This window comes from Paraburkholderia translucens (assembly GCF_020881035.1).
In the GTDB taxonomy this organism is placed as follows: Bacteria; Pseudomonadota; Gammaproteobacteria; order Burkholderiales; family Burkholderiaceae; genus Paraburkholderia; species Paraburkholderia translucens.
In genome coordinates, this window is sequence record NZ_JAJITC010000003.1 from 457,426 (window position 1) to 509,179 (window position 51,754).

The 51,754-nt window shown below is 64.4% G+C and carries 42 protein-coding genes, 3 tRNA genes and 2 pseudogenes (1 of these 47 cut by a window edge); 25 read left to right on the forward strand and 22 right to left on the reverse strand.

From position 1 onward, the window contains the following. Positions 1–739 carry the 3' end of a hybrid sensor histidine kinase/response regulator gene (locus tag LJ655_RS07655; RefSeq protein ID WP_230560640.1) on the forward strand. Its footprint begins 1,235 nt before the window's first position, so the window shows 739 of its 1,974 coding nt (coding positions 1,236–1,974); its start codon lies off the left edge, out of view; it ends in the stop codon at positions 737–739. A gap of 4 nt (positions 740–743) precedes the next feature. Here the strand turns inward: LJ655_RS07655 and mscL are convergent, their stop codons facing one another. The 4 genes from mscL to mfd form a co-directional block, all read right to left on the reverse strand. Next, complete coding sequence (mscL, locus tag LJ655_RS07660; protein ID WP_230560641.1) at positions 744–1,190, reverse strand: large conductance mechanosensitive channel protein MscL; 447 nt, start codon at positions 1,188–1,190, stop codon at positions 744–746. A gap of 100 nt (positions 1,191–1,290) precedes the next feature. Then, on the reverse strand, positions 1,291–2,325 hold the full coding sequence (locus tag LJ655_RS07665) for a threonine/serine dehydratase family protein (protein ID WP_230560642.1): 1,035 nt from the start codon (positions 2,323–2,325) through the stop codon (positions 1,291–1,293). Between the two features lie 89 nt (positions 2,326–2,414). Continuing rightward, positions 2,415–3,647, reverse strand: coding sequence for an acetylornithine deacetylase (gene argE, locus LJ655_RS07670; RefSeq protein WP_230560643.1), 1,233 nt, complete (start codon positions 3,645–3,647; stop codon positions 2,415–2,417). 166 nt (positions 3,648–3,813) lie between these two features. Next, entirely contained in the window at positions 3,814–7,293 is a 3,480-nt protein-coding gene (gene mfd / locus LJ655_RS07675; RefSeq protein ID WP_230560644.1) for a transcription-repair coupling factor, read from the reverse strand. 119 nt (positions 7,294–7,412) lie between these two features. Here mfd and ispD point away from each other — a divergent pair, with 119 nt between their 5' ends. Together ispD and ispF are read left to right on the forward strand one after the other, a co-directional pair. Then, positions 7,413–8,126 carry a 2-C-methyl-D-erythritol 4-phosphate cytidylyltransferase gene (ispD, locus tag LJ655_RS07680; protein ID WP_230560645.1) on the forward strand — a complete coding sequence of 238 codons (714 nt, stop codon included), beginning with the start codon at positions 7,413–7,415 and terminating at the stop codon, positions 8,124–8,126. 79 nt (positions 8,127–8,205) lie between these two features. Continuing rightward, positions 8,206–8,685: a 2-C-methyl-D-erythritol 2,4-cyclodiphosphate synthase gene (gene ispF, locus LJ655_RS07685; RefSeq protein WP_230560646.1), complete on the forward strand. Its 480-nt coding sequence runs from the start codon at positions 8,206–8,208 to the stop codon at positions 8,683–8,685. A 33-nt stretch (positions 8,686–8,718) separates the two neighbouring features. On the opposite strand, the gene LJ655_RS07690 is transcribed toward ispF, so the two are convergent. From LJ655_RS07690 to ompR, 3 genes are all read right to left on the reverse strand, one after another. Then, positions 8,719–9,267, reverse strand: coding sequence for a peroxiredoxin (locus tag LJ655_RS07690; protein WP_230560647.1), 549 nt, complete (start codon positions 9,265–9,267; stop codon positions 8,719–8,721). A 74-nt stretch (positions 9,268–9,341) separates the two neighbouring features. Further along, positions 9,342–10,691, reverse strand: coding sequence for an ATP-binding protein (locus LJ655_RS07695; RefSeq protein WP_230560648.1), 1,350 nt, complete (start codon positions 10,689–10,691; stop codon positions 9,342–9,344). 88 nt (positions 10,692–10,779) lie between these two features. After that, positions 10,780–11,514, reverse strand: coding sequence for an osmolarity response regulator transcription factor OmpR (gene ompR, locus LJ655_RS07700; RefSeq protein ID WP_006048917.1), 735 nt, complete (start codon positions 11,512–11,514; stop codon positions 10,780–10,782). A gap of 227 nt (positions 11,515–11,741) precedes the next feature. Here ompR and LJ655_RS07705 point away from each other — a divergent pair, with 227 nt between their 5' ends. The 3 genes and pseudogenes from LJ655_RS07705 to LJ655_RS07715 form a co-directional block, all read left to right on the forward strand. Beyond that, positions 11,742–12,068, forward strand: coding sequence for a hypothetical protein (locus tag LJ655_RS07705; protein ID WP_230560649.1), 327 nt, complete (start codon positions 11,742–11,744; stop codon positions 12,066–12,068). A gap of 213 nt (positions 12,069–12,281) precedes the next feature. Further along, positions 12,282–12,428, forward strand: coding sequence for a DUF1800 domain-containing protein (locus tag LJ655_RS07710; RefSeq protein ID WP_230560692.1), 147 nt, complete (start codon positions 12,282–12,284; stop codon positions 12,426–12,428). A 76-nt stretch (positions 12,429–12,504) separates the two neighbouring features. Next, positions 12,505–12,794, forward strand: a pseudogene (locus LJ655_RS07715) (DUF1501 domain-containing protein); the annotation flags it as partial. Positions 12,795–12,872: 78 nt separating this feature from the next. Here LJ655_RS07715 and LJ655_RS07720 read toward each other — a convergent pair. Continuing rightward, on the reverse strand, positions 12,873–13,709 hold the full coding sequence (locus LJ655_RS07720) for a squalene/phytoene synthase family protein (RefSeq protein WP_230560693.1): 837 nt from the start codon (positions 13,707–13,709) through the stop codon (positions 12,873–12,875). Positions 13,710–13,937: 228 nt separating this feature from the next. Between LJ655_RS07720 and LJ655_RS07725 the strand changes: the two genes are divergently transcribed. Further along, positions 13,938–14,024: transfer RNA gene (locus LJ655_RS07725), tRNA-Leu, on the forward strand. A 97-nt stretch (positions 14,025–14,121) separates the two neighbouring features. Here LJ655_RS07725 and LJ655_RS07730 read toward each other — a convergent pair. From LJ655_RS07730 to LJ655_RS07740, 3 genes are all read right to left on the reverse strand, one after another. Continuing rightward, complete coding sequence (locus LJ655_RS07730; RefSeq protein WP_230560694.1) at positions 14,122–14,409, reverse strand: hypothetical protein; 288 nt, start codon at positions 14,407–14,409, stop codon at positions 14,122–14,124. A 116-nt stretch (positions 14,410–14,525) separates the two neighbouring features. Continuing rightward, a complete protein-coding gene (locus tag LJ655_RS07735; protein WP_230560650.1) occupies positions 14,526–14,978 on the reverse strand; it encodes a MarR family winged helix-turn-helix transcriptional regulator in 453 nt (150 codons plus the stop codon). 63 nt (positions 14,979–15,041) lie between these two features. Beyond that, positions 15,042–16,187 (reverse strand): glycerate kinase, encoded by a 1,146-nt coding sequence (locus LJ655_RS07740; RefSeq protein WP_230560651.1) that lies wholly within the window; start codon positions 16,185–16,187, stop codon positions 15,042–15,044. Between the two features lie 399 nt (positions 16,188–16,586). On the opposite strand from LJ655_RS07740, the gene tig reads away from it, so the two are divergent. From tig to LJ655_RS07780, 8 genes are all read left to right on the forward strand, one after another. Next, on the forward strand, positions 16,587–17,933 hold the full coding sequence (gene tig, locus LJ655_RS07745) for a trigger factor (RefSeq protein WP_230560652.1): 1,347 nt from the start codon (positions 16,587–16,589) through the stop codon (positions 17,931–17,933). A 195-nt stretch (positions 17,934–18,128) separates the two neighbouring features. Beyond that, entirely contained in the window at positions 18,129–18,782 is a 654-nt protein-coding gene (clpP, locus tag LJ655_RS07750; RefSeq protein ID WP_013089401.1) for an ATP-dependent Clp endopeptidase proteolytic subunit ClpP, read from the forward strand. Positions 18,783–18,978: 196 nt separating this feature from the next. Further along, positions 18,979–20,250 (forward strand): ATP-dependent Clp protease ATP-binding subunit ClpX, encoded by a 1,272-nt coding sequence (gene clpX, locus LJ655_RS07755; RefSeq protein WP_230560653.1) that lies wholly within the window; start codon positions 18,979–18,981, stop codon positions 20,248–20,250. Positions 20,251–20,449: 199 nt separating this feature from the next. Then, positions 20,450–22,870, forward strand: a complete 2,421-nt coding sequence (lon, locus tag LJ655_RS07760; protein WP_230560654.1) for an endopeptidase La — start codon at positions 20,450–20,452, stop codon at positions 22,868–22,870. Positions 22,871–23,244: 374 nt separating this feature from the next. Continuing rightward, the gene (locus LJ655_RS07765) at positions 23,245–23,517 is read left to right on the forward strand and encodes an HU family DNA-binding protein (RefSeq protein WP_230560655.1); all 273 of its coding nucleotides are present in this window, start codon (positions 23,245–23,247) and stop codon (positions 23,515–23,517) included. A gap of 99 nt (positions 23,518–23,616) precedes the next feature. Next, positions 23,617–23,692, forward strand: a tRNA-Val gene (locus LJ655_RS07770). A 45-nt stretch (positions 23,693–23,737) separates the two neighbouring features. Continuing rightward, positions 23,738–23,814 (forward strand) — tRNA-Asp (locus LJ655_RS07775). Between the two features lie 86 nt (positions 23,815–23,900). Further along, positions 23,901–25,835: a SurA N-terminal domain-containing protein gene (locus LJ655_RS07780; protein ID WP_230560656.1), complete on the forward strand. Its 1,935-nt coding sequence runs from the start codon at positions 23,901–23,903 to the stop codon at positions 25,833–25,835. 85 nt (positions 25,836–25,920) lie between these two features. On the opposite strand, the gene LJ655_RS07785 is transcribed toward LJ655_RS07780, so the two are convergent. Beyond that, positions 25,921–26,625, reverse strand: coding sequence for an arylesterase (locus LJ655_RS07785; RefSeq protein WP_230560695.1), 705 nt, complete (start codon positions 26,623–26,625; stop codon positions 25,921–25,923). Between LJ655_RS07785 and LJ655_RS07790 the strand changes: the two genes are divergently transcribed. Further along, positions 26,624–27,310, forward strand: a complete 687-nt coding sequence (locus tag LJ655_RS07790) for an ABC transporter ATP-binding protein (RefSeq protein ID WP_230560657.1) — start codon at positions 26,624–26,626, stop codon at positions 27,308–27,310. The genes LJ655_RS07785 and LJ655_RS07790 overlap by 2 nt on opposite strands. A 13-nt stretch (positions 27,311–27,323) precedes the next feature. Here the strand turns inward: LJ655_RS07790 and pgi are convergent, their stop codons facing one another. The 3 genes from pgi to LJ655_RS07805 form a co-directional block, all read right to left on the reverse strand. Further along, entirely contained in the window at positions 27,324–28,946 is a 1,623-nt protein-coding gene (gene pgi / locus LJ655_RS07795; protein WP_230560658.1) for a glucose-6-phosphate isomerase, read from the reverse strand. 193 nt (positions 28,947–29,139) lie between these two features. After that, positions 29,140–30,780: an NAD(P)H-hydrate dehydratase gene (locus LJ655_RS07800; protein ID WP_230560659.1), complete on the reverse strand. Its 1,641-nt coding sequence runs from the start codon at positions 30,778–30,780 to the stop codon at positions 29,140–29,142. A gap of 179 nt (positions 30,781–30,959) precedes the next feature. Next, positions 30,960–32,255 carry an FAD-dependent oxidoreductase gene (locus LJ655_RS07805; RefSeq protein WP_230560660.1) on the reverse strand — a complete coding sequence of 432 codons (1,296 nt, stop codon included), beginning with the start codon at positions 32,253–32,255 and terminating at the stop codon, positions 30,960–30,962. A 313-nt stretch (positions 32,256–32,568) separates the two neighbouring features. Here LJ655_RS07805 and purL point away from each other — a divergent pair, with 313 nt between their 5' ends. Continuing rightward, positions 32,569–36,651: a phosphoribosylformylglycinamidine synthase gene (gene purL, locus LJ655_RS07810; protein WP_230560661.1), complete on the forward strand. Its 4,083-nt coding sequence runs from the start codon at positions 32,569–32,571 to the stop codon at positions 36,649–36,651. A gap of 161 nt (positions 36,652–36,812) precedes the next feature. On the opposite strand, the gene LJ655_RS07815 is transcribed toward purL, so the two are convergent. The 5 genes from LJ655_RS07815 to LJ655_RS07835 all read right to left on the reverse strand — a co-directional run bounded on the left by LJ655_RS07815 (position 36,813) and on the right by LJ655_RS07835 (position 40,674). Then, positions 36,813–37,592: a peptidylprolyl isomerase gene (locus tag LJ655_RS07815; protein WP_230560662.1), complete on the reverse strand. Its 780-nt coding sequence runs from the start codon at positions 37,590–37,592 to the stop codon at positions 36,813–36,815. Positions 37,593–37,602: 10 nt separating this feature from the next. Further along, complete coding sequence (locus LJ655_RS07820) at positions 37,603–37,914, reverse strand: BolA family protein (protein WP_230560663.1); 312 nt, start codon at positions 37,912–37,914, stop codon at positions 37,603–37,605. 1 nt (position 37,915) lies between these two features. After that, on the reverse strand, positions 37,916–38,446 hold the full coding sequence (locus LJ655_RS07825) for a septation protein A (protein ID WP_230560664.1): 531 nt from the start codon (positions 38,444–38,446) through the stop codon (positions 37,916–37,918). A gap of 163 nt (positions 38,447–38,609) precedes the next feature. Further along, entirely contained in the window at positions 38,610–39,032 is a 423-nt protein-coding gene (gene msrB / locus LJ655_RS07830; protein ID WP_230560665.1) for a peptide-methionine (R)-S-oxide reductase MsrB, read from the reverse strand. A gap of 85 nt (positions 39,033–39,117) precedes the next feature. After that, positions 39,118–40,674 carry a protein adenylyltransferase SelO gene (locus LJ655_RS07835; RefSeq protein WP_230560666.1) on the reverse strand — a complete coding sequence of 519 codons (1,557 nt, stop codon included), beginning with the start codon at positions 40,672–40,674 and terminating at the stop codon, positions 39,118–39,120. 127 nt (positions 40,675–40,801) lie between these two features. On the opposite strand from LJ655_RS07835, the gene LJ655_RS07840 reads away from it, so the two are divergent. From LJ655_RS07840 to LJ655_RS07850, 3 genes are all read left to right on the forward strand, one after another. Next, positions 40,802–42,481, forward strand: a complete 1,680-nt coding sequence (locus tag LJ655_RS07840) for a 3-(methylthio)propionyl-CoA ligase (protein ID WP_230560667.1) — start codon at positions 40,802–40,804, stop codon at positions 42,479–42,481. 168 nt (positions 42,482–42,649) lie between these two features. Continuing rightward, entirely contained in the window at positions 42,650–44,746 is a 2,097-nt protein-coding gene (locus LJ655_RS07845) for a 3-hydroxyacyl-CoA dehydrogenase NAD-binding domain-containing protein (RefSeq protein ID WP_230560668.1), read from the forward strand. Positions 44,747–44,878: 132 nt separating this feature from the next. Then, positions 44,879–46,057 carry an acetyl-CoA C-acyltransferase gene (locus LJ655_RS07850; RefSeq protein ID WP_230560669.1) on the forward strand — a complete coding sequence of 393 codons (1,179 nt, stop codon included), beginning with the start codon at positions 44,879–44,881 and terminating at the stop codon, positions 46,055–46,057. A gap of 17 nt (positions 46,058–46,074) precedes the next feature. Here LJ655_RS07850 and LJ655_RS07855 read toward each other — a convergent pair whose 3' ends face one another. Continuing rightward, positions 46,075–46,584: an LEA/WHy family protein gene (locus tag LJ655_RS07855; RefSeq protein WP_230560670.1), complete on the reverse strand. Its 510-nt coding sequence runs from the start codon at positions 46,582–46,584 to the stop codon at positions 46,075–46,077. A 68-nt stretch (positions 46,585–46,652) separates the two neighbouring features. Between LJ655_RS07855 and LJ655_RS07860 the strand changes: the two are divergent. The 5 genes and pseudogenes from LJ655_RS07860 to LJ655_RS07880 all read left to right on the forward strand — a co-directional run. Further along, positions 46,653–46,955: pseudogene (locus tag LJ655_RS07860) on the forward strand (aminotransferase class I/II-fold pyridoxal phosphate-dependent enzyme); the annotation flags it as partial. Positions 46,956–47,075: 120 nt separating this feature from the next. After that, entirely contained in the window at positions 47,076–47,561 is a 486-nt protein-coding gene (locus tag LJ655_RS07865) for a PaaI family thioesterase (protein WP_230560671.1), read from the forward strand. An 82-nt stretch (positions 47,562–47,643) separates the two neighbouring features. Continuing rightward, on the forward strand, positions 47,644–48,642 hold the full coding sequence (locus LJ655_RS07870) for an NADP-dependent oxidoreductase (protein WP_230560672.1): 999 nt from the start codon (positions 47,644–47,646) through the stop codon (positions 48,640–48,642). Between the two features lie 44 nt (positions 48,643–48,686). Continuing rightward, positions 48,687–49,568, forward strand: coding sequence for an SDR family oxidoreductase (locus tag LJ655_RS07875; RefSeq protein WP_230560673.1), 882 nt, complete (start codon positions 48,687–48,689; stop codon positions 49,566–49,568). Positions 49,569–49,660: 92 nt separating this feature from the next. Beyond that, complete coding sequence (locus LJ655_RS07880) at positions 49,661–50,620, forward strand: alpha/beta hydrolase (protein ID WP_230560674.1); 960 nt, start codon at positions 49,661–49,663, stop codon at positions 50,618–50,620. Positions 50,621–50,666: 46 nt separating this feature from the next. On the opposite strand, the gene LJ655_RS07885 is transcribed toward LJ655_RS07880, so the two are convergent. Continuing rightward, entirely contained in the window at positions 50,667–51,533 is an 867-nt protein-coding gene (locus tag LJ655_RS07885; protein WP_230560675.1) for an NRDE family protein, read from the reverse strand. Positions 51,534–51,754: the final 221 nt, after the last annotated feature.

The window sequence follows — 51,754 nt, forward strand, 5'->3', positions numbered from 1 at the left end:
GAACCTGATTCGCAACGCCGCGAAGTTCACGCCGGACGGCGGTCATATCTATGTGCGCACGCGCGACGAACGCATGCAGGTGCAGATCTCGGTCGAAGACACCGGCATCGGCATCGAGCCCGAGCAGATCGGCAAGCTGTTCAATGCGTTCGAGCAGGGCGACCAGAAGATGACGCGGCAGTTCGGCGGCCTCGGTCTGGGTCTCGCGATCACGAAGGCTTTGACCGACGTGCACGGCGGTACCGTGACCGCGCAGAGCCCCGGTCCGCATTGCGGCGCGACCTTCACGATCACGCTGCCGACCGCCGCGGCGCCGGCCGCCGCTCAGCCGGTCATCGTGCCGAGCACGGCGCAGCCGGCAAGCTCGCTGACGGTGCTGCTGATCGAGGATCACATCGATACCGCCGACGTGATGGCGCAGTTGATGCGCAGCGTCGGCCATGACGTGACGGTGGTCGGGCGCGTCGACGATGCGCTTGCGGCGACGCAGCTGCGCAGCTTCGATCTGGTCGTCAGCGATGTCGGGTTGCCTGATGGCACCGGCCTCGATTTCATCAAGGCGTTTCGCGAACAGTCGGACGTGCCTGCGGTCGCCCTGACCGGCTTCGGCACCGACGAGGACGTGCGCCGTTGTTTGAGCGCGGGCTTCACGTCGCATTTGACGAAGCCTGTCAATTTCGGCCAGCTCGAAACGATGATGGAAAGCGCGGCGCAATTGAAGGCGCGCAAGGGCGCCTGAGAACCTAGCGCTGCTGATTTTTCAGCGTATCGCGGATCTCGCGCAGCAGCAGCACGTCTTCTGGTGTCGGCGGCGGCTCGGCCGGCGCGGCTTCGGCCGGTTTGCGCAGATTGTTGATGAACTTGACCATCATGAAAATGATGAACGCGAGAATGATGAAGTTGATCAGCACGGTAATGAACGAACCGTAGCCGATCACCGCCACGCCCGCCGTTTGCAGGTCTTTATACGATTCCGGATTCCCTTTGTAATTCGCCGGAATATGGCCGAGGCGAATGTACATATTGGAAAAATCGAGGCCGCCGGTAGCGAGCCCGACAACCGGCATGATCAGGTCTTTGACCACGGAATTGACGATGGTGGAAAAAGCGCCGCCGATAATCACACCGACCGCCAGATCCATCACATTGCCCTTGAGGGCAAATTCTTTGAATTCCTGGATCATGCTCATGGGTGCACCTCCCCTGATATCGATAGCCGAATAATACCAACCTGAGGCGGATCGGCTAGTGCCTTAGCCGCCTTGCACCAGGGCGATTCGTTGCGCGTCGCTAATGTGGAAACTGTGACGCTCCATGACGCGCGCGCTCCAGATGCGCGGCAAAACTGACCGGGTCGATGTTGGTGCCGCACAGCAGCACACCTACGCGTTTGCCCTGCAACGGGTCGCGCAGCGGCCCAAGCAGCGCCGCGGTAGCGGCCGCGCAGGCCGGCTCGACCGCGAGCTTTAGCTGATCGAAGAGGATCAGCATTGCCGCGCGCAACTGGTCGTCCGACGCCGTCACGAGCCGATCGATATGGCGGCGGCACAATTCGTAGCTGTATTGTTCGGTATGCGGCGACATCAGCGAATCGGCGATGCTGTACATATGGCCCATTCTGACCGTGTGGTTGGCGGCGAAGCTCCTGCGCATCACGTCCGAGCCTTCGGGCTCGACGCCGTACACATGCATGTTCGGATTCGCGAGCCGCAGCGCCGTGGAGACGCCGGCCGCGAGTCCTCCGCCTCCGATCGGCACGATCACCGCTTCGAGGTCGGGCGTTTGGGTCGCCCATTCGTAGCCGAGCGTGGCCGAGCCGAGCACCGTGCGATAGCCGTTGAACGGATGCACGAAATACCGGCCTTCCTCGGCCTCGATGTGGCGTACCAGCTCGAACGCTTCGGCGAGATCTTCGGCATACACGATGTCGGCGCCGTACTCGCGGCATAGCGCGACGCGCGCAGGATTGGCTGCGCTGAACAGCACGACTTTCGCGCTGACGCCCAGCCGCATCGCCGCATAGGCGACGGCCACCGCATGATTGCCACCCGATACGCAGGTGACGCCTGCGCTCTTTTGCGCATCGTCGAGCGCGAGCAGGTTCGTGAAGGCACCGCGTGCCTTGAAGCTGCCGCCGGCCTGCAGCAGTTCGAACTTGAAGTTGACGACGGTGCCGTGCAGCGACCCGAAGTCGAGCCGGTCGAACACCGGCGTGCGCGCGACCCACGGCGTCAACGCAAAGTGCTGCGCGGCGATGTCGTCGAGCGTGGGGATCGGCTCGCCGTCGATCGTGTGATCCGTGTGCTGCGGCATGGCGCTGGACATGGCGGTCGCTCCGGAGTCGTCGGTATCGGTAAGACTCGTTGCGCGGCGCGCTGGTTCAGTGCGGCTGCGCGCCGCTGCAACGAAGGAGGCTAAGCGGCCTCGACCGACATGCTGTGGATGAACTTGTGCAAAAAGCGCTCGCACGCGACGAGCTGCTCGAGCTCGACGAATTCGTTCGCCTTGTGCGCCTGCTGGATGTCGCCGGGACCGCAGACGATGCTCGGAACACCGGCGTTGGAAAAGAGGCCCGCTTCGGTGGCGTATGCGACCTTGCGCTTGTCCTGGTCGACCGTCAGCGCGCGCACGAGCTGCGTGATCGCGGCCTGTTCGGACGAATCGAGGCCGGGCGCCGCGGCGATCTTCGTGATCTCGATCGCGGCCGACGGATGCTCGCGCAGCATTTTCGGCAGCAGCGTTTCGCGCGCGTAAGTGTCGATGCGCGCGAAGATCTGCTCGGGATCGAGCGTCGGCAGATTGCGGAATTCGAACTGGAACCGGCACTCGGCCGGCACCGTGTTGACCGCGTTGCCGCCCGTGATCGTGCTGGTCTGCGCGGTGCTGAACGGCACGTCGTACAGTTCGTCGAACGGGCCTTGCTCGCGGAATTGGTCGGCCATGTCGCGGATGTAGCAGATCAGGCGTGCCGCGTACTCGATCGCGTTCAAGCCCTTCGGCGTCAGCGACGAATGCGCGGCCTGGCCGCGCACGCAGCAGTGATACGCGTTGATGCCCTTGTGCGCGATGATCGGGCGCATGCTGGTCGGCTCGCCGACAATGCAGCCGTCTGGCTTCACCCCACGCTTCATCAGATCGGCGATCATGAGCGGCGCGCCGACGCAGCCAATTTCCTCGTCGAACGACAGCGCGAAGTGAATCGGCTTCGCGAGCTTCGTGCGCTGCATGTCCGGCAGGAGGGTGAGCGCTGCGCCGATGAAGCCCTTCATGTCGCACGTACCGCGGCCGTACAGCTTGTCGCCGCGGATCTCGGGCTTGAACGGATCGCTGTCCCATTGCTGGCCGTCCACCGGCACGACGTCCGTGTGGCCCGACAGCACGACGCCGCCGTTCGTTTCGCCATCGTGCGCGGGTATCGTCGCGAACAGGTTCGCCCATTGGCCGCCCTTGCCGTGCGTGAGCGTCGCCTCGACGCCGGCCGCGCGCAACGCGTCGCGCACGGTTTCGATCAGGCCGAGATTCGGATTGCGGCTCACCGTGTCCATCGATACGAGACGGGTGACCCAGGGCAGAGATACCGGAGATGCGGGAGCAGCGAGGGAGGCGGAAGACTGCGACGATTGCGCCGTTTCAGCGACTTGAGGCATGACATGACTCCGGCATTAGAGTCTATCGATCATATCCCAAATTGGATGCTCTCAAGGTCTTCCGTGAGCCGGTGCCGCGTTGGCGCAGCGCAGCATCGATGCGAAAAACGGGGGACGTCCCCCCGTTTTCTTCGGTTCCTGCAGCCCTTCACCCCGCGCTCAGCGCTCAGCGCGCGGGCGCGGCCGCTGTGCCGCGGCTGGGCGCTCCGAGCGCGCGCAAGGTCTCCTTGACGGTCGCGACACGCACCGCGAGATCCGGGCTGCGCGTTTCGATACGCAGCTTGTCCTGACCCGCGAGCTTGATATGCCGGTGCTTTTGCACCATCTCGATGATCCGCATCGCGTCGACCGGCGGATTCGGGACGAACTGCAGGCCGATCACCGCTTCGCCCGCATCGATCTTCGAAATGCCAAGCGGCTTCGCGGCGAGCCGCAGACGATGCGTTTCCACCAGCGCATGCGCCTGCGGCGGCAGCTTGCCGAAGCGGTCGATCAACTCTTCCTGAATGCCGTCGATCGAATCGTTGTGTTCGCAGTTCGCGAGACGCTTGTACAGCGACAGACGCTCCTGCACGTCGCCGCAATAGTCCGACGGCAGGATCGCCGGCGTATGCAGGTTGATCTCGGTGGTCGCGGCGAGCGGCGCGGTGAGGTCCGGCTCCTTGCCGTTCTTGAGCGCCTTCACCGCGTCGTTGAGCATGTCGGTATAAAGCTGGAAGCCGATCTCGAGAATCTCGCCCGACTGTTTGTCGCCGAGGACCTCGCCGGTGCCGCGGATTTCGAGATCGTGCATGGCCAGATAGAAGCCGGAGCCCAGTTCCTCCATCTGCTGAATCGCTTCGAGGCGCCGTTGCGCCTGCTTGGTGAGACCTTGCGGATCGTGCACGAGCAGGTACGAATACGCCTGGTGATGCGAGCGTCCGACGCGGCCACGCAGCTGATGCAATTGCGCGAGACCGAACTTGTCGGCGCGATGGATCAGGATCGTGTTCGCGCTCGGCACGTCGATGCCGGTTTCGATGATCGTCGTGCAGAGCAGCACGTTCGCGCGTTGGGCGACGAAATCGCGCATCACGCGCTCCAGCTCGCGCTCGTGCATCTGTCCGTGCGCGACCGCGATGCGCGCTTCGGGCACCAGCGCTTCGAGCATCTGCCGGCGATTCTCGATCGTCTCGACTTCGTTGTGCAGGAAGTAGACCTGGCCGCCTCGCTTCAGCTCGCGCAGCATCGCTTCGCGAATCACGCCGTCTTCCTCGCGCCGCACGAAGGTCTTGATCGCGAGGCGCTTCTGCGGCGCGGTCGCGATCACCGAGAAATCGCGCAGGCCTTCGAGCGCCATGCCGAGCGTGCGCGGGATCGGCGTCGCGGTCAGCGTCAGCACGTCGACCTCGGCGCGCAGCGCCTTCAGCGCCTCCTTCTGACGCACGCCGAAACGATGCTCCTCGTCGATGATCACGAGCCCGAGCCGTTTGAACTGCACATCCGAGGACAGCAGCTTGTGCGTGCCGATCACGATATCGACCGCGCCTTCGTTGATCTGCCGGATCGCCGCGTTCACTTCCTTCGTCGACTTGAAGCGCGACAGCTCGGCGATGCGCACCGGCCAGTCGGAGAAGCGGTCGCTGAAGGTTTGCGTGTGCTGTTCGGCGAGCAGCGTGGTCGGCGACAGCAGCGCGACCTGCTTGCCGCCCATCACCGCGATGAACGCCGCGCGCAGCGCGACTTCGGTCTTGCCGAAGCCGACGTCGCCGCACACGAGGCGGTCCATCGGCTTGCCGCTCGTCATGTCGCCGATCACGGCCGCGATCGCTGCGGCCTGGTCCGGTGTTTCCTCGAAACCGAAGCTCTCGGCAAACTTCACATAGTCCTTCGGTTCGAGCGCGAACGCGTGGCCCTCGCGGGCGGCACGGCGCGCGTACAGATTGAGCAGTTCGGCGGCGGTGTCGCGGATCTGCTGCGCGGCCTTGCGCTTGGCCTTTTCCCACTGGCCCGAACCGAGCGCGTGCAGCGGCGCGCTTTCCGGATCGGCCCCGCTATAGCGCGAAATGACATGCAGTTGCGCGACCGGCACGTAGAGCTTGCTGTCGCCCGCGTATTCGAGATGCAGGAACTCGGTTTCGCCTTCGCCGAGGTCCATCGTCGCGAGACCCATATAGCGGCCGATGCCGTGCTGCGAATGCACGACCGGGTCGCCGACCTTCAGCTCGGACAGATCGCGCACCATCGAATCGACATTGCTCGCCTGTTCCTGGCGGCGGCGGCCCGCGCGGCGCGCGAGCGGCCCGTAGAGCTCCGTTTCGGTGATGATCGCGATGCCTTCGCCCGGCACCGCGAAGCCGCTCGCGAGCGGCGCGACGCCGAGCGAGAAGGGCGCCTCGCTCTTGAGCCAGTCGGCGAAGCTGTCGGCTGGGGCGGGCTTCAGCTGGTTGTCGGCGAGCAGTTGCAGCAGCGTCTCGCGGCGGCCCGCCGATTCGGCGGCGAACAGCACGCGGTTCGGTGTCGTGGCGAGATACGCGCGCAGCGCCGAGACCGGGTCGTCGGCGTGACGGTCGATCGCGAGGTTCGGCAACGCGCTCGACCAGGCGCCGTCGGTGTTCGCTGGCAGCATGAGGCGCGCGAACGGCTTCGCGAACGTGAAGAAATCCTGATCCGACAGGAACAGCTTCTGCGGTTCGAGAATCGGCCGGTCGCGATCGTGCGAGAGGAAGTTGAAGCGCTGCTTCGTGTCGTTGGTGAAGCGCCGGATCGCCGCTTCCAGATCGCCGACGAAGGCGAGCTGCGAGCCTTCGGGCAGGTAATGGAAGAGGGTGGCCGTTTCCTCGAAGAACAGCGGCAGATAGTATTCGATGCCCGCCGACGGCACGCCGTTGCCGATGTCTTTGTAGATCGACGCGCGGCTCGGATCGCCCTCGAAGGTCTCGCGCCAGCGGCTGCGGAATGCGGTGCGCGAGGCTTCGTCGAACGGGAATTCGCGGCCTGGCAGCAGGCGCACGTCCTTGACCGGATAGAGGCTGCGCTGCGTGTCGGGATCGAACGCCCGGATCGAGTCGACCTGGTCGTCGAACAGGTCGATCCGGTACGGCAACGGCGAGCCCATCGGGAACAGATCGAGCAGCGAGCCGCGCACGCAGTATTCGCCGGGACGCACGACCTGGCTCACGTGCTCGTAGCCGGCGAGCGTCAACTGCGCCTTCAGCTTCGCCTCATCGAGCCGCTCGCCCTGCGAGAACGAGAACGTGTAGGCCGCCAAAAACGACGCGGGCGGCATCCGGTACAAGGCCGTCGTGGCCGGTACGAGCAGGATGTCGCAGCGGCCTTCGCCGAGATCATGCAGCGTGGCGAGCCGCTCGGACACGAGGTCCTGATGCGGCGAAAACGTGTCGTAAGGCAGCGTCTCCCAGTCGGGCAGGAGTCGCACGCGCGCCTCGGGAGCGAAGAAACCGATTTCCTGCGACAAGCGCTGCGCATCGACCGCGCTTTCGCAGACCACCGCAAGCAGCGGCATCTTCTCGCGATACGCAAGATGGTAGCGGGCGATCAGCAGTGCGTCGGACGAACCGCGCGTGCCGTCGAAGACGAAACGCTGGCCGGCCTTCACGAGCGCGACGGGCGAGGAGGACTGCGAGGATGCGGCGATGTCTGGCATAAAGGAGAAAAAGCGGCTCGGGGTTCACGCGACGGCCAAGTTTACGCGTCTACGGGCGTGGATGCGAAGGACCTATTATAAAATCCGTCCTTCACTTTGACCTGGCGGCATCCGCACTCGTGACTTCCCGTCTCTTCGCCCTGATCCCTTGCGCAGGCACCGGCAGCCGTTCCGGCGCCGTGATGCCCAAGCAATACCGCACTGTTGCCGGTCGCGACATGCTGCATTACTCGCTCGCCGCGTTCGACGCCTGCAGCGAATTCGCCCAGACCCTCGTCGTGATCGCGCCCGACGACCAGCACTTCGACGCGCGCCGCTTTGGCAATCTGCGCTTCGCCGTGCGGCGCGTCGGTGGCGCTTCGCGCCAGGCTTCGGTGCTCAACGGTCTGCATGCGCTTGCCGAATTCGGCGCCCACGACGACGACTGGGTGCTCGTGCACGACGCGGCCCGCCCGGGCATCACGCCCGCGCTGATCCGCACGCTGATCGGTTCGCTCAAGGACGACGCGGTCGGCGGCATCATGGCATTGCCGGTGGCCGATACATTGAAGCGTCTCGACCGCGCGTCGGTCGATGGCCGCATCGCCCGCACCGAGTCGCGTGACGGCTTGTGGCAGGCGCAGACGCCGCAGATGTTCCGCATCGGCATGTTGCGCGAGGCGATCCTGCGCGCGCAGGCCGACGGCCACGATCTGACCGACGAGGCAAGCGCGATCGAATGGTCGGGCCATGCGCCGAAGCTCGTGCAAGGCAGCCTGCGCAACTTCAAGGTGACGTACCCGGAGGATTTCGATCTGGCCGAGGCGATTCTGAGCCGCGGCGCCGGTTCGTGACGTCTGGCCGTCGGCCGTTGACATGATTTGAAGGCTCTAAAGAAGCGCTAAAGCTTCAGCACTTGAGGATATGACGCACATGGATTTCAGAATTGGGCAAGGCTACGACGTGCATGCGCTGGTGCCGGGCCGCGCGTTGATCATCGGCGGCGTGACGATTCCGTACGAGCGCGGGCTGCTCGGCCACTCGGACGCGGACGTGCTGCTGCACGCGATCACGGATGCGCTGTTCGGTGCGGCGGCATTGGGTGACATCGGCACGCATTTCTCGGATACCGACGCGAAGTTTGCGGGAGCGGACAGCCGCGTGTTGCTGCGCGAATGCGTGGCGCGCGTGAAGGCGGCGGGTTTCGAGATCGGCAACGTCGATAGCAGCGTGATCGCGCAGGCGCCGAAGCTCGCGCCGCATATCGAAGGAATGCGCGCCAATATCGCGGCGGACCTCGGTTTGCCGGTCGAGCGCGTGAACGTTAAGGCGAAGACGAACGAGAAGCTCGGTTATCTTGGCCGCGGCGAGGGCATCGAGGCACAGGCCGCGGTGCTGTTGATCAGGGGCTAAGCTGGGTTTTGCACGGGTGATCGAGCGTGCCGCTCAGAGCGTCGCGCCGCCGATCGCCCGATTGCTCGGACACAGCTCTTCCGTTTGCAGGCCGTCGAGGATGCGCAGCACTTCTTCGGGATTGCGCCCCACGTACAGATTGTTGACCGACACGTGCTGGATCGTGTTGTCCGGATCGACGATATAGGTCGCGCGCAGCGCGACGCCCGCTTCCTTGTCGCGCACACCGAGCTGGTCGATCAGCTCGCCTTTCACGTCGCCGAACGAGTAGTGGTTGAGCCGGTCGAGTTCCTTGTTCTCGCGGCGCCACGCGAGTTTCGCGTATTCATTGTCGACGCTGCCGCCGAGCACCACGGCCCCGCGATCCTCGAACGCCTTGACGAGCTTGCTGAACTCGACGATTTCCGTCGGGCAGATCAGCGAAAAATCCTTCGGATAGAAGTAGATGATTTTCCACTTGCCTGGAAACGACTGTTCGGTGATGTATTCGAACGCCGAGACGCCGAGTTCCTCGTGGTCATTGAAGCCCGGCTTGGCGGCGATGACGGTGAACGCTTCGAGTTTGTCGCCAACGGTTTTCATGCAAGAACTCCTTCGAAGTCGCAACAACGGCATGTATCGAATGGCGGCAGCGTGACGATCGGTGGGTCGTCGGCTTACGCGCCTTTTGCGAGCGGAAACTCGATCGTCACTTCGAGCCCAGGTCCCGGCGAGCGGTTGCGCAGACGCAGCGCGCCGCGATACCGCGCGACGAGCCGCTGCACGATGGCCATGCCGAGTCCTGTGCCGTTGGCCTGGGTGCGCGCCGAATTCACGCGATAAAACGGCCGGGTAACGAGCGCGAGCTGATCTTCGGGAATACCGGGGCCTTCGTCGACCACCGAGAGTTCGACGCGCGAATGCGACACGCGCGTTTCGAGAATCACGTGCGGCACGCCGTCGCCTTCACTGCCGCCGTATTTGCGCGCGTTTTCGAGCAGATTGCCGACCACCCGCCGCATGTCGGTTTCATCGGCCTCGATCACTGCGGAGGGTGCGAGCCGCGTGATCAGCCGCATGCTGTCCTCGCTTTGCATGCGCGCGGCGAGTTCGCCCGCGATCACCGAGAGGTCGACAGGTTCCGGCACGCGCTGCACAGGGCGCGCGTAATCGAGGAAGCGGCCGATGATCAAGTCCATCTGCTCGATGTCGTCGACCATCGCGTCCTTGGTGGCCTGGTCGGACGGGCTCATTTCGGTTTCGAGCCGCAGCCGCGCGAGCGGTGTGCGCAGATCGTGCGAGATGCCCGCGAGCATCAGCGCGCGGTCGGCCTCGAGCTGTTCGAGGTCGCGCACCATCTGGTTGAAGCTTCGATTGGTTTCGGCGGCGACGCCCATGCCGCGCTCAGGCAGCGGTTCGGGCGATTGCCCCGAGCCGACCCTGCGCGCGGCCATCGCCAGACGCGCGAACGGCCGGTTCACCAGACTCGTGATGAACGCCGCGCCGAACAGCGAGAGCGCGAGCGCGAACACGCCCCAGCCGGCCCATTGCAGGCCGCTCGCGTTGTCGAGCTGATCGCGATCGAGCGCGACCCAGTAATCGTCGTCGTCGATCTTGAAGCTGATCCACACGCCGTTGATATCGTTCACGCTTTGCGCGATCACGGTGTCGTCGCCGAGGCGGCTGCGGATGTCGTGCTCGATCAGGCGATTCAGCGATTCGTCGGGCTGTAGTTTGTATTTGTCGGTGGCTTCGCGCGGGTACACGCGCACCCCTTCATTGCTCTCCAGATCCTGCAGCAGCGCGCGCCGCAGGTCTGGATCGGAATAGAGGAGTGCGGTGCGCGTGAGCTTGACGATCGCGACGAGTTGCAGAGCGACGCGCTGCGCGCGCGGCTCCCGCTCGATCACGCGAAAGCTCTGGAACCACGCGGCGAGACTGACTGCGATCAACAGTGCGATCAGCAGAAACGTGCGCCAGAAAAGGCCACCGAACGCGAGCGTCAGGAGGCGCCGGTCGATCCGCATGGGCCCTTCTTATGTGAAGTCAAAGACAGAAACTTTCTTGCATGGGATCAGAGTCAGTGCTTTGCGCCGACTCTGGTCGAGGACACACTCAGGCTGCACCGTCGGGAATGAACACGTAGCCAAGGCCCCATACGGTCTGAATGAAGCGCGGGCTGCCCGGATCGGGTTCGATCAGCTTGCGCAGACGCGAGATCTGCACGTCGAGGCTGCGGTCGAAGACTTCGTACTCGCGGCCGCGCGCGAGCTCCATCAGCTTTTCGCGCGACAGCGGTTGCCGCGGATGACGTGCAAACACTTTCAGCACCGAGAATTCGCCCGTGGTGAGCGGAATTTCCTGACCAGCCTTGGTCAGCGTTCGAGTGGCAAGATTCAGCGCGAACTCGCCGAACTCGAACACCTCGGTCGTCTCGGACGGGGCACCCGGCAATTCGGACGGTGACTGCCGACGCAGCACCGCGTGAATGCGCGCGACCAGTTCGCGCGGATTGAACGGCTTGGGCAGATAGTCGTCGGCGCCCATCTCGAGACCGACGATACGATCGACATCCTCACCCTTGGCCGTGAGCATGATGATCGGTGTGCGGTCGTTGCTGCCGCGCAGACGCCGGCAGATCGAGAGGCCGTCCTCACCGGGCAGCATCAGGTCGAGCACGAGCAGATCGAAGCGTTCGCGCACCCAGAGCTTGTTCATGGACGGCGCATTTTCGGCGACGTAGACGTTGAAGCCCTGCTCGCCGAGATAGCGGCGCAGAAGATCACGCAGGCGTGGATCGTCGTCGACGACGAGGATTTTCGAAGGGTTTTTGGTTTCCATGGTCGGCATCTTAGCGCGATTAGAAAGTGGTGCGCGGTTACACCATTTATGGGGTTACAGTCAGTTACAAAATTTACCCGCGGTGTGGCGCGACGTAAAGTATGCGCGTTTAGACTCCTTTACTGAATGCGGCTGTTCGGTGGATACTTCACTCGACAAAACTCTCGCACCCGGCTGTTACCGGGGTTTGTATACGCATCTGAGGTAGCCGGTTGCCGCGCCACGAAGGGAACAACATGAAGGGAGGGGTTTGGCCAAATGTGCGCCTAAGCGTGATCACACTGGCGGTAGCCGGTACGCTCGCAGGCACATTGGGTCCGACGCTCGCCCATGCGCAGCCTCCCGCGGACAGAATGGCAAGCGAGCACGCGCCGCGCTCCGGCAATGGCAGAGCCAGCCACCATAAGCCGAGCATCGATCAGCCTGCCTCTGAAGTGATTCTGCGTACCTCGGTTCCCCCTGATCTAGACCAACGTCGCCGCGACGGACATATGACACCCGAAGAGCGTCGGCTGTTGCGGCAGCATATCGAAGACGCCGTGCGCGAGTTGTACAAGCGGTAGTCACTTCATTTCGGCGTCTTTTGCGCGCGCATCGCCGCGCGACATCCTGTTGCATCTTCAGCAGTCAATTGCCGGCTCCGTGTTCCGTTGAGTCGCCAGCACCGGCGCATTTCCCCAAGGGAAGCCGTATCACCGCCACCCGACAGAGCGAATTGACCCCGGCGCGCCGAGCGCGACACATGGACACTGGATCAGCGTCGCGAGCAACAAAAGCTGTTCAAACAGCGTTACGAACTATTACGGGCATGGTGGGTGCGCGAGATGCTGAACACGCCTGCGCCGCTCAGCGAACGCATGACGCTCTTCTGGCACACCCGCTCTTCACGTCGGTGCAGGACATGGTCCAGTGCCTGCATCTGATGGCGCGACAGAATCGGCGGCTGCGTCAACACGCGCTCGGCAATATTGGTGAGCTGCTGCTTGACACCGCGAAAGGAACGAGACGCTCGTCATGACGTAGGCGGAGTTCGGGCGACGTCCGCGCGAGAACCAGAGCAACGGTAGCGATCACGGCGCGATGGCGCCGCACTTCCTGAGGGCGGTCGCGTACAGGGCGGTTTGTAGGGCGTGCCGGCGATGCTTGCGCGCCTCGACGGGAATGGCAGCCTGCCGGTCGGCGTGGATTTTCGCCAGCTTTATGCGACCGTGCTCCGGCCCTGGTGGGGACGCGACGCGGCGGCGATTCTGCAGCAGCGGTTCGAGCCGCTGCCGTTGCTGCGGGCTTGAGCGTCCATGAGTCTGGGCGCTTGTGCTCGGCTCAGTGCGCTGAGCTTCTCAGTGCGATTGCCTCTTCGCTCACTGCGCCTATTTCGCGCGCCACGCGATCCATAGCTTGCGGATCGGCGTCAACGCAATGCGCTGATGCAACACGTGATAACCGTCGCGCTCGATTTCATCGAGCAATGCCAACGCGAGCGCGGCGAGCGCGAGTAGCGTGCGTTGCGCCCGCCGCGCGCCATTGGGCACCTCGGCGAGCGCGGTTTGAACCGCGGCGCGCGCGCGATGCGTCTGGAAGCGCATCAGCTCGCTGAACGCGTCGGTGTATTTGCGGTTGATCAGATCGGCGGCGGTGACGTTGTAGCGCTGCATCTCGTCGATCGGAACGTAGATACGGCCGTGGCGCGCATCGTTACCGGTTTCGGCGACGAACTGCGCGAGCATCAGGGCCTCGCCGAGCGGGGCGGCCCACTCCGACGTTTGCACGGCATCGCTGGCGGATCCAGTTGCCGCGGCGCGTGACACCAGCGATGCAAAATTGCCGCCGACGCCACGCACATAGCGCCGCAGGTTCGCATAGTCGAGATAGCGCGCCTGGTCGAGATCCATCTCGAAACCGGTGAGCAGTTCCTGAAGAGCGGGATATTCGGCTTGCGGGTCGGGCAGGTAGGCCGCGAGCGCCTCGGAAACCGGATGCGACGGCTTGCCAGCGGCGAGCGCGGCGATTTCTTTTTGCCACCATGCGAACTTCGTGCGGCCGACTGCCGGATCACTGGTTTCCTTCACCGTTTCCTCGAACTCGCGACGCAGTGCGAAGAGCGCCGTCAATAGCGGCTGACTGGCTGCGCGAGCCTGGCGAAGCGCATAGTAGGTGCTCGATCCTGGGGGAGCCGCTTTCTGCTGGCAATAGTCGTCGAAATTCACGGGATGGGTGTGTGGGGAAGGGCTGTCGAGAAGGGGCGGCGTCAGTCGCGGCGCGTTTCTCGCCGAGCCGAAAATTGTAGCATCGGCGCCGCGCGCGCAGATGCCGCTGGATGCAGACAAGCGCGAATCAATCGGTTAGAATCTCGCGCTTACGCTTTCGGACGCGTGGTTAGCGCGGTTGGGAGTGCACAGGACATTCGGGCGCGACGCATCGCGGCGTACCCGGCCGCGAGGGTGGCGAAATTGGTAGACGCACCAGGTTTAGGTCCTGACGCCCGCAAGGGTGTAGGGGTTCGAGTCCCCTCCCTCGCACCACTCATTGGTAGTCGGAAAGAACCCCGTCAAGTCTCTGGACCCGCGGGGTTTTTCTTTTTCCGCTGCTGGAAGGCCGTTGTCGTCCTCAGCGGCCCTCTCAGGCGCCCGGCGCTCCTGGCGCTTTCGGCGATCCCGGGAGTTCTGCCAGCGCAGCGCCTTCGAGGAAGCGGCGTGTCGATTCGAACGCCTGCAGCATCTGGTCCGGCCACGGCGTTTGCAGCATGACCGCCTGATGATTTTCAAATGCCGACGTCAACTGTTTCGCCAGCTCCGGCGAACGAAGATGACGCAGCACGACGCTGAGCGCGATTGCAGTCGCCTGGCTCGCGCCGGCGGTCTGGAGTTCCGATGCGGTGAGTGCCGCGACCTGCTTGTTGATGTCCACTGAAACGTCCGTGAATGAAAAAGAGGGTGAAGGCGCGTTGGCCAATGCTCGATTTTGACACGCGCCACCCGTTGAAGTGAAACGGCGCATTTCATACACAGCCGGTTCGCCGTGCGTTATGACTGCCGTGCGCTCATCGTTCTGATCACTTTATCGAGCGCCGTGCCGAACGCGGCCCTTTCCTCTTCGTCGAGACAGTCGAACAATTCGTCGTTCCATTTGCGCGCGATCGGCATCACCTTGCGATAGAGCGCTCGGCCTTCTTGCGTCAGGGAAACCAGCACGACGCGACCGTCGGCGGCACTCGCTTCGCGCTGCACGAGTCCCTGCCGGATCAGCGCTTCGGCTGCGCGGCTCGCCTGGCTTTTGTCGAGATTGGCATGGCGCGCCAGTTCCATGATCGAGAACGGCCCGAACGACCCCACCGACGCAATCACCCGCGCTTCGGGCAGCGTCACGTCGAGTTTCGCCGCGTAGCGCGCGCTGATACCACGATCGGCCAGTTTGTTCAGCACATGCAGACGGTACGTGAGGAACTGCTCGAGCCCGGCTTTGGCGGAGTCCTTCATGGTCACCCCGTGATGAGTGAAACGGTCGCGGCGCTGTGATTGTTCCTGCAACCGTTTTGTGGGTCAACGCATACCGTATTTCAGGCGCGTCAGCTGCTCGGCTTCGTTGGTGAGCAGGCGAGCCGCGTCGCGAATTGCGACGTCGAGCGTGATCGGCCCCGGCGCCGGCGAAAAGCAGCCGCCGAAGTATTCGGCAAGCCGCGGCAGCGCGGCGGGGTCGACCGCGCCGGACAGCAGCGTGGCGGGCACACCCGCGGCCCGCGCATGCGCACACGCGATGAACGGCGCCTTGCCGTGCAGCGTCTGCACGTCGGAGCGGCCTTCGCCCGTGATCAGCCAGTCGGCGCCAGCAAGTGCGGCATCGAGGCCGATCTGCCGCGCAACCGTTTCCGCGCCCGGCTCGAACCGCGCGCCGAGCATGTGCAGCGCGAAGCCGAGCCCGCCCGCCGCGCCGGCGCCCGCCTGCTCGCGCGCGGTGCGGCCGAGCGCGGCTTCGAGCAGATCGGCAAAGCGCGCGAGCGCCGCGTCGATCGACGCGACCTGTTCGGGCTTCACGCCCTTTTGCGGGCCGAAGACGGCGGTTGCGCCGTGATCGCCGGTGAGGGGATTGTCGACGTCCGACATGCCGATGAACTGCGTATCGGCAAGCCGTGCATCGAGCTGCGACGCGTCGAGCCGTGCAACACGCGCCAGCTGCCCGGGCGTGCCCTCGAGCTCGTTGCCTTGCGCGTCGAAGAGCTTCAGGCCCAGGCCTATGAGCAGGCCAGCGCCTCCGTCGTTCGTGCTACTGCCGCCGAGCGCGACGAAAAAGCGCCGTACACCGGCGTCGAGCAGCGCGCGAATCGCCTCGCCCATGCCGCGCGTGCTGCGCGCCTCGACCGGCACGCCCATGCCGACGGGATCGGTTATGCCGACGATCTCCGCCGTTTCGATGATCGCGCTGCCGTCCGCGAGCAGGCCCGTCAGCGCTTCGCGCGCCGGACCGGCCGCGCCTTGCACGCTGAGCACACGGCGCTCGCCGCCGCTCGTCAGCATGGCTTCGAGCGTGCCTTCGCCGCCGTCGGCCATCGGGCAGATGCGTACGTTGGCGTCGGGGCGTGCGCGCTGGATGCCGGATGCGATCGCCTGCGCGACCTGTTCCGCGCTCAGCGAGCCTTTGAATGAATCAGGAGCGATGACGACGACGGGCGAGGGCGACGAATTCGGCATGATGTCTCTGAGAGATTTGAGTCGTTGTAGGCGGTTGCTGAAGCGGGAGAGGCGACCGGCTGCGGGCGGTGCCTCGACCGAGTGCGTTAGCTTAGCAGCATGGGGGCGGCGGCTAAACCGCTCTGTTCGTGTCCAAACCTCTCGAAAATGGCCATCAAACGCCAGGAATGCAGGGAAAAGTCGATGCAACGATCGAATCCCGGCTAGGCGCGCAAATAGTTTGCTAAAATATTTGGCTCTTTGGACTCAACCGTGCTGCCGGCGGCCTGCAAGCCCGCGGCGCAGGCGCCTGGTCGGTGCAATCGGCGCAAACCGATGCGACGCCGATGCCAAGCGACATCGACAGGCGGCACGAGAAGATAACTGATTCGCTCGAATAATTTTAGGACGATTGAAGCCATGGCTAACGTTGTTGAAAACCTCGGCAAGCTCGAACGCCGCGTAACGATTTCCCTGCCGAAGGATGCCGTGCAGAAGGAAGTGGATTCGCGTATCCGTCAACTCGCGAAGAACGTGCGCATGCCGGGTTTCCGCCCGGGCAAGGTGCCGCTCAAGATGGTGACGCAACAGTATTCGGGTCAGGTGGAAGCCGAAGTGCTGAGCGACAAGGTCGGCAAGGAATTCTTCGACATCAGCCGCACCGAAAACCTGCGTGTCGCAGGTCAGCCGAGCTTCGCGCCGAAGGCCGACGCCGCCGAAGGCAGCTACGCGTTCGACGCGACCTTCGAGGTGTACCCGGAAGTGAAGCTGGGCGACATCGCCACCGCAGAAATCGAGCGCACCACGACCACGATCAGCGAAGCTGAAATCGACCGCACGCTGGACATCCTGCGCAAGCAGCGCGTGCATTTCCACGCTCGTGGCGAATCCGGCGAGCACGGCGACGGCGGCGCGGACACGGCCGCGAAAGACGGCGATCGCGTGACGGTCGACTTCGTCGGCAAGCTCGACGGCGAAGCATTCCAGGGTGGTACCGCCGAAGACTTCAGCTTCATCCTCGGCGAAGGCCGCATGTTGCCGGAATTCGAAAAAGCAGCGCTCGGCCTGAAGGCCGGTGAAGCGAAGCAATTCGACCTGAAGTTCCCGGACGACTACCACGGCAAGGAAGTGGCAGGTAAAACGGCGCAATTCACGATCACGATGAAGAAGATCGAATGGCCGCATCTGCCGGAAGTCGACGGCGAATTCGCGAAGTCGCTCGGCATCGCGGATGGCGATCTGACCAAGATGCGCGCCGAAATCAAGGACAACCTCGAGCGTGAAGCGAAGCGTCGCACGCAGGCGATCGTCAAGAATCAGGTGATGGACGCACTGCTGAAGATCTCCGAACTCGACGTACCCAACGCGCTCATCGAGCAGGATCAGGAGCGCCTCGTCGCGATGGCTCGCCAGGATCTGGAGCAGCGCGGTGTGCCGAACGCCAAGGACGCGCCGATTCCGGCCGCGATGTTCAAGGAGCAGGCCGAGCGCCGCGTGAAGCTGGGCCTCGTGCTGGCCGAACTCGTGAAGGCGAACGAACTGCAGGCGAAGCCGGAGCAGATCCGCGCCGAAGTCGACGAATTCGCGAAAAGCTATGAAGACCCGAAGGAAGTCGTCCGCTGGTATTATTCAAACCAGCAACGTCTTGCTGAAATGGAAGCGTATGTCGTTGAAGCCAACGTCGTCGACTTCGTCCTCAGCAAGGCCAAGGTGACGGACAAGGAAGTGAGCTTCGAAGAACTGGCAAGCGCAACGGCGCAGGCGTAAGCGTCGCTGCAACGGCGTGCCGGCTGTCGGAGCGACCGACGGCCCGCACGCCGTTTTTTTGTGCCGTGGAAATGTGTGACGTACCGGATCAGGTCGTGCGGCGCATACATCAGGCGGCACTTGAATACGGGCTCGTTGCACCAACCTGTGTCCAGCGGTAAATATTCAGACTATCTCCAGACAAGGATCCATTGCATGACCTTTCGCGCCCAAATGCTGGACACGTTGACCTCCCAGTCGTCCCGGGATCTCGAAGCGCAGGCACTCGGTCTGGTGCCGATCGTCGTGGAAACGAGCGGCCGGGGCGAGCGCTCGTATGATATCTATTCGCGTCTACTGAAGGAACGCATCGTGTTCCTCGTGGGCGAAGTGAACGACCAGACGGCCAATCTGGTGGTCGCACAGATGCTGTTTCTCGAAAGCGAAAATCCGGACAAGGACATCTATTTCTACATCAACAGCCCGGGCGGTTCGGTGTCGGCGGGTATGGCGATCTACGATACGATGCAGTTCATCAAGCCGGACGTCTCGACGCTGTGTATGGGGCTCGCGGCAAGCATGGGCGCGTTCCTGCTCGCGGCCGGCGCGAAGGGCAAGCGTTTCGCGCTGCCGAATTCACGTGTGATGATTCACCAGCCGCTCGGCGGCGCGCGCGGCCAGGCATCGGACATCGAAATCCAGGCGCGAGAAATCCTGTACCTGAAGGATCGGCTCAATCATCTGCTTGCGCACCATACCGGTCAGCCCGTCGAACGCATCGCGCGCGACACAGACCGCGACAATTTCATGTCTGGCGATGACGCGCAAGCTTACGGCCTCGTCGATCAGGTGGCGCACAAGCGCCCCTGATCTGGTACGGTTTTGTTCCGCTGTTTTGTCCGTTGTTGCGGCAAAACCGTCGTCGGGCTGGTTGTGAAGGTTCCACTTCCGTCCGGGCGTCTGCGGCAAGCGCCGTTATCCTGCTCACTAGCCCTGCCGCGCCCAAACTGCGTGGCGGGGGCAAACGGCGTATTATGTAATCCGGTGTCCGGAGGCTCACACATCTATGGCGGACAAGAAAGGTTCTAACAGCGAAAAGCTGTTGTATTGCTCGTTCTGCGGCAAGAGTCAGCATGAGGTTAAGAAACTGATTGCTGGCCCGTCGGTGTTCATTTGCGATGAATGTATCGACCTGTGCAACGAAATCATTCGCGACGAGGCTGCGGGTGCGGGCATCGAGGCGGGCTTGTCCAAGTCCGATCTGCCAACTCCGCAGGAAATCCGCGAAATTCTGGACCAGTACGTGATCGGTCAGGAGCGCGCGAAGAAGATCCTCGCGGTTGCGGTCTACAACCACTACAAGCGCCTCAAACATCTCGACAAAAAGGACGAAGTCGAGCTGTCGAAGAGCAACATCCTGCTGATTGGCCCGACGGGCTCCGGCAAGACTTTGCTCGCGCAGACGCTCGCGCGCCTTCTGAACGTGCCGTTCGTGATTGCGGACGCGACCACGCTGACGGAAGCCGGTTATGTCGGCGAAGACGTCGAGAACATTATTCAGAAGCTGCTGCAGAACTGCAATTACGAGGTGGACAAGGCGCAGCGCGGCATCGTCTATATCGACGAAATCGACAAGATCAGCCGCAAGTCCGACAACCCCTCCATCACGCGCGACGTATCGGGCGAAGGCGTGCAGCAGGCCCTCCTGAAACTGGTCGAAGGCACGATGGCGTCGGTGCCGCCGCAAGGCGGTCGTAAGCATCCCAACCAGGACTTCATCCAGGTTGATACGACGAACATCCTGTTCATCTGCGGCGGTGCGTTCGACGGCCTCGAGAAAGTCATCGTAGATCGTACCGAGAAGACCGGCATCGGCTTCGGCGCGAGCGTGAAGAGCAAGCAGGACCGCGATGCCGGCGAAGTGCTGCGCGAAGTCGAGCCGGAAGATCTGATCAAGTTCGGCCTGATTCCGGAACTGATCGGCCGTTTGCCAGTGGTTGCCACGCTCGGCAAGCTCGACGAAGCGGCGCTGATGAAGATTCTCGTCGAGCCGAAGAATGCGCTGGTCAAGCAGTACCACAAGCTCTTCGGCATGGAGCGCGTCGAGCTCGAGATTCGTCCGGCCGCTCTGCAGGCCGTGGCGCGCAAGGCGATTCGCCGCAAGACCGGCGCGCGGGGCCTGCGTTCGATTCTGGAACAGGCGTTGCTTGATGTAATGTACGATCTGCCTCAAATGAAAGGGGTCAGCAAGGTCATCATCGACGACAACGTTATCGACGGCGACGGCAAACCGCTGCTGATTTACGAAGACGCGCCGAAGGTGGCGGGTTCTAACTGATCGGCTTTAGAGTTCTCCAAAAGGCCGTTCATGGCGACGTGAACGGCTTTTTCGTTTATCGTGTGGTCAGACTGGTTGTTCTCACTATGGAGTCACTGAACTTTCGGAGTCACTGAACTTTTCCCACACGCGGAGGCTTGCAATATTTTCTGCTGGCCTCACCTATCGAACGAACTGATTCCACTCATGGGGAAATGAAATGTCAGGAACCCAACTCCTCCCGCCGGAACGCATTACGCTGCCGCTGCTCCCGCTGCGCGACGTAGTCGTTTTCCCGCACATGGTGATTCCGCTCTTCGTAGGCCGCCCGAAGTCGATCAAGGCTCTCGAAGCAGCGATGGAAGGCGGCAAGCACATCATGCTCGTCGCCCAGAAAACGGCTGCGAAAGACGAGCCGACCGAAAAGGACATGTACGAAGTAGGGTGTATCGCCAACATCCTGCAGATGCTGAAGCTGCCCGACGGTACTGTGAAGGTGCTTGTCGAAGGCTTGCAGCGCGCGAAAACGCTTTCCATCGAAGAACAGGAAACGCAGTTCTCGTGCGAAGTCATGCCGCTCGAACCCGACCACGCCGACAGCGCTGAGACTGAAGCGCTGCGTCGCGCGATCGTGTCGCAGTTCGATCAGTATGTGAAGCTGAACAAGAAGATTCCGCCCGAGATCCTGACGTCGCTGTCGGGTATCGACGAGGCTGGGCGTCTCGCCGATACGATCGCAGCGCATCTGCCGCTCAAGCTCGATCAGAAGCAGCACATCCTCGAGATGTTCCCTGTGATCGAGCGGCTCGAACATCTGCTCGCGCAACTCGAAGCCGAGATCGACATCCTGCAGGTCGAAAAGCGTATCCGCGGGCGCGTGAAGCGCCAGATGGAGAAGAGCCAACGCGAGTACTACCTGAACGAACAGGTCAAGGCGATCCAGAAGGAACTCGGCGAGGGCGAAGAAGGTGCGGATCTCGAAGAACTCGAGAAGCGCATTACGGCAGCCCGCATGCCGAAGGAAGCCAAGAAGAAGGCCGACGCCGAGCTGAAGAAGCTCAAGCTGATGTCGCCCATGTCGGCGGAAGCGACGGTCGTGCGCAACTACATCGACACGCTGATCGGCTTGCCGTGGCGCAAGAAGAGCAAGGTCAACAACGACCTGTCGAATGCAGAGCGCGTGCTCGACGAAGACCACTTCGGTCTCGAGAAGGTCAAGGAACGCATTCTCGAGTATCTCGCGGTGCAGCAGCGTGTCGACAAGGTCAAGGCGCCGATCCTGTGCCTCGTTGGGCCTCCGGGTGTCGGTAAGACTTCGCTCGGCCAGTCGATCGCGCGTGCGACGAACCGCAAGTTCGTGCGCATGGCCTTGGGCGGCGTGCGAGACGAAGCCGAGATTCGCGGCCACCGTCGTACGTACATCGGTTCGATGCCGGGCAAGATCCTGCAAAGCCTGACCAAGGTCGGCGTGCGCAATCCGCTTTTCCTGCTCGACGAAGTCGACAAGATGGGCCAGGACTTCCGCGGCGATCCGTCGTCGGCGCTGCTCGAAGTGCTCGACCCGGAACAGAACCACACGTTTGCCGATCACTATGTCGAAGTCGACTTCGATCTGTCGGACGTGATGTTCGTGGCGACGTCGAACTCGCTGAACATTCCGCCGCCGTTGCTCGACCGGATGGAAGTGATCCGTCTGTCGGGCTACACGGAAGACGAGAAGGTCAGTATCGCGCAGCGGTATCTTTTGCCCAAACAGAAGAAGAACAACGGCCTCAAGGACGGCGAGGTCGATGTGACGGAAACAGCGATTCGCGACATCATTCGTTATTACACGCGCGAAGCGGGCGTCCGTTCGCTCGAGCGTGAAATTTCGAAGATCTGCCGCAAGGTCGTGAAGATGCTGTTGCTAAAGAAGGCGGAAGGCGCGGCGAAGGTCGACGGCAGCAATCTCGACACGTTCCTCGGCGTGCGCAAGTACGACTTCGGTTTGGCCGCGAAGGAAAATCAGGTAGGCCAGGTCACGGGTCTCGCGTGGACGGAAGTGGGCGGCGATCTGCTGACCATCGAAGCCGCGGTGATGCCGGGCAAGGGCAATGTGATCCGCACGGGTTCGCTCGGCGACGTAATGAAGGAATCCGTCGAGGCGGCGCGCTCGGTCGTGCGTTCGCGTTCGCGTCGTCTTGGCATCAAGGACGAAGCGTTCGAGAAGCAGGACATTCACATTCACGTGCCGGAAGGGGCGACCCCGAAAGACGGTCCCTCGGCCGGTATCGCGATGACGACCGCGCTGGTGTCGGTGTTGACCGGCATACCGGTGCGCGCCGATGTCGCGATGACGGGCGAAATCACATTGCGTGGCGAAGTGCTGCCGATCGGCGGCCTGAAGGAGAAGCTGCTGGCGGCGCATCGCGGTGGCATCAAGCTGGTGCTGATTCCGGAAGAGAACGTCAAGGACTTGACCGAGATTCCGGACAACGTGAAGAACGCGATCGAAATCGTGCCGGTCCGCTGGATCGACAAGGTGCTCGAACTCGCGCTCGAACGAGCGCCGCAAGCGTTGCCGGAAGACGAGCCGAAGCCTTCGGCGCCGGTTGGTGCCGAGCCGGACAAGGATTCCGCAACGGAGGTCGTCAAGCACTGAGGTTCGAAGCGCATGAAAATGCGCTGACACCGAAGCTTCGCGTAGTGCTGCTACTCAACCAGAGAACCCGCGGTCATGGCCGCGGGTTTTTTATTGGCCGCACCACCTCGTCATTCGCTCTGCAAGTTCCGCTCTTCGACGAAATCCCACATTCCCGGCAGCGCAAGACACGCGCGTCGTTGCGCCGCATCGCCAGTCTTTCCGCTGCAACATGCAAAGCACCCCTCTAAAACCATTCCGGTCAGGCGCAACCCCGCTTGACACAAGGGTTTCGGCCACTTCTAATGGGGCGGCCTGGCGTCACCGCCGGCCGCGTGGCGGGAGGTGCTGGAAAGCACTGCCACAATTGCCAATAAACATTCACGGGGATTGGAATGAACAAGACGGAATTGATCGATCACATCGCACAGCAAGCCGACATTTCCAAAGCCGCGGCCGGCCGTGCACTCGATGCAGTGATCGCCGGTGTCAAAAATACGTTGAAGAAAGGCGGCTCGGTCACGTTGGTCGGCTTCGGTACGTTCGCGGTCGGCAAACGCACGGCACGCACTGGACGCAATCCGCGCACGGGCGCCGAAATCAAAATCAAGGCGGCAAAAGTTCCTAAATTTAGGCCTGGCAAAGCACTGAAGGATGCGCTAAACTAACGGGCTTGCTGCTTGAGGAATTGCTGAACCGGGTGCTTTAACATCCGCTTAGAAAGCAGCAGCAAGACAGGAAGCACATCAAGCACTGAATCACGAAACGGGTGCTTAGCTCAGTTGGTAGAGCGGCGCCCTTACAAGGCGTAGGTCGGGAGTTCGAGCCTCTCAGCACCCACCAGTTTCAGATTCTTTGGCAGTGTTTTCAGTAGTAAGCGCAGTATAAGGAGTGGTAGTTCAGTCGGTTAGAATACCGGCCTGTCACGCCGGGGGTCGCGGGTTCGAGTCCCGTCCACTCCGCCAGTATCCACGAAAGGCGAACTCCGGTTCGCCTTTTTTGTTGCCCGCTGTTGTAAGATCGGGCGTTCTGTTTTTGGCAGCCCTCTCGCATGCTCGATTTTTTCCGCAACCACCAACGCCTGATGATGTTCATGCTCATCCTGGTCATTTTGCCGGGGTTGGGTTTCGTGGGTATCCAGGGCTTCCGCGGCTTCTTTGACGAAAGTGCAAACGTCGCGAGTGTCAACGGTCACAAGATCACCCGCGTCGAGTACGACGACGCGATGCGTCAGCAGATCGACCGCGGGCGTCAGATGCTCGGCGCGCAGTTCGACATGAAGGCGTTCGACACGCCGGAGCGCCGTCGCCAGATGCTCGACGGCATGATCGAGCAGCGTGTGCTCGCCGACGAAACGCAGCGTCTCCATCTGAGCGCATCGGACGACGCGGTGCGCCGCGCGCTGCTCTCCGATCCGGTGATCTCGTCGCTGAAAAACCCGGACGGTTCGATCGACCTCGACCGCTACAAGCAGTTGCTCGCGATGCAAGGCATGACGCCCGATCAGTACGACGAGCGCGTGCGCTACAACCTCGCGATGCAACAGCTGCCCGCCAGCATCGAAGCGAGCGCCTTCACGTCGAAGACGCTCGCGCAACACCTCACCGAGCTCGCCCAGCAGCAGCGGGAAGTGCAAGGCATTGCGTTCCATCCGCACGACTACGCAGCAAAAATCCAGCCGACCGATGCTCAACTGCAAGCGTATTACGACGCGCATCGCAACGACTTCGCGACGCCCGCTACCGCGACGATCCAGTACCTGGTGATGTCGCCGGCCACGCTGAGCGCCTCGGTGCAGCCGAGCGACGCGGACCTGAAGAAGTACTACGACGAGAACATCGCGCACTTCCGCACCGAAGGCGAAGTGCGCGCGAGCCACATTCTGGTCGCGGCACCGAAGGACGCGAGCGCGGCCGACAAGGCCAAGGCGAAGCAGAAGGCCGAGGAGTTGCTCGCGCAGGTCAAGGCGCATCCGGATCAGTTTGCGCAGATCGCGCAGCAGAATTCGCAGGATCCGGGTTCGGCGTCGAAGGGTGGCGATCTCGGTTACTTCGGCCGTGGCATGATCGCGGGCGGCCCCGCGTTCGACGATGCGGTGTTCGCGCTGAAAAAGGACGAAATCAGCGGCATCGTGCAGACCGACTTCGGTTTCCATATCGTCAAGGTCACGGATGTGAAGCCGGCGGTCACCAAATCGTTCGACGAAGTCAAAGACCAGATCGCCAAAGAGCTGAAGACGCAACTGGCGGCCAAGGCGTTTACCGACAGCTCGGAAGGATTCACGTCGCTCGTCTATGAAAAGGCGAAGAGCCTGCAGCCGGCCGCGGACAAGTTCAAGCTACAGATCCAGACCGCGACGGTCACACCGCAGCCGGATCCGAAGCTGGCACCCGACAGCCCGCTGAACAACCCGAAGTTCCTCGCGGCCGTATTCGCGAACGACTCCGTGTCGGCGCATAACAATACGCAGGCCATCGACGTCGGCAACAATACGCTGATCGCTGCGCGCATCACCGACTACAAGCCCGCTGCCGTGCCGGCGTTCGACGCGGTGAAGGACGCGGTCCGTCAGAAGGTGATCGCCGAGCAATCGAACGAGGCCGCACATAAGGACGGCATCGCGAAGCTGGCGGAGTTCGAGAAGTCGAAGTCGACCACCGGTTTCTCGTCGCCGCTGAAGGTGTCGCGCAATGACGCGCAAGGCGTGCCGCCTGCCGCACTGAGCGCCATCTACAAGGTCGATGCGCAAAAACTGCCGGCCTACGTCGGTGTCGATCTCGGCGACGATGGCTACGCAATCTATCGCGTGAACCAGATCGTGCCGCCCGCGGCCACCGATGCTGAGCATCTCGCCGCTGCGCAGCAGCAGATCGCTCAGGTCGACGCGCAGACGCAGGCCGAAGCGTATCTGAAGGCACTGCGCGAGCGTTCGAGCGTGAAGTTCTACGGTTCGCTCGATGGCGCCGCGCAGGCGGTCGACCAGTAAGCCGTCGTAAGCATCACCGATTTTTCTCAAAAAAAGCCCCGCCAATGCGGGGCTTTTTCATGTCACAAGCCGTTCAGCAGGCTTTTCAGCGAGGAGAACTCGTGCGAAGCAGTGGCTTGACAGCGGGCCACACGTTGTTGAGCAGCACGGGCTGCGCCTGCTGCGTGGGGTGGATCTGATCGGTCTGGAACATGTCCGGCTTATCCACGATGCCGGCGAGCAAAAACGGCACGAGGGGCAAATGGAACTCCTTCGATAGCTCGCCGTAGAGGCCATGGAACTTTTGCGTGTAGTCGGGGCCGTAATTGGGCGGCACATACATGCCGACGAGTACGACCTTCGCGTGACCTTGCTGCGCCTGTTCGATGATCGTGCGCAGGTTGTCCTCGGTCGTGGAGAGCGGCACGCCGCGCAATGCGTCGTTGGCGCCAAGCTCGACGATCACGATGCTCGGCTTGAGCCGTTCCATCAGCGCAGGCAGACGCGCGCGTCCGCCGCTCGTCGTGTCGCCGCTGATGCTCGCATTAGCGACGCTATAATCGATGCGCTCTTCGGCAAGACGCTGACGCATCAACGCGACCCAGCCCGTATCGCGAGGCAGGCCGTACTCAGCGGAGATGCTGTCGCCGAGCACGACGATCACCGGCTTCGCGGGTTCTGGCGCATTCGCAGCGTGAGCCCGCAACGGCAAGGAAACCAGCGCGGCGGCCATCATGGTGGCGCCGAATGCCGCAGTCAGCGCGGCGGCGCGAGGGGCGATGGCGCGCACTTTCAACCTACGCTTCACCATGCCAAACAGAACTGATCCAGTCATTGAAGTGCGGGGTTTGTGCAAGAGGGTTAAGGATGCAACGGGCGAACTGACGATCCTCGACAACATCGATCTTGCCATCGATGCCGGAAGCAGCGTGGCGATCGTCGGTGCATCCGGGTCGGGCAAGTCTACGCTGCTCGGCTTGCTCGCGGGATTGGACAGCGCGAGCGCGGGCTCGGTTCGGCTGCTTGGCCACGAACTCGGCGAGCTCGACGAAGACGGGCGCGCCGCGTTGCGCAGTGGAGCGGTCGGCTTCGTGTTCCAGTCGTTTCAATTGATGCCGCATCTGACCGCACTCGAAAACGTCTCGTTGCCGCTCGAGCTGCAAGGCGGCATCGGCACCCGCGAAGCCGCCGCACGTGCACGCGAGCTCCTCGAAGAGGTCGGGCTCGGCAAGCGTACCGGTCACTATCCGAAGCTGTTGTCGGGCGGCGAGCAGCAGCGCGTTGCGCTTGCGCGTGCGTTCGTCACGCGTCCGGCGATCCTGTTCGCCGACGAACCTACCGGCAGTCTCGACGCCGCCACCGGCCATGCGGTCATCGATCTGATGTTCGAGATGAATCGCGCGCATGGCGCGACGCTCGTGCTCGTGACACACGACATCGAACTCGCGCGCCGTTGCGATACGACGGTCACGATCGAAGCGGGGCGGCTCGCGTAGCCCGCAAGGCCGATCAGCGCTTCAACGCAGCCCGTGCCCGTGCGATCAACGCCGAGGTAGACGAGTCGTGCTTCTTCACATCGGCACTTTGCGCGCCCAGATCGGCTTCGACGACCTTGCCGAGGATCTTGCCGAGTTCGACGCCCCACTGATCGAACGGGTTGATGTTCCACACCGACGCCTGCACCAGCACCTTGTGCTCATAAAGCGCGATCAGCGCGCCGAGCGTCCGCGCGTTCAGCGCGTCGAGCAGCAGCGTCGCGGTCGGCCGGTTGCCGGGGAACGCGAGGTGCGGGGCGAGCTCCGGTTTGTCGGGGCCAGCCACTTTCTTCGCTTCTTCGAGCGTGCGACCCAGCATCAGCGCTTCGCTTTGCGCGAAGCAGTTGGCCAGCAGCTTCGGGTGATGGCTCGCGAGCGGATGCTCGGGCGTCAGCACCGCGATGAAATCGATCGGCACGATCGTCGGGCCCTGGTGCAGCATCTGGAAGAACGCGTGCTGGCCGTTCGTGCCAGGTTCGCCCCACGTGACCGCGGAAGTCGCATAGTCGACCATCGCGCCATCGAGACGCGCGGACTTGCCGTTGCTCTCCATTTCGAGCTGCTGGAGATAAGAAGGCAGATAATGCAGCGCTTGCGAATACGGCGCGACCAGGTAGCTCTGCGAGCCGAAGAAATTGCGATACCAGACGCCGATCATGCCGAGCAAGACCGGCAGGTTCTTTTCAAGCGGCGCGGTGCGGAAATGCTGGTCCATTTCGTTGGCGCCGGCGAGCAACTCATCGAACTGCTGTGGGCCGACCGCGATCATGATCGATAGACCGACTGCCGACCACAGCGAATAGCGGCCGCCGACCCAATCCCACATCTCGAACACGTTCTCCTTCGCGATCCCGAACTTCACGACTTCGGCCGGATTCGCAGACACACCCACGAAGTGCTTCGCAAGCGCGCTTTCCGGGCAGCCTTTCTGGATGAACCAGTCGCGCAACGAGTGGGCGTTGGTCATCGTTTCCAGTGTCGTGAAGGTCTTCGACACGACGATCGCGAGCGTCTCTTCGGGATCGATCTGCTGCATCACGTTGTATAGATCGGCGCCGTCGACGTTCGACACGAAATGCGTCGAGATCTCCGGCGTCGCGAGATGATGCAGCGCGTGCACGACCATCTTCGGACCGAGATCCGAGCCGCCGATGCCGATATTCACGACATGACGAATCCGCTTGCCGGTGTAGCCGGTCCACGCGCCGCTGCGAACCTGCTCGGCGAACGCGGCCATTTTTTTGCGCTCGGCCTGCACCTGCGCGAAGAACGGCGCGTTCGGGTCAGTTGCGCGCAATGCGGTGTGCAGCGCGGCGCGGCCTTCGGTCGGATTGACGACCTCGCCGGCGAACATGGCGTCGCGGCGTTTCTCCACGCCGGCTTCGCGCGCGAGTTGCACGAGTAGCCGCAGGGTTTCGTCGGTGATGCGGTGCTTCGAGAAATCGGCGGCGAGACCGCCGCCCGCGAACGTGAAGCGTTCGGCGCGCGTGGGAGCGGGATCGTTCTCGGGGGCGAACCAGTCGCGCAGATGCGCATCGCGAATCGTGTCGTAATGCGTCTGCAGCGAGGACCAGGAGGGGAGCGAGTTCTGGGTCATAGCGTCCGTCTAACCAAGGGGCACGAAGGAAGGCGCGCGCATGAAGCGCGGCCGAGAATGATGCAGCGCAGGCAGTCAGTATAGCGGGGATGCGTGACGGGCAGCAGTGCCTTGCACGCGCCGCAATGATGGAAACGGCGATGTTTCATCGATGTGTACGAGCGAGGCGAACGCGCGGCGCGCGATACGTCCCTCAGGCAGCCGGCGCCGGATAGAACAGCCGGTTCAACAAGGTCCGCACCATCGGCGCCAGCTCGCCGGCCGTGAGACCCGCGGGGCCCTGGCCTTGCGCGGTCAGCGTATCGGCGGCGAGGCCGTGCAGGTAGACGCCCGCGAGCGCCGCCTCGAAGCGCGGCAGATGCTGCGCGAGCAGCGCGCCGATCATGCCGCCGAGCACGTCGCCGGTACCGCCTGTCGCGAGCGCGGCGTTGCCGGTCGGGTTCAGTGCGAGGCGGCCGTCGGGCGCGGCAATGATCGTGCCGACGCCCTTCAGCACGACGACGCTCGCAAAGCGCGCCGCGAGCGCGCGGGCGGCCGCGAGCCGGTCGCGCTGCACGCTGGCGGCGTCGCTGCCCAGCAGACGCGCTGCTTCGAGCGGATGCGGCGTCAGGATGCACGGATCGCCTTGCGCGCCGCGCGCGGCGACGTCTGCGGCGAGCGCGGGATCTTTCGCGATCAGGTTCAGCGCGTCGGCGTCGAACAGCTTCGGCACGTCGAGCTGCAGCACCTCGTGCAGGACGCGCGCCGCGCGTTCTCCATGACCCATGCCGCAGCCGATCGCAAGTGCGTCCATCGCGTTGAGCGGCAGCGTGTCGATTGGATGCAGCATCAGTTCGGGGTGTGGCGGATCGTAGGGCGGGGCGCCTTCGCCCAGCAGCGCGACGTGGACCTTGCCCGCGCCCGTATAGAGTGCCGCGCGCGCCGCGAGGATCGGCGCGCCGCACATGCCGGTGTCGCCGCCGACCACCGCGAGGCTGCCAAATGTGCCCTTGTTGGCCGCGAAGTCGCGCGGGGGCATGAAGGGCCCGAAGAGATCGGGGGCGCTGAGCTGGATCATCTTGGCGCCGCTGCTCGTGGCGGGATCCCGGCCGCCGTCGCCGATGATTCCTGCCGCGAGCCCGATCGGTGCGACCGTCACCCGGCCGGCGAGGTCGCGGCCCTGCGCGGTGAAAAGCCCCGGCTTTGCGCCGATGAACGTGACCGTGTGCGTGGCGTGAACCGCTGCCGCGCCGTGGCCGCCGATCACCGCGCCGGTGTCGCTGTCGAGCCCGCTCGGCACATCGAGCGCGAGCACGGCGCCTTGGGCCGGGCGAGTCTGCGTGCGTTCCGACAGCTGCCGCGCAAGCGCCGCGAACACGCCGTCGAGCGGCCTCACGAGGCCGATGCCGAACATGCCGTCGACAAGCCAGCCGTAGCCGTCGAGCGAGGCGGGCGGCGCCGTGTCGATCGGCACGCCCGCGGCCCGCGCGGCGTCGAGCGCCCAGCGCGCGTCGGCGGGCTTCACTTCAACCGGCATGCAGACTGCGACGGCAATGCCCGCTTTGTGCAGTTCCGTCGCGACGACCAGCGCGTCGCCGCCGTTGTTGCCGGGACCTGCGATCAGAAAGACGCGCTGCTGCGCGTTCGCCACCGACGTATCCGCTGCAATCCGCCGGAGCAGCCAGCGCGCGGCCGCGTAGCCGGCGCGCGCCATGAGCGTGTGCCCGGGCAGGGTCGCGGCGGCCTGGGATTCGGCGATCCGCAAGTCGGTCAGCGTCAGCAGCGGCAGCGCACGCGGCGGCGAGTCGGTCAGCGGATCGAAAAGGACGGGCGGTGAGTGGTCTGCATCTGTCATGGCGAAACCCGGCGGTGCGCCCGCGGCTCGGCGGGCAGACATGGGAATCGCTATGGTAGTGCCGATAGCCGCGCGGTGGGCGGCTGTTTCGCCGCGTGCGGTGGACGTGGCGCGACGAGCGCAGGGGTGCCGGGAGCGTGCAGTCAGCCCGCCAGACCCGCCAGAAAGAACGCGAGACCCTACTGGAACCGCTCCGGCCGCAGGGCCGCGAGCGTGTCTTGCGGCAGCGTCGGCGTCTGTCCCGACATCAGCTCGGCAACGAGCTTGCCCGCGCCGCACGCGATACCCCAGCCGGCCGGGCCGTGCCCAACGTTGACGAACAGCCGCGGATGCAGCGCGTTGCCGATCACCGGCAGCCCATCGGGCGACAGCAGCTTCACGCCTTCCCACGGCAGCGCCGTCGAGATGCGCGCGGCACCCGGAATCCAGTCATGCGTCGCCTGACCCAGCAGCGCGAGCGCCTCTTTGGTCAGCGCTTCACCCAGCGGCCTGTCGATCTGGCTGGGGCTTTGCAGCACCGCGCCACCCGCGATCCGCAGCCGATGGTTCATGCGGCTGATGCCGATGCGCTTGACCGCATCGACGATTGCGACGTGCGGCGCGCATTCCTCGTGCGCAATCGGTGCGACCAGCGTATGCAGCCGTAGCGGATAGAGCGGCAGCCTGAGCCCCGCGCGCTCGAGCAGCGCGAGGCTGCCGTAACCGGCCGCGACCACGACCGCGTCAGCCTGGACCACGTCGATTTCGCGCGAGCGAGGCGCGTTCTCGCGTGGCGCCAGTTCGACCGCCGCGCGCTGGCTTTCGAGACGAATGCCGCTCACCTCGCAGTTCGCCATGAACTGCACGCCACCGAGCGTATCGAGCACCTGTTTGACGAGCTTCGTGAAGAGCGGGCAGTTCGCGGTGCGCTCGTGTTCGAACAGCACGCCGCCGGCGAATTCTGGATCGGTGGGCACCGCATGCTCGAACGCCGCGCATTCGGCCGGGCTCAGCACGTGATGCGGCACCTCGAACCGGCCCAGCAGATCGAGCGCGGGCGCGCTGAGTTCCCATTCGTGAGCGGCCCGCACGAGGTACAAAAGCCCGTTCGCCTGTTCGAAATCGAGACCGAAGCGGGCTTCGACGTCGGCCATTGCGTCGCGCGATGATTCGATCAGCGGCCGTAGCAGCGCATACTGCCGCGCGAACGCTTCCGGTTCCTGCCATTGTCCGAGCTGCTTGACGAATTGCCGCGCGGCGCCGTTGAATCCGGTCTTGCTGATTACGCCGTTTTTTGCGTTGTTGCGGCTCGCCATGAAGGTCGGGCCGAACCAGACGTCGAGCGGCGTCGGCAGCACGTTGCCGCCTTGCCCGTAGGTGGCGCCTTGCGCAACGGTCGCGTGACGCTCGACGACGCATACCCGGTGGCCGGCCGCGCGCAGGTGATAGGCGGTGGCGACGCCCGCTATCCCGCCGCCAATGACGATGACATCCATGCTCTGATTCGATATGCCGACGGGCGGCTTGCGCGCGTTCCCGTTGGGTGTGACATGCGGCGCGCCGCCGGGTGTCGCCCGGGCCGCACGCGCCGATCTGGTGAAACGCGAATAATAGCAGTCAAAGCCCCCGCGCGGCGACGTGACGGACGGCGCGGCGCGGGCTCGCGCAGCACGGCGCGGGCCACCGCCCACGGACCCCGGAGCCCGTCGGACACCCGTTCCCGGGGTATAATCCCGGACTTCCTTTCCGCCTCACGTCGCCTGCATGCGCGACTCCCCGGCATCATTGAGCGACGCAACGTCAAGTCCCATGGCCCACTTCTCGTGTTTCCCCGGCGCTTCGGCCCTTTCCGATTTCCGTCAAACCCGCCTGCTCGACACGCTCACGCGCATCGACCCGAATATCACCGGCGTGCGCGGGCAATATCTGCACTTCGTCAACGCCCAGACCGAACTGTCCGCTGAAGACAGCGCGAAGATCGAGGCGTTGATGCACTACGGCGATCCGTTCGAAGCAGGCAAAGACCGCGGCGCCGTCGAGACCTTCCTCGTCGTGCCGCGTTTTGGCACCGTGTCGCCGTGGGCCAGCAAGGCAACCGACATTGCGCATCTGTGCGGCCTCACGCAGGTGCGGCGCATCGAGCGCGGCGTCGAGTACACGGTCACGCTGAAAAGCGGCCTGCTCGGCGGCAAGAAGACGCTGTCCGACGAAGCCCGCGCGGCCGTCGCCGCGGCGCTGCACGATCGGATGACCGAGAGCGTGGCTGCGTCGCGCGACCATGCACTGCATCTGTTCGACGAGCTGCCGGCCAAGCCGCTGCAAACCGTCGACGTGCTCGCAAGCGGCCGCGCCGCCCTCGAAGCCGCCAACGCTGAACTCGGCCTCGCGCTCGCCGACGACGAAATCGACTATCTGGTCGACGCATTCACGAAGCTCGGCCGCAACCCGACCGACGTCGAACTGATGATGTTCGCGCAGGCCAACAGCGAGCATTGCCGCCACAAGATCTTCAACGCGGACTGGACGATCGATGGCGAGAAGCAGGACATGTCGCTGTTCAACATGATCCGCAACACCGAGAAGCTGAACCCGCAGGGCACGATCGTCGCGTATTCGGACAACTCGGCGATCATGGTCGGCGGCATGGCCGAGCGCTGGTTCCCGCGCACGCCGGCTGACCTCGGCGCGAGCGAATTGCCCGAGCACTATGCGCGCAGCGTCGAGCTCACGCACACGCTGATGAAGGTGGAAACCCACAACCACCCGACGGCGATCTCGCCGTTTCCGGGCGCTGCGACCGGCGCGGGCGGCGAAATTCGCGACGAAGGCGCGACCGGCCGCGGCGCGCGTCCGAAGGCGGGTCTCACGGGCTTCACGGTGTCGAACCTCGAACTGCCGGGCGCCGTCGAGGCGTGGGAAAACGCTCGCGATACCGCTCGGCCGCTCGCGCAGCGCAACCCGGCCGACCAGCACGAAGCGTACGGCCGCCCGGATCGCATCGCGTCGCCGCTGCAGATCATGATCGACGGCCCGCTCGGCGGCGCCGCGTTCAACAACGAATTCGGCCGGCCGAACCTTGGCGGCTACTTCCGTGCGTACGAGCAGAACGTCGCGGGTCTCGTGCGCGGCTATCACAAGCCGATCATGATCGCGGGCGGCATCGGCAATATCTCCGACCAGCACACGCACAAGCACGATCTGCCGGAAGGCTCGTTGCTGATCCAGATCGGCGGTCCGGGCATGCGCATCGGCATGGGCGGCGGCGCCGCGAGCTCGATGGCGACCGGCACCAACACCGCCGAGCTCGACTTCGACTCGGTGCAGCGCGGCAATCCGGAGATCGAGCGTCGCGCGCAGGAAGTGATCAACGCGTGCTGGCAGCTCGGCGACAAGAACCCGATTCTCAGCATCCACGACGTGGGCGCGGGCGGTCTGTCGAACGCGTTCCCCGAAGTCGTCGACGGCGCGGGCAAGGGTGCGCTGTTCGAATTGCGCAAAATCCAGCTCGAAGAGAGCGGCCTTTCGCCGCGTGAAATCTGGTCGAACGAAGCGCAGGAGCGCTACGTGCTCGCGATCGCGCCGGCCGATCTGCCGGTTTTCGAGGCGATGTGCGAGCGCGAGCGCTGCCCGTTCGCGGTGATCGGCACGGCCACCGCCGAGCGTCAGCTGAAGCTCATCGATTCGGAGCAGAACGAAGCCGCGCATCAGCCGGTCGACATGCCGATGGAAGTGCTGCTCGGCAAGCCGCCGCGCATGCATCGCGACGTGAAACGCGTCGAACGCAGGCTCGAACCGGTCGACGTGACCGGCCTCGCGCTGCAAGAGCTCGCGCAAAGCGTGCTGCGTCATCCGACGGTCGCGAGCAAGTCGTTCCTGATCACGATCGGCGACCGCTCGGTCGGCGGCACTACCGCGCGCGACCAGATGGTTGGCCCGTGGCAGGTGCCGGTCGCCGACGTCGCGATTACGACGATGGATTACGCGGGCTTCAACGGCGAAGCGATGACGATGTCCGAGCGCACGCCGCTCGCAGTCATCAATGCGCCGGCGTCGGGCCGCATGGCGGTCGGCGAGGCGATCACGAACATCGCCGCGGCGCCGATCGCGTCGCTCGACAAGCTGAAGCTGTCGGCCAACTGGATGGCCGCGTGCGGCGCACCGGGCGAAGACGCGGCGCTCTACGACACGGTCAAGGCGATCGGCATGGAACTGTGCCCGGCGCTTGGCATCGGCATTCCGGTCGGCAAGGATTCGCTGTCGATGCGCACGCGCTGGGAGGAGAACGGCGTGGCGAAGGAAGTGGTCGCGCCGGTGTCGCTGATCATCTCGGCCTTCGCGCCGGTCGAAGACGTGCGCCGTCATCTGACGCCGCAACTGCGCCGTGCGAGCGAAGTCGGCGAGTCGGTGCTGATCGCGATCGATCTCGGCCGCGGCAAGCAGCGTCTGGGCGGCAGCATCCTCGCGCAGGTCACGCAGCAGGTCGGCGACACGGTGCCGGACGTCGATGATCCGGAAGATCTGAAGCGCTTTTTCAACGCGATCCAGGCGCTCAATCGCGACGGCAAGCTGCTCGCGTACCACGACCGCTCGGACGGCGGCCTGTGGGCAACCGTGTGCGAAATGGCGTTCGCGGGCCACGCGGGCGTGTCGCTGAACGTCGACATGCTCGTGCTCGACGCGAACCACGAATCCGACTACGGCGACGCGAAGGATTGGGCGAAGCAGACCAGCGGCCGTCGCGAAGACCGCACGCTGCGCGCGCTCTTCAACGAAGAGCTCGGCGCCGTCGTGCAGGTGCGCGCGGCCGATCGCGACGCGGTCCTCGCCGCGCTGCGCGAGCACGGTCTGTCGGCGTGCTCGCACGTGATCGGCAAGACCAACGAGCGCGACGTGATCGAGATCTATCGCGACGCGAAGAAGGTCTACGAAGCGCCGCGCGCCGAACTGCATCGCACGTGGAGCGAAGTGAGCTGGCGCATCGCGCGTCTGCGCGACAACCCGGCATGCGCCGACGCCGAATACGACGCCTTGCTCGACGCGGCGGACCCCGGCATCACCCCGGTGCTGAGCTTCGATCCGGCTGACGATGTCGCCGCGCCGTTCATCGGCAAGGGCGCGCGTCCGCGTGTCGCGATCCTGCGCGAGCAGGGCGTCAACTCGCATCTGGAGACGGCCTATGCATTCGATCGCGCCGGCTTCGACGCGCACGACGTGCACATGAGCGACCTGCTTGCGGGCCGCGCGAATCTCGCCGATTTCGCGGGCGCGGTCGCGTGCGGTGGCTTCTCCTACGGCGACACGCTGGGCGCCGGCGAGGGCTGGGCGAAGACGATCCGCTTCAATGCGCAACTGGCCGACATGTTCGCCGCGTTCTTCGGTCGTGACGACACCTTCGCGCTCGGCATCTGCAACGGCTGCCAGATGATGAGCAGCCTCGCATCGATGATCCCCGGCGCCGAAGCATGGCCGAAGTTCACGCGCAACAAGTCGGAGAAGTTCGAGGCGCGCTTCTCGCTCGTCGAGGTGCAGGCATCGCCGTCTCTCTTCTTCGCCGGCATGGAAGGCTCGCGCATCCCGGTCGCGGTCGCGCACGGCGAAGGCTTTGCGGACTTCTCGCAGCAGGGTGACAAGTCAAAGGTGGCGGTCGCGATGCGCTATGTCGATCACCGTGGCCAGGCGACCGAGCAGTATCCGTTCAACCCGAACGGTTCGCCCGAGGGCATCACGTCGGTCACGACGGCCGACGGCCGCTTCACGGTGCTGATGCCGCACACGGAGCGCGTGCATCGCGCGGTGCAGATGAGCTGGCATCCTGAAGGCTGGGGCGAAACCGGCACGGACGCGAGCCCGTGGCTGCGCGTGTTCCAGAACGCGCGCCGCTGGCTCGGGTGATGAGCCGAGGGGCCGCTGCCTGCGGCGGCCTTTGTGCGGCGGCAGCGCGCTGTCGCCGCCAACCTCGCAGCAACAAAAAAGCCGCCCACACAGGCGGCTTTTTGCATTCGGGCTTCAGCAACGTCGGGCGGAGTATCCGAAGACGATCCACCCGCTGATGCTTACTGAATCTTCGCGTTCTTGCGCAGATTCTCTTCGAACGCCTGGAGTTTTTCCTGCTGGATCTGCTGCACGATCTGCGCGCGCACCTGGTCGAGGGGCGGCGGCGTGACGGCGCGGATGTCGTCGACACGGATGATGTGCCAGCCGAATTGCGTATGCACCGGCGCATCGGTGATCTGGCCTTTCTGCAGGTGCGTCGCCGCGTCCGCGAATTCAGGCACGTAGGCCTTCGGGTCCGACCAGTCGAGGTCGCCGCCGTTCTTGCCCGATCCCGGATCCTTCGAGAACTGCTTCGCCAGATCTTCGAAGCTCGCGCCGGCCTTGATCTTCGCGATCAGGTCCTTCGCCTGCTGTTCGTTGTCGACGAGGATATGGTGCAGGTGATATTCATTGCCGGCCGTTTGCTTGATGAGCGCGTTGTAGCGCGCGGTGATCTCGGCGTCGCTCGGCTGGTTGTTCTTCACGAAGTCTTCGATGAGCGCGCGCAGCACCACGGTTTGTTGCGCGACCGCGACTTGCGCCTTGACGTCGGGGCGGTTCGGCAGACCGCGGCGCAGCGCTTCCTGCATCAGGATTTCGCGATTCACGAGCTCTTCGCGCACGGCCTGCTGCAACTGCGGCGTGTTCTGCTGGCCTTGGTGAACCAGTTGCTCGATCAATGCATCGGCGCGCGACTTCGGTATCGGCGTACCGTTCACGACGGCGATGTTCTGTGCGAATGCAGGTGCGGCCGCGAACGCAGCCAGCAATACCCAAAGGCGGGATTTCTTCAAGGTCATCGAGAGGTTCCTAGCGGGGCAACAAAGCAAATTCTTCGGGCGTATACGCCGTGATGGCAAGGGCATGAATGCCGCGCTGCATGGCATCGGCCAGCGCATCATACACCATGCGATGCCGCGCCACGCGGGGCTTGCCGGCAAACGCGGCGGCCACGATCGTGACACTGAAATGGCCGCCGGCGGAAGCGCCTGCGTGACCGGCGTGCTGCGCGCTGTCGTCGGTGATGCGGATCGACTCGACGGGCGCGAGCGCGGCCGTGAGGCGCGCCTCGATCAGCGCGGCGCGCTCGGCCGTGGTGGCGTGCATGAACAGGTCGCTCATGTCATTCTTCCTTCATGTACTTCGACAGCCACAGGCTCTGTCCGACGATGAATACGAGCAGGCAGCCGGTCGCGCCGAACAGCTTGAAATTGACCCACTGATCGGTCGTGAAGTGATACGCGACGAACAGGTTCAGGAGGCCGAGCAGCACGAAAAACACCGCCCAGATCAGGTTCAGCTTGCCCCAGATCGCGTGCGGCAGCGAGATCTGCTTGCCCATCATCGCTTCGATCAGGTTCTTGTTGAAGCCGAGCTGCGAGACGATCAGCGCGACGGAAAACGCCCAGTACAGCACGGTCGGCTTCCATTTGATGAAGGTGTCGTTGTGCAGCACGAGCGTCGCGCCGCCGAATACCACGACGACGCCGAGGCTCACCCACAACATGGGGTCGACCTTGCGGTGGCGGAACGCCACCCATGCGATCTGCACCAGCGTGGCGACGATCGCCACTGCCGTCGCCGTGAAAATGCCCCAAATCTTGAAGGCGACGAAGAACAGGATGATCGGGAACAGATCGAACAGGAATTTCATTATCTGGTCGGGAAGTCGGAGAGTGAGTCGAACGGTGAAGGGCGCCCGCCTGGCGCACAAGGTGCGCGACGGCCGCCGGCGAGCGGGACCGCTGCAAGAGAAAGGCGCCGCGCGCGGTTCGCGCCGCGGCACCGGAGGCGGGCAGGTTCGCTGCCGCGCCGCATTACTTGGGCTCGAATTGTAACGCAGCCGAATTGATGCAGTAACGCAGACCGGTCGGCGCCGGTCCGTCCTCGAACACGTGGCCGAGGTGCGCGCCGCAGTTCTTGCATTGCACCTCGATGCGCAGCATGCCATGCGAGCGGTCGGTCTTCTCGGCGATCACCTCGCCATTGATCGGCCGGAAATAGCTGGGCCAGCCGCAGCCGGCGTCGAACTTGGTGTCCGATTCGAACAGCGGCGTGCCGCAGCACACGCAGTCGTAGACGCCGCGTTCCCAGTGATCGCTATAGCGGCCCGTGAACGGGCGCTCGGTCGCCGCGTGGCGGGTTACCTGGTATTCGATGTCGGACAGCTGCTGGCGCCACTCGGCGTCGGTTTTCTGCACGGCGGGGGTGTCATGCTTGAGATCGTCGGGGTTGCTCATTGTCGGGTTCCTGTCTCGGTTTGACCCGGTGTGTGCCGGGTGTTTTCTCGCGGCGCGGTCGTGGTGATTCAGCTGCACCCACGCGTCATGACGAACAGCTCACTTCCAGCGAGCTCGCCCAGTCGGGCGGCAGGCCCGCATACGCCTCGTATTCCGGTTGCTCGTCGAATGGCCGGCGCAGCACGGCCGCGAGCCGTTGCACTTCGGAGAAGTCCTTCTCTCTCGCGCGTTGGATCGCGGTTTCCGCGAGATGGTTGCGAAGTACGAATTTGGGGTTCACGCGATTCATTGCAATGGCGCGCGCGGCGTCGTCGCGTGACTCTTTGGCGAGCCGCGCGCGGTAGTCGTTCGCCCATGCGTCGAAGGCGGCGCGATCGAGGAACAGGTCGCGCGCGGGCGCATCGCCGCTCGCGTCGTGTTTCGACAGGCGCGCGAGATTGCGGAACGTCAGCGTGAAATCTGCGCGGTTCGCGTGCATCGCTTCGAACAGCCGGTTGACGAGCGCGTCGTCGCCTTCGCGTGTCTGTTCGAGGCCGAGCTTCGCGCGCATGCGGTTTTCGAGCGCCGGCGCGAAGCGCTCCTTGAAGCCCGCGAGCACGTGCTGCGCGTCTTCGACGGCCTTCTCGGCGCGCACGCTTTCGTCGTGCCGCAGGCCAAAGAGCGGCAGCAGGCCCTGCGCGAGACAGAAGAGGTTCCAGTACGCGATCTGCGGTTGCAGCCGGTACGCATAACGGCCTTGCGTGTCCGAGTGATTGCAGATGTGGCCGGCGTCGAAGCCATCCATGAAACCGAACGGGCCGTAATCGATGGTCAGGCCGAGGATCGACATGTTGTCGGTATTCATCACGCCGTGACAGAAACCGACCGCCTGCCAGTCGACCATCAGATCCGCGGTGGAGCGCACCGCTTCGGCGAGCAGAGCCAGATAGGGATCATCGGCCTCCCTGCAATGCGGATAGAAGCGCGAGATCACGTGATCGGCCAGCGCGCGCAATGCATCGACGCGATCGTTCGCATAGAAGTGCTCGAAGTGGCCGAAGCGCACGAAGCTCGGCGCGACGCGCGTGACCACCGCGGCGGTTTCGATCGTCTCGCGCCGCACGGGCTGGTCGGAGCCGATCACGCACAGCGCGCGCGTGGTCGGAATGCCGAGATGATGCATCGCCTCCGAACACAGATATTCCCGAATCGACGAGCGCAGCACCGCGCGGCCGTCGCCCATGCGCGAATACGGCGTGCGGCCCGCGCCCTTGAGCTGCAGTTCGAAGCGCTCGCCGTCGTGTTCGAGCTCGCCGAGCACGAGCGCGCGGCCGTCGCCGAGCTGGCCGGCCCACACGCCGAACTGATGTCCGGAGTACACCGACGCATAAGGCAGCGCGTCGGCCGGCCAGTCGCGTGTCGCGTTGCCGCAGAACAGCTCGACGAAGCCCGGGTCGCGCTCGATGCCCTCAGGCAAGCCGAGCTGCGCGGCCGCGTCGGCCGAGAAACCGACGAGGTAGGGTGCATCGAGCGGCGCGGCGGGAAGGCGCGTGAAAAACGTGCCGCCGAGCCGCGCGAACGCGTTGGCCGAGGGGGTGGCGAGTGGGTTGGAAAGATCCGTCAAAGCCGCGGATAGCTCTGCAATGCTTGGGGAAAACGACATGTTGAGCGCCTCTGGATTAACCGATATTGTAAGTCCGCGCCTGCGGCGATGCTGGCCGGCCGCCTTCGTCGTTCGGACCATGCCCACGGCACCCACCCACTAGCACAAGCCGAGGAGACCCCGCCTTATGACGACGCCGCTGCTGGGCCAGATGATGAACGTGCCGCTCACCGTGTCATCGCTGCTCGCGCATGCCGCGCGGCATTTCGGCGGCACCGAGATCGTATCTCGGCGCATCGAGGGCGATCTGCATCGCTACACGTATCGCGATTGCGAGAAGCGCGCGAAACAGCTTGCGCAGGCGCTCATCGCGCTCGGCGTCGAACCGGGTGAACGGATCGGGACGCTCGCGTGGAACGGCTATCGGCATCTCGAAGCGTATTACGGCATCACCGGCTTCGGCGCCGTGTGCCACACGATCAACCCGCGGCTCTTCGCCGAGCAGATCGCCTACATCATCAATCACGCCGACGACGCGTACGTGCTGTTCGACACGACGTTCGCCGCGCTCGTCGACACGCTTGCGCCGCAGTGCCCGCGCGTGCGCGGCTGGATCGCACTGTGCGATGAGGCGCATCGGCCGCTCATGCAAACGCCCGATGGGCCGTCCCCCGTGCTGTGCTACGAGAGGCTGATGGACGCGCAGGACGGCCAGTTCGACTGGCCCGCGCTCGACGAGCGCCAGGCGTCGTACCTCTGCTACACGTCGGGCACGACCGGCAATCCGAAAGGCGCGCTGTATTCGCATCGCTCGACGGTCCTGCATGCGTTCGGCGCGGCGTTGCCCGACGCGATGAGCCTGTCCGCGCGCGACTCGGTACTGCCCGTCGTGCCAATGTTCCATGTCAACGCATGGGGCCTGCCTCATGCGAGCCCGCTCACCGGCGCGAAGCTCGTATTTCCCGGCAAGGATCTCGACGGCAAGTCATTGTACGAACTGATGGAAAGCGAGCGCGTCACGTTTTCGGCGGGTGTGCCGACCGTCTGGCTCGGTCTGCTGAGCTACCTGCGTGAGACGCGCGCGAAGTTTTCTTCGCTCGAACGCACGGTGATCGGCGGCTCCGCGTGTCCGCCCGCGATGCTGCGCATCCTGGAGGACGACTACGGCGTGCAGGTGATCCACGCATGGGGCATGACGGAGATGTCGCCGCTCGGCACCTTGTCGAAACTGACCTGGGAGCAGAGCCAGCGACCCATCGAGGAGCAGCGCAAGCTGCTCGAAAAGCAGGGCCACGCGATCTATGGCGTCGACATGAAGATCGTCGGCGAGGATGGCCGCGAGCTTCCCTGGGATGGCGTCGCGTTCGGCGACCTGCACGTGCGCGGACCGTGGGTGATCGACCGGTACTTCTGCGCGGACGAGTCGCCGCTCGTCGACGGCTGGTTCCCGACCGGCGACGTCGCCACGATCGACCCCGACAGCTTCCTGCACATCACCGACCGCTCGAAGGACGTGATCAAGTCGGGCGGCGAATGGATCAGCTCGATCGAGGTCGAGAACGTCGCGATCGCGCATCCGGCGGTCGCGGAGGCCGCTTGCATCGCGTGCGCGCATCCGAAGTGGACCGAGCGGCCGCTGCTCGTCGTCGTCAAACGCGCGGGGCACGAACTTACGCGCGACGAACTGCTTGCGTTTTACGAGGGCAAGGTCGCGAAGTGGTGGATTCCCGACGACGTCGTGTTCGTCGAGGGGCTGCCGCACACGGCGACCGGCAAGCTGCAGAAGCTGAAGCTGCGCGATATGTTCCGCGATCACGTGCTGCCATCCGCGCTTGCAGATAGCCGCAACTGTCCGCTGACACCTTAGGGGAAACCCGTTCGCCAACAAATTGAACGATCGTGCTTTTTTAGTGTATTCTGCCTGCTGATTCCGCAGCCGTCGCTTGAAAAAGCCTGACGATGAGCAGGCTCGACGGACCGGAGAGACGGCGCATCAGGCGCCGCCGCAATGCATGGATCGCACGGAGGCACTCAGATGGCAGTGGACTATACAACTCGTGACGGCGTCGCCGTCCTCACGCTGAACAATCCTCCCGTCAACGGGCTTGGGCTCTCGACGCGAGCCGGTATCGTCGAAGGGATCGAGCGCGCGCAGAATGACCCCGCCGTCAAGGCGATCGTGCTGACGGGCGCGGGCAAAGCCTTTTCGGGCGGCGCCGACATCACCGAATTCAATACGCCGAAGGCGACCCAGGAGCCGACGCTCCCGACGGTCATCGAGGCCGTCGAAGGCAGCGCCAAGCCGGTCGTCGCGGCGATTCACAGCGTCGCGATGGGCGGCGGCCTCGAACTTGCCCTCGGCGCGCATTACCGGGTGGCCGCGGCCGGCGCGCAGATCGCGCTGCCCGAGGTGAAGCTCGGCATCCTGCCGGGCGCGGGCGGCACGCAGCGTCTGCCGCGCGCAATCGGTCTCGAAGCGTCGCTGAACATGATCGTGTCCGGCGCGCCAGTGCTTTCCGAGAAGCTCGCCGATTCGGGACTGTTCGACGAGGTCGTCGCGAATCCCGCCGAATTGGCCGATACCGCGCTCGCGTTTGCGCGCAAGGTCGGCGCGCAGGCCGGAGCGCATCCGAAGGTGCGCGATCGCAAGATCGAGCATCCGAACGCGGCCGGATTTATCCAGTTCGCGCGCAATACCGTCGTGGCGATCGCGAAGCATTTCCCGGCGCCGCATAAATGCATCGACGCGATCGAAGCCGGTGTGAATGACGGCTTCGACAAGGGCCTCGCATTCGAGCGCGAATGCTTTACCGCGCTCGTGCAAACGCCTGAGAGCCGCGCGCTGCGTCACGCGTTTTTCGGCGAGCGCGCGGCGAGCAAGATTCCCGATGTGCCGTCCGATACACCGGTGCGCGACATCACTCAGGTGGCCGTGATCGGCGCGGGCACGATGGGTGGCGGCATCGCGATGAACTTCATCAACGCGGGTATTCCGGTCACGCTGCTGGAAACGAAGCAGGAAGCGCTCGAGCGCGGTCTCGCGACGATCCGCAAGAACTACGAGGCATCGGTCAAGAAGGGCAAGCTGAAGCCCGAGGTGATGGAGCAGCGCCTCGCGTTGCTGAGCCCAACGCTCTCCTACGACGAACTGAAGCAGGCCGACCTGATCGTCGAAGCCGTGTTCGAGGAACTGGGCGTGAAGGAGCAGGTATTCCGCCGGCTCGACGAAGTCGCGAAGCCCGGTGCGATTCTCGCGTCGAATACGTCGACACTCGACGTCGACAGGATCGCCGCGTTCACGAAGCGTCCGCAGGACGTGGTCGGCATGCACTTCTTCAGCCCGGCCAACGTGATGAAGCTGCTCGAAGTCGTGCGCGGTAAGGAGACCGCGAAAGACGTGCTCGCCACCGTGATGAAGCTTGCGAAGAAGATCAAGAAGACCGCCGTGGTGTCGGGCGTGTGCGACGGCTTTATCGGCAATCGCATGATCGAGCAATACATTCGCCAGGCGCTCTTCATGCTCGAAGAGGGCGCGCTGCCCGCGCAGGTCGATCGCGCCATCGAGAAGTTCGGCTTCGCGATGGGCCCGTTCCGCATGAGCGACCTCGCCGGCAACGATATCGGCTGGGCGATCCGCAAGCGTCGCTATCTGGAACACCCGGAGATGCACTACTCGAAGATCGCCGACCGTCTGTGCGAGATGGGCCGCTTCGGCCAGAAGACCGGCGGCGGCTGGTACGACTACAAGGCGGGCGATCGCACCGCGTATCCGTCGAGCGTGGTCAACGACATGATCGGCGAGTACTCGAAGGAGACCAACGCCCAGCGCCGCAAGATCAGCGATGAAGAAATCGTCGAGCGTCTCGTGTTCGCGCTCGTCAACGAAGGCGCGAAGATTCTCGAGGAAGGCATCGCGTCGAAGGCGTCGGACATCGACATGGTCTATCTGACCGGCTACGGCTTCCCGCTCCATCGCGGCGGCCCGATGTTGTACGCCGACACGGTCGGGCTCTACAACGTCGAGCGCGCGATTCGCCGCTATGCGGCGCGGCCGAACGGAGACGCGTGGCAGCTCGCGCCCAGCATCGCGAAGCTGGCCGCCGAAGGGCGCGGCTTCAACGACCGAGCCTAACGCACGGATCGAGCGATGCGGATGTTCGCTCGTATCGCTCGCATGAAACGACATAGGCGGCGCGGTGACGCGCTTTTGACCGCACGGCAGTGAGCCGGCGCGCCGCTTTCGACATCGCAATTGGAGACACGCATGACTGATGCCGTAATCGTATCCACCGCCCGCACGGGTCTTGCCAAATCGTGGCGCGGCGGTTTCAACATGACGCACGGCGCGACGCTCGGCGGCCACGTGACGCAGGCCGCGGTCGAGCGCGCGAAGCTCGACCCGGCGCGCGTCGAGGACGTGATCATGGGTTGCGCGAACCCCGAAGGCGCGACCGGCGGCAATATCGCGCGGCAGATCGCGTTGCGCGCGGGCCTGCCGGTCAGCGTGCCGGGTATGACCGTGAACCGATTCTGTTCATCGGGCTTGCAGACGATCGCACTCGCGGCGCAACGCGTCATTGCCGGCGAGGGCGACGTGTTCGTCGCGGGTGGCGTCGAATCGATCTCGTGCGTGCAGAACGAGATGAACCGCCACATGATGACCGAAGGCTGGCTCACCGAGCATAAGCCGGAGATCTACTGGTCGATGCTGCAGACCGCGGAGAACGTCGCTAAGCGCTACTCGATCCCGAAGGAACGTCAGGACGAGTACGGCGTGCGCTCGCAGCAGCGCGCGGCGGCCGCGCTCGCGGCCGGCAAGTTCACGGACGAGATCGTGCCGCTGACGGTGCTCGCCGGCGTCGCGGACAAGGCGAGCGGCCGTCTCTACACGAAGGAGGTGACCGTCAGCGGCGACGAAGGCATTCGCGCCGATACGACGCTCGAAGGTGTGTCGAAGATTCGCACCGCGCTGCCAGGCGGCGTGATTACGGCAGGCAATGCGAGCCAGTTTTCGGACGGTGCATCGGCTTGTGTCGTGATGAACGCGACGTTGGCCGAACGCGAAGGACTGCAGCCGCTCGGCATTTTCCGCGGCTTCGCGGTGGCCGGCTGCGAGCCCGACGAAATGGGTATCGGCCCGGTGTTCGCGGTGCCGAAGCTGCTGAAGAAAGCCGGCCTGAAGGTCGACGACATCGATCTATGGGAACTGAATGAAGCCTTCGCGGTGCAGGTGCTGTATTGCGCGGACAAGCTCGGCATTTCGCACGACCGCCTGAACGTGAACGGCGGCGCGATCGCGGTCGGCCATCCGTATGGCGTTTCGGGCGCGCGGCTGACGGGGCATGCGCTCATCGAAGGCAAGCGGCGCGGCGCGAGGTTCGTCGTCGTGACGATGTGCATCGGCGGCGGGCAGGGCGCGGCGGGTTTGTTCGAGGTGGTTTGAGCGGACGTGGGCCGGCGTCACTGCCAACCCGCGTCCGACGACGGCAGGCTCAGCGTCCCATGATGGGTGAATCGCGTGGTGCCGGTCAGGCCGCCCGCGAGCTTGCCGCGCAGAACGTACGGAACCTCTCCCGACTGCGCGGCGCCGGCTAACGCGAAGGCCTGACGAACCGCGGCGAAAGCCGGCACGGTCAGCGGCACGGTGACGACGGTTTCGCCGAAGCGCGGCACGGTGCCGCTCTGGTCGCTGACGCCGCTCGCGAACGGCTTGCCGTTCAGTTCGAGATCGAGCGACACGCCGTTGAAGCTGATCGCGGTGTCGTTGGGATTCTGCACGCGCAGCTTGACGTTGAAGCGCATCTCCATGCCCTGGCCCGCGATCGGCTCGATGCCTGCCACGTTGACGCGCAATGGGTCGGCGCCGAACAGGCCCGCGCAGCCGCCGAGTGTCAGCATGACGACGACGGCGGCGAATGAGCGCCACACATGGGAGAGCTGGCCCGGCAGCAGCGCGCGAAAGAATGACATGACCTGCACCTCGAGCGAAGCGGTTGATCATGCATTGTAACGGGCCAGGTGGCGCGCGCAGGCAGTAGCGCGAGCGAATGGCCGCGGCGGTGGCGGCATCGTTTCCCGACGGCACGCGATTCACGCCGCCGCGCGGCGGGATGTTTTTCTGGATCGAATTGCCGCCTGAAGTATCGTCGTCGGCTTTGTTCGATGCCGCCTTGGAGGACGGTATTCGCATCATGCCGGGCACGGTGTTTTCGAACACGAGGCGTTTCGATCACTTCATCCGGCTCAGTTGTCCGAGCGCGGATCTGGATAGGACCGAGGAAGCAGTGCGCAGAGTGGGGCGCCTGGCGGCACGGATGGCGGCCCATGCGCCAACGCGATAGCAGGTATCATTTCTTGCTGCGAGCAGGCACCGGGTTCACGAAACGGTGTGATGCGCAAGCTCGCCGAACCCGCCGAAGGCTCCCCACTCTCCGTCGGCTATGAAATCTGATACCCAGGCAATGACCGATCCATCCACCTCATCCAGAACGGGCCATGCATCATTGCTCGAAAGCCCGTTCATCGACCGTCTCGGCGCACAGTTGTTGTCGGCCGCCGACGGCGTCAGCGAACTCGTGCTGCCGTTGCAGCCCGATCATATGAACACGTGGGACGTCGCGCACGGCGGCGTCACGATGACCCTCGCCGACGTCGCGCTCGCGACGGCCGCGCGCAGTCTCGCCGGCAATGGCGTCGGCGTCGTCACCGTCGAGATGAAGGTGAACTTCATGCAGCCGGGCCGCGGCGAGTTGCGCGCGACCGGCCGCGTGCTGCATCGCTCGACGACGATGGCCTATTGCGAAGGCGAGATTCGCGACAGCGCCGGCCACTTCGTCGCGAAAGCGCTTGGCACGTTCAAGTACATGCGCCGCCTCGCGGTGGGTCGCGACATCAAGGAACAGCGTTTGCGCAGCGATCCGTCGGCGAAGCCCGGTCCGAGCGACTGAGCATCAAGCGCATTCGACTATTCAACGACTATCCTGCATCCACCGGATCCAGGCAAGCCTATCGACCCAAGGAGACGACCTCATGGCCCAGATCAACCGCCAGGTGCTGCTGGTTTCGCGCCCGCAAGGCGAAGCCACGCCAGATAACTTCAAGCTCGTCGAAGCGCCGCTCGCGCCGCTCGCCGACGGCGAAGTGCGGGTGCGCAACCATTACCTGTCGCTCGATCCGTATATGCGCGGACGCATGAACGACAGCAAGTCGTACGCGGCGCCGCAGCCGTTGAACGAAGTGATGATCGGCGGCACGGTCGGCGAGGTCGTCGAGACGAGGAATCCGAAGTTTACGGTCGGCGACAAGGTCGTCGCGATGTTCGGCTGGCAGGAGTACGGCACGTCGAACGGCGCGGGCATGCAGAAGGTCGACGACACGCACGTGCCGCTGTCGGCGTATCTCGGCCCGGTCGGCATGCCGGGGGTCACCGCGTGGTACGGGCTGAACCGTATCATTGCGCCGAAAGCGGGCGAGACGGTGGTCGTCAGCGCGGCGAGCGGGGCGGTGGGCAGCGTGGTCGGACAGCTCGCGAAGGCGGCGGGGGCGCGCGCGGTCGGCATCGCGGGCGGCGCGGACAAGTGCCGCTACGTGGTCGAGACGCTCGGCTTCGACGCCTGCGTCGACTACAAGGCCGGCAACCTGTACAAGGACCTGAAGGCCGTCACGCCCGACGGTGTCGACGGCTACTTCGAGAACGTCGGCGGCGAGGTGCTCGACGCGACGCTCGCGCGCATGAACGCGTTCGGGCGCATCGCGTTGTGCGGCTTCATCGCGGGCTATGACGGCCAGCCGCTGCCGCTCAAGCATCCGTCGCTGATGCTCACGCAGCGGCTGCTCGTGCAAGGCTTTATCGTCAGCGAACATATGGACGTGTGGCCCGAGGCGCTCAAGCAGCTCGGTACGCTCGTCGCGCAGAAAAAGCTGCAGTATCGCGAGACCATCGCACAAGGGCTCGAAGCCGCGCCCGATGCATTCATCGGTTTGCTGAAGGGCCGCAACTTCGGCAAGCAACTGGTCAAGCTGATCTGAGCATGACATTACTGCAAGCCGCCACTCGATCAGGAAGTCACAGGATGTTTGAATTCGCAGGCAAGGTAGCCGTGATCACCGGCGCGGGCAGCGGCTTCGGCCGCGCGTTCGCGCACAAAGGCGCGGCGCTCGGCATGAAGCTCGTGCTCGCCGACGTCAACGCCGGTGAGCTCGCGCAGACCGTCGACTCATTGCGCGAAGCCGGCGCCGACGCGATCGGCGTGCCGACCGACGTGTCGGACGCCGCGCAGGTCGAAGCGCTCGCGCAAGCCGCGCTCGCCGAGTTCGGCAAGGTGCACGTGCTCTTCAACAATGCGGGCGTCGGTACCGGCGGCTTCCTGTGGGAAAGCTCGGCGAACGACTGGTCGTGGGTGTTCGGCGTCAACGTGATGGGCGTCGCGCACGGCGTGCGCGTGTTCGCGCCGATCATGCTCGCGCAGAACGAACCCGCGCATATCGTCAACACGGCGTCGGTGGCAGGGTTGCTGGCGCCGCCGGCGATGGGCGTCTACAACGCATCGAAGCATGCCGTGGTGGCGCTGACCGAGACGCTTTATCACGACCTGAAGCTGGCGCAGGCTGGCACGGGGGGCGAGGTTGGCTGTTCGCTGCTGTGTCCCGCCTTCGTGCCGACCGGCATCGCGGATGCCGAGCGCGCGCGTCCCGGCGGCTTGCGCAATGCGAGCCGGCCGACGCGCTCGCAGATCGCCGCCGGCAAGCAGTTGCAGCGCGCGGTGCAGTCGGGCAAGCTCACCGCCGCGGATGTCGCCGACATCGCGTTCGAGGCGATCGCCGCCCGGCGTTTCTATATCATCACGCATCCGGGCATCATGGCGACCGTGAAGCTGCGCCACGAGGATATCGAACAGTTGCGCGAGCCGTCCGATCCGATGTCGCTGAAGCCCGAGGTGAAGAACCCGCAGTAGCGCATCGGCGCGATAGCCGGTGCGCCGGATCCTGCTCACTGTTGGCGCTGCCGCGCCGCCCGATGCGTGACGCGCATCACTTTGCCCGACCCATGCCTCTGAATCCCACGATCGAGCAGGTGCTCGACATGATCGCGCGGGCCAAACGCCCGCAATATCACCACATGAGCGCGCAAGCGGCTCGTGCGTCGTACGAGAAAAGCGCACCGATCCTGGAGATCGCGAGCGCGCCGATGTTCTCCGTCGAAGACCTGCGCGTGCCGACGCGCGACGGCGCGACGATCCGCGCGCGCCTCTACTTTCCGGTCGAGCCGAACTGGACCGAGCCGATGCCCGCGTTCGTGTATTACCACGGCGGCGGCTTCACGGTCGGCAGCGTCGACACGCACGATGCGCTGTGCCGGATGTTCGCGCGCGACGGGCAGTGCGCGGTGCTGTCGGTCGATTACCGGCTCGCGCCCGAGCACAAGTTCCCGACCGCGGTCGACGATGCCTTCGACGCGCTGAGCTGGCTGCACGAACATGCGTCCGAATTCGGCATCGACGGCGCGCGGCTCGCGGTGGGCGGCGATAGCGCGGGCGGCACGCTCGCGACGGTCTGCGCGGTGCTCGCGCGCGACGCAGGCGTCGCGCTCGCACTGCAATTGCTGATCTATCCTGGTACGACCGGCCATCAGCAGACCGACTCGCATTCGCGCCTCGCCGACGGCTTCCTGCTGTCGGGCGACACGATCCAGTGGTTTTTCGAGCAATACATCCGCGACAGCGGCGATCGCGACGATTGGCGTTTCGCGCCGCTCGACGGCGAGCGCGGCGCGCCCGATTTTCGTGACCTTGCGCCCGCGTGGATCGCCACCGCCGAATACGATCCGCTGAGCGACGAGGGCGATGCGTACGCCGCGAAGCTGCGCGCGCTCGGCAACCCCGTCACGCTCAAACGCTACGCGGGCATGATCCATGAATTCTTCAAGATGGGCGGCTACGTGCCCGAAGTCGCGCACGCGCATGCGGATGCCGCGGCGGCGTTGCGCGCGGCATTCGGCATCGGCTGAGGGCGCTGCTCGCGAGGCCGTGAGCGGCTGGCCGCTCACCGGACGATCACGCCACGCTCATCCGGTCGCGCTCGACATTGAACGCGAAGCTGCGTTCGAAATCGCCAGGCCGGACGATCCGGTGCGAGCCGTTGTCGTCGCTGCGCTCGGCGACCGCGACGCCGAGCACCTCGCCATACGCGGCGACGCGCAAAGCGGTGGTGCTGCGCGTGCCGTAATCCGGCGATTCGATGAACGCCGCCGACAGCACGCGTTCGCGCTCCAGCGAAATGCCGGTCGACGGCAATTCGTCGTCGCGCGCGAGCCGCGGATCGCGCATCAGATCGATCAGCCGTTCGAGCGGCGGCATCGCATCGCGCGCGAGCAAGGTGCGGAGCTCCCCACGCTTTCTGACGAGCTTCGGCCACGCGGTATCGAGCACTGCGTTCGAGATCCCGTGCGTGCCCGGCGCGATCAGCGCGGGGCCGCTGCTGGCGTTGACGCCGCCGCGATTGCAGTACCACGCGAGTTCGCGGCGCGTCCAGTCGCCGACCAGCAGATTGAAGCCGTTGTAGATCTCGCCGGTTCGCGCGACATGTTGCAGGTACGCGAGCGGGGTCTCGTGCGGATTGCCGTCGGCGTCGCGCGCGGCGCTGGTCAGCCAGTCGCTGACGAGCGTGCCGCGGGTCGGCGCATCGGCGCGCATTTCGCCGGGTGCGCGGTAGTTGGTCAGCGCGGCGAAGCGGCCGTCGCGCGACAGCCCGAGCCACGTGCCGCCGCCCATGAGGTCGCGGCCCGCCAGCACGTCCGGCGCATCGCGCCACCAGCCGATCGGCTCGGCCGTGCGGCGGAAGAACTCGTCGCGATTCGCGGCGAGCGTGAACAGCGGACCGTCGAGCGCGTCGGGTCGCCAGTCGAATACGATCAGGCACATCGGGGAGCGTCTCCCGCTCGGAGCGTGGGGCTGCCGCTTCATGCGGCAAAAAATCGGACGAGAATAAAGCAGCCAATAAAGAAACGGCGCCCGATTGCCAAGCCCATCGCTTAATCTGTTGATAAGCGTGTTTTGATTCTGCAAAATAGCCCCTGTTAGTCAATGACTTACAGGGGCTTCTTCATGTCGGGTCTTCCTGACGCACCTGAAATGTCGGGTGC

Coding starts and splice junctions, on each gene's coding strand:
- tig (WP_230560652.1), top strand. CDS start 16,587: ATGGCTAACGTTGTTGAAAACCTCGGCAAGCTCGAACGCCGCGTAACG.
- lon (WP_230560654.1), top strand. CDS start 20,450: ATGTCAGGAACCCAACTCCTCCCGCCGGAACGCATTACGCTGCCGCTG.
- LJ655_RS07780 (WP_230560656.1), top strand. CDS start 23,901: ATGCTCGATTTTTTCCGCAACCACCAACGCCTGATGATGTTCATGCTC.
- LJ655_RS07790 (WP_230560657.1), top strand. CDS start 26,624: ATGCCAAACAGAACTGATCCAGTCATTGAAGTGCGGGGTTTGTGCAAG.
- LJ655_RS07705 (WP_230560649.1), top strand. CDS start 11,742: ATGAAGGGAGGGGTTTGGCCAAATGTGCGCCTAAGCGTGATCACACTG.
- LJ655_RS07880 (WP_230560674.1), top strand. CDS start 49,661: ATGCCTCTGAATCCCACGATCGAGCAGGTGCTCGACATGATCGCGCGG.
- LJ655_RS07740 (WP_230560651.1), bottom strand. CDS start 16,187: ATGCCGAATTCGTCGCCCTCGCCCGTCGTCGTCATCGCTCCTGATTCA.
- ispF (WP_230560646.1), top strand. CDS start 8,206: ATGGATTTCAGAATTGGGCAAGGCTACGACGTGCATGCGCTGGTGCCG.
- argE (WP_230560643.1), bottom strand. CDS start 3,647: ATGCCTCAAGTCGCTGAAACGGCGCAATCGTCGCAGTCTTCCGCCTCC.
- clpP (WP_013089401.1), top strand. CDS start 18,129: ATGACCTTTCGCGCCCAAATGCTGGACACGTTGACCTCCCAGTCGTCC.
- LJ655_RS07845 (WP_230560668.1), top strand. CDS start 42,650: ATGGCAGTGGACTATACAACTCGTGACGGCGTCGCCGTCCTCACGCTG.
- LJ655_RS07885 (WP_230560675.1), bottom strand. CDS start 51,533: ATGTGCCTGATCGTATTCGACTGGCGACCCGACGCGCTCGACGGTCCG.
- LJ655_RS07785 (WP_230560695.1), bottom strand. CDS start 26,625: ATGGTGAAGCGTAGGTTGAAAGTGCGCGCCATCGCCCCTCGCGCCGCC.
- LJ655_RS07690 (WP_230560647.1), bottom strand. CDS start 9,267: ATGAAAACCGTTGGCGACAAACTCGAAGCGTTCACCGTCATCGCCGCC.
- clpX (WP_230560653.1), top strand. CDS start 18,979: ATGGCGGACAAGAAAGGTTCTAACAGCGAAAAGCTGTTGTATTGCTCG.
- LJ655_RS07805 (WP_230560660.1), bottom strand. CDS start 32,255: ATGGATGTCATCGTCATTGGCGGCGGGATAGCGGGCGTCGCCACCGCC.
- LJ655_RS07820 (WP_230560663.1), bottom strand. CDS start 37,914: ATGAGCGACCTGTTCATGCACGCCACCACGGCCGAGCGCGCCGCGCTG.
- LJ655_RS07840 (WP_230560667.1), top strand. CDS start 40,802: ATGACGACGCCGCTGCTGGGCCAGATGATGAACGTGCCGCTCACCGTG.
- LJ655_RS07735 (WP_230560650.1), bottom strand. CDS start 14,978: ATGAAGGACTCCGCCAAAGCCGGGCTCGAGCAGTTCCTCACGTACCGT.
- LJ655_RS07695 (WP_230560648.1), bottom strand. CDS start 10,691: ATGCGGATCGACCGGCGCCTCCTGACGCTCGCGTTCGGTGGCCTTTTC.
- ompR (WP_006048917.1), bottom strand. CDS start 11,514: ATGCCGACCATGGAAACCAAAAACCCTTCGAAAATCCTCGTCGTCGAC.
- msrB (WP_230560665.1), bottom strand. CDS start 39,032: ATGAGCAACCCCGACGATCTCAAGCATGACACCCCCGCCGTGCAGAAA.
- LJ655_RS07665 (WP_230560642.1), bottom strand. CDS start 2,325: ATGTCCAGCGCCATGCCGCAGCACACGGATCACACGATCGACGGCGAG.
- LJ655_RS07865 (WP_230560671.1), top strand. CDS start 47,076: ATGACCGATCCATCCACCTCATCCAGAACGGGCCATGCATCATTGCTC.
- mscL (WP_230560641.1), bottom strand. CDS start 1,190: ATGAGCATGATCCAGGAATTCAAAGAATTTGCCCTCAAGGGCAATGTG.
- LJ655_RS07800 (WP_230560659.1), bottom strand. CDS start 30,780: ATGACAGATGCAGACCACTCACCGCCCGTCCTTTTCGATCCGCTGACC.
- pgi (WP_230560658.1), bottom strand. CDS start 28,946: ATGACCCAGAACTCGCTCCCCTCCTGGTCCTCGCTGCAGACGCATTAC.
- LJ655_RS07835 (WP_230560666.1), bottom strand. CDS start 40,674: ATGTCGTTTTCCCCAAGCATTGCAGAGCTATCCGCGGCTTTGACGGAT.
- LJ655_RS07850 (WP_230560669.1), top strand. CDS start 44,879: ATGACTGATGCCGTAATCGTATCCACCGCCCGCACGGGTCTTGCCAAA.
- LJ655_RS07870 (WP_230560672.1), top strand. CDS start 47,644: ATGGCCCAGATCAACCGCCAGGTGCTGCTGGTTTCGCGCCCGCAAGGC.
- LJ655_RS07765 (WP_230560655.1), top strand. CDS start 23,245: ATGAACAAGACGGAATTGATCGATCACATCGCACAGCAAGCCGACATT.
- LJ655_RS07875 (WP_230560673.1), top strand. CDS start 48,687: ATGTTTGAATTCGCAGGCAAGGTAGCCGTGATCACCGGCGCGGGCAGC.
- LJ655_RS07855 (WP_230560670.1), bottom strand. CDS start 46,584: ATGTCATTCTTTCGCGCGCTGCTGCCGGGCCAGCTCTCCCATGTGTGG.
- purL (WP_230560661.1), top strand. CDS start 32,569: ATGGCCCACTTCTCGTGTTTCCCCGGCGCTTCGGCCCTTTCCGATTTC.
- LJ655_RS07825 (WP_230560664.1), bottom strand. CDS start 38,446: ATGAAATTCCTGTTCGATCTGTTCCCGATCATCCTGTTCTTCGTCGCC.
- mfd (WP_230560644.1), bottom strand. CDS start 7,293: ATGCCAGACATCGCCGCATCCTCGCAGTCCTCCTCGCCCGTCGCGCTC.
- LJ655_RS07815 (WP_230560662.1), bottom strand. CDS start 37,592: ATGACCTTGAAGAAATCCCGCCTTTGGGTATTGCTGGCTGCGTTCGCG.